This is a genomic window from Methylopila capsulata, from assembly GCF_016907975.1.
GTDB classification, from domain to species: Bacteria; Pseudomonadota; Alphaproteobacteria; order Rhizobiales; family Methylopilaceae; genus Methylopila; species Methylopila capsulata.
On the sequence record NZ_JAFBCY010000002.1, the window covers coordinates 1,065,536 to 1,120,871 of the forward strand.

The 55,336-nt window shown below is 70.1% G+C and carries 52 protein-coding genes (1 of these 52 only partly in view); 22 read left to right on the forward strand and 30 right to left on the reverse strand.

Translation table 11 applies throughout. From position 1 onward, the window contains the following. The first annotated feature begins 124 nt into the window (after positions 1–124). Complete coding sequence (locus JOD31_RS10720) at positions 125–1,054, forward strand: amidohydrolase family protein (protein ID WP_204950297.1); 930 nt, start codon at positions 125–127, stop codon at positions 1,052–1,054. 18 nt (positions 1,055–1,072) lie between these two features. Here JOD31_RS10720 and JOD31_RS10725 read toward each other — a convergent pair whose 3' ends face one another. Then, the gene (locus JOD31_RS10725) at positions 1,073–1,528 is read right to left on the reverse strand and encodes an NUDIX hydrolase (RefSeq protein WP_204950298.1); all 456 of its coding nucleotides are present in this window, start codon (positions 1,526–1,528) and stop codon (positions 1,073–1,075) included. 80 nt (positions 1,529–1,608) lie between these two features. Here JOD31_RS10725 and JOD31_RS10730 point away from each other — a divergent pair, with 80 nt between their 5' ends. Together JOD31_RS10730 and JOD31_RS10735 are read left to right on the forward strand one after the other, a co-directional pair. Continuing rightward, on the forward strand, positions 1,609–2,253 hold the full coding sequence (locus tag JOD31_RS10730; RefSeq protein WP_204950299.1) for a DUF47 domain-containing protein: 645 nt from the start codon (positions 1,609–1,611) through the stop codon (positions 2,251–2,253). Positions 2,254–2,260: 7 nt separating this feature from the next. Further along, positions 2,261–3,271, forward strand: a complete 1,011-nt coding sequence (locus JOD31_RS10735; protein WP_204950300.1) for an inorganic phosphate transporter — start codon at positions 2,261–2,263, stop codon at positions 3,269–3,271. Positions 3,272–3,280: 9 nt separating this feature from the next. Here JOD31_RS10735 and JOD31_RS10740 read toward each other — a convergent pair whose 3' ends face one another. The 4 genes from JOD31_RS10740 to JOD31_RS10755 all read right to left on the reverse strand — a co-directional run bounded on the left by JOD31_RS10740 (position 3,281) and on the right by JOD31_RS10755 (position 5,971). After that, positions 3,281–3,526: a hypothetical protein gene (locus JOD31_RS10740; protein ID WP_204950301.1), complete on the reverse strand. Its 246-nt coding sequence runs from the start codon at positions 3,524–3,526 to the stop codon at positions 3,281–3,283. A gap of 102 nt (positions 3,527–3,628) precedes the next feature. Continuing rightward, the gene (locus JOD31_RS10745) at positions 3,629–4,933 is read right to left on the reverse strand and encodes an SAM-dependent methyltransferase (protein ID WP_204950302.1); all 1,305 of its coding nucleotides are present in this window, start codon (positions 4,931–4,933) and stop codon (positions 3,629–3,631) included. A 101-nt stretch (positions 4,934–5,034) separates the two neighbouring features. Then, a complete protein-coding gene (locus JOD31_RS10750) occupies positions 5,035–5,673 on the reverse strand; it encodes an extensin-like domain-containing protein (RefSeq protein WP_204950303.1) in 639 nt (212 codons plus the stop codon). Between the two features lie 106 nt (positions 5,674–5,779). Beyond that, on the reverse strand, positions 5,780–5,971 hold the full coding sequence (locus JOD31_RS10755; RefSeq protein ID WP_204950304.1) for a DUF1674 domain-containing protein: 192 nt from the start codon (positions 5,969–5,971) through the stop codon (positions 5,780–5,782). A gap of 128 nt (positions 5,972–6,099) precedes the next feature. Here JOD31_RS10755 and htpX point away from each other — a divergent pair, with 128 nt between their 5' ends. The 3 genes from htpX to JOD31_RS10770 all read left to right on the forward strand — a co-directional run bounded on the left by htpX (position 6,100) and on the right by JOD31_RS10770 (position 10,242). Beyond that, on the forward strand, positions 6,100–7,029 hold the full coding sequence (gene htpX / locus JOD31_RS10760; protein ID WP_204950305.1) for a zinc metalloprotease HtpX: 930 nt from the start codon (positions 6,100–6,102) through the stop codon (positions 7,027–7,029). 44 nt (positions 7,030–7,073) lie between these two features. After that, positions 7,074–8,402: an RsmB/NOP family class I SAM-dependent RNA methyltransferase gene (locus tag JOD31_RS10765; protein ID WP_204950445.1), complete on the forward strand. Its 1,329-nt coding sequence runs from the start codon at positions 7,074–7,076 to the stop codon at positions 8,400–8,402. 82 nt (positions 8,403–8,484) lie between these two features. Next, positions 8,485–10,242, forward strand: coding sequence for a heparinase II/III family protein (locus JOD31_RS10770; RefSeq protein ID WP_204950306.1), 1,758 nt, complete (start codon positions 8,485–8,487; stop codon positions 10,240–10,242). 231 nt (positions 10,243–10,473) lie between these two features. Here the strand turns inward: JOD31_RS10770 and JOD31_RS10775 are convergent, their stop codons facing one another. Beyond that, the gene (locus JOD31_RS10775; RefSeq protein ID WP_210341485.1) at positions 10,474–10,662 is read right to left on the reverse strand and encodes a hypothetical protein; all 189 of its coding nucleotides are present in this window, start codon (positions 10,660–10,662) and stop codon (positions 10,474–10,476) included. Positions 10,663–10,909: 247 nt separating this feature from the next. Further along, positions 10,910–11,422 carry an MmcB family DNA repair protein gene (locus tag JOD31_RS10780; protein WP_210341396.1) on the reverse strand — a complete coding sequence of 171 codons (513 nt, stop codon included), beginning with the start codon at positions 11,420–11,422 and terminating at the stop codon, positions 10,910–10,912. 126 nt (positions 11,423–11,548) lie between these two features. On the opposite strand from JOD31_RS10780, the gene JOD31_RS10785 reads away from it, so the two are divergent. Continuing rightward, positions 11,549–13,948 carry a transketolase gene (locus JOD31_RS10785; protein ID WP_204950308.1) on the forward strand — a complete coding sequence of 800 codons (2,400 nt, stop codon included), beginning with the start codon at positions 11,549–11,551 and terminating at the stop codon, positions 13,946–13,948. 16 nt (positions 13,949–13,964) lie between these two features. Here JOD31_RS10785 and JOD31_RS10790 read toward each other — a convergent pair whose 3' ends face one another. The 19 genes from JOD31_RS10790 to JOD31_RS10880 all read right to left on the reverse strand — a co-directional run bounded on the left by JOD31_RS10790 (position 13,965) and on the right by JOD31_RS10880 (position 35,532). Next, on the reverse strand, positions 13,965–14,477 hold the full coding sequence (locus JOD31_RS10790) for a L,D-transpeptidase (RefSeq protein ID WP_204950309.1): 513 nt from the start codon (positions 14,475–14,477) through the stop codon (positions 13,965–13,967). Between the two features lie 332 nt (positions 14,478–14,809). Next, positions 14,810–16,765 (reverse strand): acetate--CoA ligase, encoded by a 1,956-nt coding sequence (gene acs, locus JOD31_RS10795; protein WP_204950310.1) that lies wholly within the window; start codon positions 16,763–16,765, stop codon positions 14,810–14,812. Between the two features lie 219 nt (positions 16,766–16,984). Continuing rightward, on the reverse strand, positions 16,985–19,405 hold the full coding sequence (gene pheT, locus JOD31_RS10800) for a phenylalanine--tRNA ligase subunit beta (protein ID WP_204950311.1): 2,421 nt from the start codon (positions 19,403–19,405) through the stop codon (positions 16,985–16,987). Between the two features lie 127 nt (positions 19,406–19,532). Next, a complete protein-coding gene (gene pheS / locus JOD31_RS10805) occupies positions 19,533–20,624 on the reverse strand; it encodes a phenylalanine--tRNA ligase subunit alpha (protein WP_204950312.1) in 1,092 nt (363 codons plus the stop codon). Positions 20,625–20,811: 187 nt separating this feature from the next. After that, positions 20,812–21,186, reverse strand: a complete 375-nt coding sequence (gene rplT, locus JOD31_RS10810; protein ID WP_020187176.1) for a 50S ribosomal protein L20 — start codon at positions 21,184–21,186, stop codon at positions 20,812–20,814. A 57-nt stretch (positions 21,187–21,243) separates the two neighbouring features. After that, positions 21,244–21,441 carry a 50S ribosomal protein L35 gene (gene rpmI, locus JOD31_RS10815; protein ID WP_020187175.1) on the reverse strand — a complete coding sequence of 66 codons (198 nt, stop codon included), beginning with the start codon at positions 21,439–21,441 and terminating at the stop codon, positions 21,244–21,246. A gap of 170 nt (positions 21,442–21,611) precedes the next feature. Beyond that, positions 21,612–22,394 carry an AcvB/VirJ family lysyl-phosphatidylglycerol hydrolase gene (locus JOD31_RS10820; RefSeq protein WP_204950313.1) on the reverse strand — a complete coding sequence of 261 codons (783 nt, stop codon included), beginning with the start codon at positions 22,392–22,394 and terminating at the stop codon, positions 21,612–21,614. A gap of 74 nt (positions 22,395–22,468) precedes the next feature. Then, on the reverse strand, positions 22,469–22,966 hold the full coding sequence (locus JOD31_RS10825) for a hypothetical protein (RefSeq protein WP_204950314.1): 498 nt from the start codon (positions 22,964–22,966) through the stop codon (positions 22,469–22,471). Further along, positions 22,963–23,169, reverse strand: coding sequence for a TOBE domain-containing protein (locus JOD31_RS10830; protein WP_204950315.1), 207 nt, complete (start codon positions 23,167–23,169; stop codon positions 22,963–22,965). Before JOD31_RS10830 ends, JOD31_RS10825 begins: the two co-directional genes overlap by 4 nt. Before the next feature lie 124 nt (positions 23,170–23,293). Next, complete coding sequence (locus tag JOD31_RS10835; RefSeq protein ID WP_204950316.1) at positions 23,294–24,100, reverse strand: TSUP family transporter; 807 nt, start codon at positions 24,098–24,100, stop codon at positions 23,294–23,296. A 156-nt stretch (positions 24,101–24,256) separates the two neighbouring features. Next, positions 24,257–25,039, reverse strand: coding sequence for an enoyl-CoA hydratase (locus JOD31_RS10840; protein WP_204950317.1), 783 nt, complete (start codon positions 25,037–25,039; stop codon positions 24,257–24,259). Between the two features lie 168 nt (positions 25,040–25,207). Beyond that, positions 25,208–26,071 (reverse strand): bifunctional DNA-formamidopyrimidine glycosylase/DNA-(apurinic or apyrimidinic site) lyase, encoded by an 864-nt coding sequence (gene mutM, locus JOD31_RS10845; protein ID WP_204950318.1) that lies wholly within the window; start codon positions 26,069–26,071, stop codon positions 25,208–25,210. A 231-nt stretch (positions 26,072–26,302) separates the two neighbouring features. Next, complete coding sequence (locus JOD31_RS10850) at positions 26,303–27,238, reverse strand: prephenate/arogenate dehydrogenase family protein (protein ID WP_204950319.1); 936 nt, start codon at positions 27,236–27,238, stop codon at positions 26,303–26,305. Then, positions 27,231–28,367 (reverse strand): pyridoxal phosphate-dependent aminotransferase, encoded by a 1,137-nt coding sequence (locus tag JOD31_RS10855; protein WP_204950320.1) that lies wholly within the window; start codon positions 28,365–28,367, stop codon positions 27,231–27,233. Before JOD31_RS10855 ends, JOD31_RS10850 begins: the two co-directional genes overlap by 8 nt. 25 nt (positions 28,368–28,392) lie before the next feature. Continuing rightward, the gene (locus JOD31_RS10860; RefSeq protein ID WP_204950321.1) at positions 28,393–29,160 is read right to left on the reverse strand and encodes a chorismate mutase; all 768 of its coding nucleotides are present in this window, start codon (positions 29,158–29,160) and stop codon (positions 28,393–28,395) included. Between the two features lie 248 nt (positions 29,161–29,408). Then, positions 29,409–30,569 carry an osmoprotectant NAGGN system M42 family peptidase gene (locus tag JOD31_RS10865; protein WP_020187165.1) on the reverse strand — a complete coding sequence of 387 codons (1,161 nt, stop codon included), beginning with the start codon at positions 30,567–30,569 and terminating at the stop codon, positions 29,409–29,411. Positions 30,570–30,626: 57 nt separating this feature from the next. Beyond that, complete coding sequence (gene ngg / locus JOD31_RS10870; protein WP_204950322.1) at positions 30,627–32,300, reverse strand: N-acetylglutaminylglutamine synthetase; 1,674 nt, start codon at positions 32,298–32,300, stop codon at positions 30,627–30,629. 113 nt (positions 32,301–32,413) lie between these two features. Further along, positions 32,414–34,186, reverse strand: coding sequence for an N-acetylglutaminylglutamine amidotransferase (locus JOD31_RS10875; protein WP_204950323.1), 1,773 nt, complete (start codon positions 34,184–34,186; stop codon positions 32,414–32,416). Between the two features lie 338 nt (positions 34,187–34,524). Next, the gene (locus tag JOD31_RS10880; RefSeq protein ID WP_204950324.1) at positions 34,525–35,532 is read right to left on the reverse strand and encodes an NAD(P)H-quinone oxidoreductase; all 1,008 of its coding nucleotides are present in this window, start codon (positions 35,530–35,532) and stop codon (positions 34,525–34,527) included. Positions 35,533–35,689: 157 nt separating this feature from the next. Here JOD31_RS10880 and JOD31_RS10885 point away from each other — a divergent pair, with 157 nt between their 5' ends. The 8 genes from JOD31_RS10885 to JOD31_RS10920 all read left to right on the forward strand — a co-directional run bounded on the left by JOD31_RS10885 (position 35,690) and on the right by JOD31_RS10920 (position 42,276). Continuing rightward, the gene (locus JOD31_RS10885) at positions 35,690–37,060 is read left to right on the forward strand and encodes a leucyl aminopeptidase family protein (protein ID WP_204950325.1); all 1,371 of its coding nucleotides are present in this window, start codon (positions 35,690–35,692) and stop codon (positions 37,058–37,060) included. Between the two features lie 18 nt (positions 37,061–37,078). Beyond that, on the forward strand, positions 37,079–37,732 hold the full coding sequence (locus JOD31_RS10890; protein WP_204950326.1) for a hypothetical protein: 654 nt from the start codon (positions 37,079–37,081) through the stop codon (positions 37,730–37,732). A gap of 100 nt (positions 37,733–37,832) precedes the next feature. Next, positions 37,833–38,423 carry a YqaA family protein gene (locus JOD31_RS10895; protein ID WP_204950327.1) on the forward strand — a complete coding sequence of 197 codons (591 nt, stop codon included), beginning with the start codon at positions 37,833–37,835 and terminating at the stop codon, positions 38,421–38,423. A gap of 56 nt (positions 38,424–38,479) precedes the next feature. After that, a complete protein-coding gene (locus tag JOD31_RS10900; RefSeq protein ID WP_204950328.1) occupies positions 38,480–39,322 on the forward strand; it encodes a C40 family peptidase in 843 nt (280 codons plus the stop codon). 89 nt (positions 39,323–39,411) lie between these two features. Continuing rightward, complete coding sequence (locus JOD31_RS10905) at positions 39,412–40,422, forward strand: YeiH family protein (protein WP_271206127.1); 1,011 nt, start codon at positions 39,412–39,414, stop codon at positions 40,420–40,422. A gap of 14 nt (positions 40,423–40,436) precedes the next feature. Then, on the forward strand, positions 40,437–41,333 hold the full coding sequence (locus tag JOD31_RS10910; RefSeq protein ID WP_204950329.1) for a LysR family transcriptional regulator: 897 nt from the start codon (positions 40,437–40,439) through the stop codon (positions 41,331–41,333). Next, complete coding sequence (locus JOD31_RS10915) at positions 41,330–41,767, forward strand: EamA family transporter (protein WP_204950330.1); 438 nt, start codon at positions 41,330–41,332, stop codon at positions 41,765–41,767. The genes JOD31_RS10910 and JOD31_RS10915 overlap by 4 nt, the downstream gene beginning before the upstream one ends. Before the next feature lie 35 nt (positions 41,768–41,802). Then, positions 41,803–42,276, forward strand: a complete 474-nt coding sequence (locus tag JOD31_RS10920; RefSeq protein ID WP_271206128.1) for a hypothetical protein — start codon at positions 41,803–41,805, stop codon at positions 42,274–42,276. 4 nt (positions 42,277–42,280) lie between these two features. Here the strand turns inward: JOD31_RS10920 and JOD31_RS19500 are convergent, their stop codons facing one another. Then, a complete protein-coding gene (locus tag JOD31_RS19500; RefSeq protein ID WP_246482420.1) occupies positions 42,281–43,102 on the reverse strand; it encodes a class I SAM-dependent methyltransferase in 822 nt (273 codons plus the stop codon). On the opposite strand from JOD31_RS19500, the gene JOD31_RS10930 reads away from it, so the two are divergent. After that, the gene (locus JOD31_RS10930; RefSeq protein ID WP_204950332.1) at positions 43,101–43,775 is read left to right on the forward strand and encodes a WecB/TagA/CpsF family glycosyltransferase; all 675 of its coding nucleotides are present in this window, start codon (positions 43,101–43,103) and stop codon (positions 43,773–43,775) included. The genes JOD31_RS19500 and JOD31_RS10930 overlap by 2 nt on opposite strands. Here JOD31_RS10930 and JOD31_RS10935 read toward each other — a convergent pair. Beyond that, positions 43,732–45,144 carry a lipopolysaccharide biosynthesis protein gene (locus JOD31_RS10935; protein WP_204950333.1) on the reverse strand — a complete coding sequence of 471 codons (1,413 nt, stop codon included), beginning with the start codon at positions 45,142–45,144 and terminating at the stop codon, positions 43,732–43,734. The genes JOD31_RS10930 and JOD31_RS10935 overlap by 44 nt on opposite strands. 95 nt (positions 45,145–45,239) lie before the next feature. Between JOD31_RS10935 and JOD31_RS10940 the strand changes: the two genes are divergently transcribed. Then, positions 45,240–46,295 carry a glycosyltransferase family 4 protein gene (locus JOD31_RS10940; RefSeq protein ID WP_204950334.1) on the forward strand — a complete coding sequence of 352 codons (1,056 nt, stop codon included), beginning with the start codon at positions 45,240–45,242 and terminating at the stop codon, positions 46,293–46,295. Continuing rightward, positions 46,289–47,473, forward strand: coding sequence for a glycoside hydrolase family 5 protein (locus JOD31_RS10945; RefSeq protein WP_204950335.1), 1,185 nt, complete (start codon positions 46,289–46,291; stop codon positions 47,471–47,473). Before JOD31_RS10940 ends, JOD31_RS10945 begins: the two co-directional genes overlap by 7 nt. 30 nt (positions 47,474–47,503) lie before the next feature. On the opposite strand, the gene JOD31_RS10950 is transcribed toward JOD31_RS10945, so the two are convergent. Beyond that, positions 47,504–48,379: a prephenate dehydratase gene (locus tag JOD31_RS10950; RefSeq protein WP_271206129.1), complete on the reverse strand. Its 876-nt coding sequence runs from the start codon at positions 48,377–48,379 to the stop codon at positions 47,504–47,506. Continuing rightward, positions 48,376–49,146 carry a 3-deoxy-manno-octulosonate cytidylyltransferase gene (locus tag JOD31_RS10955; RefSeq protein ID WP_204950336.1) on the reverse strand — a complete coding sequence of 257 codons (771 nt, stop codon included), beginning with the start codon at positions 49,144–49,146 and terminating at the stop codon, positions 48,376–48,378. The genes JOD31_RS10950 and JOD31_RS10955 overlap by 4 nt, the downstream gene beginning before the upstream one ends. A 229-nt stretch (positions 49,147–49,375) precedes the next feature. Here JOD31_RS10955 and JOD31_RS10960 point away from each other — a divergent pair, with 229 nt between their 5' ends. The 4 genes from JOD31_RS10960 to JOD31_RS10975 form a co-directional block, all read left to right on the forward strand. Next, positions 49,376–50,554 carry a c-type cytochrome gene (locus tag JOD31_RS10960; RefSeq protein ID WP_204950337.1) on the forward strand — a complete coding sequence of 393 codons (1,179 nt, stop codon included), beginning with the start codon at positions 49,376–49,378 and terminating at the stop codon, positions 50,552–50,554. Positions 50,555–50,740: 186 nt separating this feature from the next. Then, positions 50,741–52,621: an extracellular solute-binding protein gene (locus tag JOD31_RS10965; protein WP_204950338.1), complete on the forward strand. Its 1,881-nt coding sequence runs from the start codon at positions 50,741–50,743 to the stop codon at positions 52,619–52,621. After that, positions 52,618–54,537, forward strand: coding sequence for an extracellular solute-binding protein (locus JOD31_RS10970; protein WP_204950339.1), 1,920 nt, complete (start codon positions 52,618–52,620; stop codon positions 54,535–54,537). Before JOD31_RS10965 ends, JOD31_RS10970 begins: the two co-directional genes overlap by 4 nt. A 101-nt stretch (positions 54,538–54,638) precedes the next feature. After that, a protein-coding gene (locus JOD31_RS10975; protein ID WP_204950340.1) for a microcin C ABC transporter permease YejB crosses the window boundary here: on the forward strand, positions 54,639–55,336 show its 5' portion. 409 nt of this gene lie beyond the right edge of the window; only the first 698 of its 1,107 coding nucleotides appear in the window; its start codon is at positions 54,639–54,641; its stop codon lies off the right edge, out of view.

A 55,336-nucleotide genomic window follows, 5' to 3' on the forward strand; every position in this document is an offset into this window, starting at 1 on the left:
GGTCTTCGGAAAGGCATACGTCAGAGACGCCGAGACGGGAGGACGACATGACGACGGCGACAGGCGCGGCCGGCCCGCGCGCGCTCCGACGGCTTGGCGGGGCTCGATGAGGAGCGATCGCCCGATGCACCCGCCGCGGGGGGAGCCTCCGGTCTGTCCTGGACCGGCGCCCGCGCCCCATGGGGCGACCCGGTTCGATCCGCCGCCCGGGTCGGTGGATTCCCACGCCCATGTCATCGGCCTGCCGCCGGCCTATCCCTTCGTCGCGGCGCGCAGCTACACGCCGCCCGAGGCGACCCCCGCCGCCTATCTCAGGATGCTGGACGCCACCGGCATGACCTATGGCGTGCTGGTGCAGGTCAGCGCGCATGGCACCGACAACCGCCTGATGCTTCGCACGCTCGCCGCGAATCGGGACCGGCTGCGCGGCGTCGCGGTGATCTCGCCCAAAGCGTCGGAGCGCGACCTGGCGGCGCTCGCCGAGGCGGGCGTCGTGGGGTTGCGCCTCAACGTGCTGTTCGGCGGCGGCGTCGGCTTCGACAAGCTCGAGACCTACGGCGCGATCGCCCGCGAGATGGGATGGCACCTGCAGTTCCTGCTGGACGCCGCTGACTTGCCAATCCTTGCGCCCCGCCTGAAGGCGCTGCCCGTGCCCTTCGTGGTGGACCATATGGGCCACATGCCGACGAGCCGCGGCCGGGACGACGCCGGCTTCCGCACGCTTGTCGGGCTGGTGGCCGACGGCGCCTGGGTGAAGCTCTCGGGAGCCTATCGCATCAGCGTCGACGGGCCGCCCTACCGCGACGTCGCGCCCTTCGCGCGGGCGCTGTTCGAGGCCGCCCCGGAGCGTTGCCTCTGGGGCTCGGACTGGCCGCACGTGGCGCACTGGGCGCCGTCGCTGGATGTGGGGCACCTCCTCGACGTCTTCACGGACTGGGCGCCCACGCCCTTCGACCGCGTGCGCATCCTCGTGGAGAATCCCGCGCGACTCTATGGCTTTCCACCGGCGACCGCCGCCCCCACGCCAGGTGTCGCCGTTCGCGTCGATCGGTGAGTCGCGCGGCCGGTCCCGTCAGCCGTTCTCCAGGCGGGCTGGAAGCGTCTCGAGAATCTCCTTGAGGCCGTCTTCGTTGACCGCTTCGGCGGCCTCAGCGGGCGAGAACCAGCGCCGGACGCGCTCCTCGCGCTCCGGCCAGTCCTCGAGCTCCTCCGTCACCTTCAGCGCGAACACGCCCACGCGACAGGGGCGGTCTCGGCCGAACTCCATGACCTTGACGTACTCGAACGCGCCGATTTCAGCTCCGCCCTCGCCTCGCACGCCCGCCTCTTCGAATCCTTCGCGAAGCGCGGCCTTCAGCGGCGAGCCCTTCTTCATGGGCCAGCCCTTGGGGATGATCCAGCGGCCCGTGTCGCGCGAGGTGACGAGCAGCACCTCCAACCCGCCTTCGGGGAGGCTTCGGTAGGGCGCGACGCCGAACTGCTGGCGCGGCTTGGTCTTCTTTTTTGCAGCTTTCGGCATGCCGCTCATTTAAGACGCGCTCTTCGCAGGGGAACACCGGCGACGCCGCTTCGTTGAGCGATTGCCGCGAAAGCTGGGGGGAACACGCGATGCTGGGCTGGTTCCGGGCGCTGATGCCGAAAGAGGAGCGCTTCTTCGATCTGTTCGAGAAGCACTCGCAAACGCTCGTCAGCGGCGCGCGCGCGCTCGAAGGGCTGCTCGAAGGCGGAGACGACGTGGCCGCCCGCGCGCGGGAAATCGCGGATTACGAGGATCAGGCCGACGAAGTGACGCGCGACGTGCTGCTCGCGGTGCGACGCAGCTTCATCACGCCCTTCGATCGCGGCGACATCACCGACCTGATCCAGTCGATGGACGACGCGATCGACCAGATGCACCGGGTGGCGAAGACGGTGCTGCTCTACGAGCTGACCACGTTCGATCCGATGATGCGCGAGATGGCGGCCTGCGTCGCCGAAGCGGCGCGGCTGACGGCCGAGGCGATTCCGCTGCTGAAGACGCCGAACGCCAACGCCGTCAGGCTGGGCGAGCTGACGGAACAGATCGTGGCGGTCGAGGGCCGCTCCGACGAGCTTCACGACCGGGGCCTGAAAGCGTTGTTCAAGGGCGAGGGCCAAGCGAATCCCATGGCTTACATCATCGGAAGCGAAATCTACGGGCAGTTGGAAGACGTCGTCGATCGATTCGAGGACGTCGCCAACGAAATAAACGGCATCGTCGTCGAGAACGTGTGACAGCGCGATGGCGGATGCGGCGCTTGCGTTTCCTCTTTTAGTCGGATTGATCGCGGTTGCGCTGCTGTTCGACTTCCTGAACGGCCTGCACGACGCCGCGAACTCCATCGCGACCATCGTCTCGACCCGGGTGCTGAGGCCGAGCTTCGCCGTGCTGTGGGCGGCGTTCTTCAACTTCATCGCGTTCCTGTTCTTCGGCCTGCACGTGGCGCAGACCATCGGCGTGGGGATCGTCGACGCGCAGATCATCGATCCCACGGTGATCTTCGCGGCGCTGATCGGCGCGATCGTCTGGAACGTCGCCACCTGGATCCTCGGGATCCCCTCCAGCAGTTCGCACGCGTTGATCGGCGGACTGGTGGGCGGCGCGACCGCCAAGGGCGGCTTCGGGGTCGTGGTGCTCGGCGGGCTGGGAAAGACCGTCGCCGCGATCGTGCTGTCGCCGCTGGTCGGCTTCCTGCTCGCGCTTGTCCTCGTGCTCTTGGTGTCCTGGGCCTTCGTGCGGTTCACGCCGTTCGCGGTCGACCGCACCTTCCGCATCGCGCAGTTCGCCTCCGCTTCGCTCTACTCGCTCGGCCACGGCGGCAATGACGCGCAGAAGACCATGGGCATCATCGCGGTGCTGCTCTACTCGCAGGGCATGCTCGGCGGCGCGTTCCATGTGCCGCTCTGGGTCGTGCTCTCGTGCCAGGCCGCGATGGCGCTGGGCACGCTCTGCGGCGGCTGGCGCATCGTCCATACCATGGGCTCCAAGATCACCCGCCTGAACCCCATGCAGGGCTTCTGTGCGGAGACCGGCGGAGCCATCACGCTGTTCATGGCGACATGGCTCGGCGTGCCGGTCTCGACCACGCACACCATCACGGGCGCGATCGTGGGCGTCGGCGCCGCGCGGCGCACGACCGCCGTTCGCTGGAACGTCGCGAGCGACATCGTGGTCGCATGGGTGCTCACGCTGCCAGCGGCCGCTGTGATCGGCTTCGCGACCTACAAGATCATGGCGTGGCTTTTCGGCTGACGCCGTTCCTCAGCCGAAAACGCTCGGGGGCGTAGGGGTGATCGCTTCGAGTTCCGCAAGGCGGATCAGCCGGTCCACGGCGACCTGGCCGCCGTCGTTCGACATCACCACGATCTCGCTGAGACCGGCGGCTTCCTTCTCGCGGGCGAGGGCGAGCGCCTCCGTGGCGCTGCGTGCGAAGGCGATCGTCGAACGACCGTCTTGAGTGACCAGTACGTTGTAGGGCATGGCGTCCTCCCGGACATTTTCCGCCATGCTAAGCATCTTTACCTAGGCCATGCTGCGTCAATTGACGTAGTCGCGAAGGATTGAAGCGGGGTCCGCGCGCGCCCTGAGGCGCCGCTCCACGCATCCATTTCAGTCCCGGTAGATGTCGCGGCGCGTGGGCGGCAGATCGACCGCGCCGCTCTTCTGCCGGGCCGAGGACAGCGTCTGGCAGACGCCGATCGAGCCGCGCGCGAAGGCGAGCGAGACGCCGGCCAGATAGGCGATCCACATGCGGGTGCGGACCTCGCCGACCTCCGCGATGGCCGCGGCGCGGTTTCCCTGCAGCCGGCGGCACCACAGCGCCGTGGTGCGGGCGTAGTGCCGGCGCAGCGCCTCTACGTCCTGCGGCTCAAACCCGGCCCGCTCCAGGCCCGAGAGGGTCGAGCCGATGTGGTCGAGCTCCGCCCCGGGGAAGATGTGGCGCAGGATGGCCTTGGCCTCGGGCCGCAGCTTGCGGTCGTCGCCAGGCTTCGCGCGCCGGGTGATGGCGTGGTGGAGATAGAGCCCGCCCGGCCGCAGCAGCTTGCGAATTCCGCGGTAGTAGGCGTCGGCGTTCTTCAGGCCGACGTGCTCGAACATGCCGACCGAGGCGATTTTGTCGAAGGCCCCCGCGACCATCGTCCAGTCCGCGAGCGCGACGGTGACCCGGCCTTGCAGGCCACGCGCGCGGATCTCCTCCTGGGCGCCCGCCAGCTGCTCCTTGGAGAGCGTCACGCCATGGGCCGTGACGCCGTAGACTTCCGCCGCGTGGCAGATCAGGGCGCCCCAGCCGCAGCCCACGTCCAGGAAGGTCTCGCCGGGCTGCAGCCGCAGCTTGCGGCACACCAGATCGATCTTCGCCCGCTGGGCGGCGTCGAGGTCCTGCTCCCAGTCCTCGAAATAGGCGCAGGAGTAGATCAGCTTCTCGTCCAGAAACAGCCGGTAGAAGGCGTTCGAGACGTCGTAGTGGTGCGCGATGTTCTTCTGGTTGCTTTCGGGGTCGCCGGACTTGCCCGGCGCCGCGCCGGGCTGGCCCTCCCACGGCAGCTTCGTCTGGCCGGCGGGCACCTTGAGGAAGGCCGCCGCGCCGCGTGCGAGCTTCAGCGGACCCACGGCGCGCAGCAGATCGCGGCCGCGCACCGAGGGGCGGCGCTCGGCGAGATCGAAAAGGTCGCCGTTCTCGAGATCGATGCGGCCGAGCGCGTGCAGGCGCACCAGCGTGTCGAGCTTTGGCGACTTCGACAGCGCCGCGAGGGTGCCTTCGTCGCCGAACTTCACCACCAGCTGGTCAGGGCCGGCGTTCGCGGGGACGGTCGAGCCGTCCCACAGCCTGAGCGCCAGATGGGGGCCGAGCAGCGGCGCCACCGACGCGGCGATGTCGCGCGCGAGCGCCAAGCGTCGTTCAGCGGCGGTCATCGACCCGGCTCCTTCGCGATCCGCCATGCGTCCCCATCGCAAGGCGCGTCCCGCACGCCGTGTGCGACGGACGACGCCCCGGGTCAAGCGCGAGGGGGACTTCAGCGGCAGATGTCGAACGGGCCAAGATCGAAGTGGAAGTGGTCGCGGTGTGCGGCGTTGTAGTCGGGCGACAGCACGCCGGCGAACAGGCCGCACGCGCCGTCGCGCACGTCGCGCAAGAAGGCGCCGCGCGCCCCGCCGTCGCTCCAGTCGCCGAGCACGCTGATCGTGCGGCCGTCCGCGAGACGGAAGGCGGCGACGTCGAGCGCGTTCGCGGTGGCGTGCTGCGAACGACGGCCCGTCGCCCGGCCGTAGACATTGCGGCAGGAGTAGCTGCCGAAATGACGGATCTCGGCGAGCTTCGAGCCCAGATGCTTGAGCGCCGCCGGCTCCACCACGCGCCGCTCCCAGGCCGCCACCGCCGCCGCCATGGCGCAGCGCATCGCCGGCGGGGCGTCGAGCGCGATCGAGGCCGCTGTCGGGACCACGCCGTCGACGTAGCCGCAGCCCCCGACGAGCGGCCGCGGGGAGGCGGCGCGGACCTCGACCCCGGAGCGCGCCAGCACCCGGCGGCACTGATCGGGGGAGGCGGCGAGCGCGCGGATGCGCCACTGGGTGAACACGCCCGGCGGGTCGCGCAGGTCGAGCGGCCAATAGCGATCGAGATCGGACGCCAGGATCGTCGCCGTCACGCCCATGACGACGGCCGCGCCCAGGAGCCCGCGGGCGACGAGGCGGCCGAGGATCGGGCGGCTTCGCCCGCGAGGCGGCGGTGGAGGCGCTTCGCTCGGGGCGGGCGTGCGTTCAGAAATCGCTCGCGAGTCCTTTGCTTTCCCAGTCGCCGTAGCGCACGGGCTCCGGGCCCTTGCGGCCGTTGAGCTCCTTGGCCTTCGCGAGTTCGGCCGCATGGCGCTCGTAGTCGGCGCGGCGGGCCTCGGCCTCGGCCAGCGCGCGGGCGGCGGCCTCGCTCAACGCCTTGTGCGGCTCCTTGGCCATGGCCTGCTCCCTCCGCTGATCCGATCGTGACCCCGCGACGCATTGGCGCGAAACGGGGACTCTCCCCACATATAAGTCGCTAGCGCGCCCGCGCGAGCGTTCGCGACCGAGACGGAGACCCGACCCGCATGAACTACTTCCGCACGGCCCTTCTGCTGGCAGGCATGACCGCGCTGTTCATGGGAGTGGGCTTCCTGATCGGCGGCAAGGGCGGCCTGATGATCGCCTTCGTCGTGGCGCTCGCCATGAACGCCTGGAGCTACTGGAACTCCGACAAGGCCGTCCTGCGCATGCACAACGCGCAGGAGGTGGACGCCCGCTCCGCGCCCGAGTTCTACGGCATGGTGCAGGAGCTCGCCGCCCGCGCCCAGCTGCCGATGCCGCGCGTCTTCATCATCGACGAACCGCAGCCGAACGCCTTCGCCACCGGCCGCAACCCCGAGAACGCGGCGGTGGCCGCAACCACGGGTCTGCTCCATTCCCTCAGCCGCGAGGAAGTGGCGGGGGTGATGGCGCACGAATTGGCGCATGTGAAGAACCACGACACCCTGATCATGACGATCACCGCGACCATTGCCGGCGCGATTTCGATGCTGGCGAACTTCGGATTTCTGTTCTCCGGCAACCGCGAGAACAACGGTTCGCCCTTCGGCGTGATAGGGTCGATCGCGATGATGATTCTTGCCCCCATCGCCGCGATGATCGTTCAGATGGCGATCAGCCGCACCCGCGAGTACCAGGCCGACAAGCTCGGCGCCGAGATCTGCGGCCGTCCGGACTGGCTGGCCTCCGCCCTCGGCAAGATCGCGGGCGGCGCCGCCCGGATCGAGAACGACGCCGCCGAGCGCAACCCCGCGACCGCGCACATGTTCATCATCAACCCGCTCTCGGGCCACCGGATGGACAACCTGTTCTCGACCCACCCGGCGACCGAGAACCGCATCGCCGCCCTGATGGAGCTCGCCCGCGGCATGGGCGCCCGTCCGGCGGCCGCTCCGTCCGGCCCGGCTTCGGGCCCCTGGGGCGGATCGCAGCGCCGAAGCGGCCCCTGGGGTTGACCCGTCCCCCCGCATTCCGGACCCCGACGCCGGGCCGCCGCTCGATGGGCGGCACCCAGCGGCCTGCGCCCGAGCCGGTGGGCTTCGGGCCGCGCCGCGTCGCCGTGCGGCTGGTGGAGGGCGTGCTCTCCCGCTCGCGGCCGCTCGACGGCGCGCTCGAGGCGGAGCACGACCCGACCGGCTTCCGGGCGCTGGACGAGCGCGACCGCGCGCTCGCCCGCGCCATCGCCGGTTCGACCCTGCGACGGTTCGGCACTCTGCGTTCCCTGATCGCCGCGAAGCTCGAGAAGGGGCTGCCGAAGAAGGCCGGCCCTCTGGAGGCGATCCTCGCCACCGGCGCGGCTCAGGCGCTGTTCATGGACACGCCGGCGCACACCGCCGTCGACCTCGCCGTGGCCTGCGCCCGCGCCGATCCGGACGCCCGCCACTTCTCGGGCCTCGTCAACGCGGTGCTTCGAGGGATCGTCGCCGAGGGCGCGCCGGAGCCGACGCCGGGAGCCGACCTGCCTGCGTGGCTCTACTCCCGCTGGACGCGCGCCTATGGCGCGGAGACCGCCGCGGCGATCGCGCTTCGGCTGAGCGTCGAGCCGGCGCTCGACCTCACCGTGAAATCGGATCCCGCCGGCTGGGCGGAAACGCTCGGCGGGGTCGCGCTACCCACCGGTGGCGTGCGGCTGGCGCAAGGCGGCCGCGTGGCGCAGCTCGCCGGGTTCGACGACGGCGAGTGGTGGGTGCAGGACGCTGCGGCGGCGCTGCCCGCCCGGCTGTTCGGCGACCTGCAGGGCAAGCGCGCCATCGACCTCTGCGCCGCTCCCGGCGGCAAGACGGCCCAGCTCGCCGCCGCCGGCGCCGAGGTGGTCGCGGTCGACAAGTCCGCCGAGCGGCTGCGCCGCCTGAGCGACAATCTTTCGCGGCTGAAGCTGTCGGCCGAAGCCCAGGTCGGCGACGCCGCCGGCGTGTCGCTGGAGCCGGCCGACGCCGTGTTGCTGGACGCGCCCTGCAGCGCCACCGGGACCATCCGCCGGCATCCTGATGTCGCCTGGATGAAGCGGGAAAGCGACATCGCGACGCTTGCAAAGCTGCAGGCGCGGCTGCTCGACGCCGCGCTTCGGCTGGTGAAGCCGGGCGGCCTGTTGGTCTACTGCACCTGCTCGCTGGAGCCGGAAGAGGGCGAACATCAGATCGCCGCCTTCCTCGCCCGCGCCGCCGGCCGCGTCGCTGTCGAACCGGTGACCGAGGCCGAGCTGCCGGGCTACGGCGAGGCCGTGGGTTCGGACGGCTTCCTGCGCACGCTGCCGAGCCATCTCGCGGCGGACGACCCTCGGCTTGCCGGGCTCGACGGTTTTTTCGCCGCGCGGCTGCGCGTGGGCTGACTGGTCCGCGAATCGCGACAAGCGCCTGCAGGTATGCGACGATTCCTGAAATGAGGGGGAAACGGCGAAGGGTCCGCATGCCATGAGCGTCGGGGCGCTCGAGGAGGCCGCGCGGCTCATGCGCTTCGCTGTGGGCGAAGGCGTGGGCGGCGGATGGCGGCGGCTGACCGGCCTCGCCGCGGCGCCGCTGCATGCGACGGGCCGCGCGCCGGACAAGCTCGTGATCGCCCCTCAGGACCTGCGCACCTCCGATCCCACCCGGGCCGGCGAGATCTACGCCGGCGTGTTCGCCTTCGCGGGCAAGAGCGTGCCGGTCGAAGGAGCCTCGCCCTTCCGGGTCGAGCCGCCCTCGCCGGAATGGGCGGAGGCGCTGCACGGCTTCGGGTGGCTGCGCCACCTGCGCGCCGCCGACACCACGCTCGCACGGGCCAACGCCCGCGCGCTGGTCGAGGAGTGGATCGCGCTGGGCGGCGGCGGAGATCCGATCGCCCGCGCCCCCCACGTCACGGCGCGGCGCGTGATCTCCTGGCTCTGCCAGTCGCCGCTGATCCTCGACGGCGCCGATCGCGCCTTCTACCGCCGTTTCCTGCGGAGCCTCGCGCGCCAGACGCGAAGGCTGGGCCGCGCGCGCCGTCTCGCGCCCGACGGCCTGCCGCGGCTCAACGTGGCCTGCGCGCTGGCCTACGCCGGGCTGTGCTTCGCCGGCGACGGGCGGCTGCTGAAATCAGCCTCCGCCGCGCTTGCGGAGGAGCTCGACCGCCAGATCCTGCCGGACGGCGGCCATGTCAGTCGGAACCCGAGCGCGCTGGTCGAGGCCATGCTCGACCTGCTGCCGCTGCGGCAGGCCTACGCCGCGCGCAACGCCCAGCCGCCGCAGTCGCTTCTGAACGCGGTCGATCGCGCCATGCCGATGATCCGGTTCTTCCGGCACGGCGACGGGGCCTTCGCCCAGTTCAACGGCGCCGGGCCGACCCAGGCCGACCTGGTGGCGACCATCCTCGCCTATGACGACGCCCGCGGCCCGCTGCCCGAAGAGGCGCCGCATTCCGGCTATGTGCGTCTGCAGGGCGGGCCCTCGGCCGTGCTTGTCGACGTCGGCCCGCCGCCTCCGCCCGGAGCGTCCCGTGACGCGCACGCCGGGGCTTTGTCGTTCGAGCTGTCCAGCGGCCCCGAGCAGATCGTGGTCAACTGCGGGGTCCCGCGCTTCGGCCGTGCGAGCTGGGGCGCCGCGCCGCGCGCGACCGCCGCCCATTCGACCCTCGTCGTCGCCGACACCTCCTCCTGCCGCTTCGCCAGCGAACGCTGCGCCGGACTGCTGGGCCGGATCGTGGTCGCCGGACCGCGTGCGGTCGTCGCCCGGCGCGAGCGTACGGCCGAGGGCGTGCGGGTCGCGGCGACGCACGACGGCTACGCCCGCCGCTTCGGGCTGATCCACGCACGCACGCTGACGCTGGCCGCTGGGGGCGACCGGCTCGAAGGGGAAGACGCGCTGCGGCCCGTCCACGCCGGGCGCGGGCCCGAGGATTCGCGCGTCGCGCTCCGGTTTCATCTTCATCCCGGCGTGCGCGCGAGCGTCACACAGGACGGCCAGGGCGCCATGCTCGCCCTGCCGAGCGGCCGCGGCTGGCTGTTCGCGGCGCCGGGGTTCGCGGTGGAGCTGGAGGAGAGCATCTATTTCGCGGGCGCCAACGGCCCGCGGCGGACGGAACAGATCGTCGTGCACGCGACGGTGCGCGGCGCGCCGCTGATCGGCTGGAACTTCCGTCGCCTCGACGGCGATCTCGGGTCGGAACGCCGCGCACGGTCGACCGGGCGGGACGACGGTCCGACGCTGATCTGAGACGCGGGCCGGCATGAGGTTGTCACGGCGCGGGGGCTTGAGCGCCGGGCTCCGACCTGGTCAGCCCCGCGGTGAGCGGCGCTGAGGCCCGAGCCTTCATTTCCCGCGACGCCTCAGCCGCCCGGCGCCTCGTCCACGCGGTCGTACTGAACGGCTGTCTTTTCCCTGCGGCCGTGGATCATTTTGCCGGGTGGTCGATCAGTTCCGGGACGCGCCCGGAGCGCCATGCCGTCAGGCGACGAGGGCGGCGGGGAAGGGGATCACGACCGAGGCCGCGCTCACCGCGCCTTCCCGAAAATCCTCAAGGTGGCCGGATTCCACGACCTCGTCGATCGCTCGGCGCAGGTCATCGGGGGAGTTGACGTCATGTCCGAGATCGGAGGCGATCGTGGCGGCGCTGCCGATCAGGGCGGCGAACACCACGCGCGGGTCCTCCCCGCAACGCTGAAGAGTACGGGCGAGGCGAAGGACTACGGCGTTCACGTCATCGTTCGACATTGGATCAGCGCCTCCGCGCCGCTACAGGCCCACTCCTTACGAAAGAGCGAGCGCTACACTTGATCAGCAGACAAACTCAGTCCGAATCATTGTTGTTTAACGTCAATACTCAGTTTGTATTGAAATGAGACTGGACTGTGGCTGGGTTGCGTCATTTCCGGCGATTCGTTCACGACATGCTGAATCCTTCCGGATCCACGGTCGCCTGCAGCCGCGCCGCGGCGAGCCGCGCGAACGCGAGCGTGACGGCCTTGCGGCGCGCGCCCGCGAGCGGAAACCGCGGCGCCTCGCGCAGGATGGCCGCGCCGTAGCCGTCGGCGGCGATCAGGCCGACGTCCTCGGGGATCAGCGCCTGCGGAAAGTCCGCGCCCACGGCGAAGTAAAGCGCGTCGCAGAACGGCCGATACTCGGGCCACTTGCGGTCGGAGCGAAAATCCTGCGGGCCGGATTTGATCTCGACGATGATGATCTCGCCGGTGCGGCCGAGCGCCATCACGTCGGCGCGCCGGCCCGAGCGCAGCGGCGTTTCGCGCAGGCAGCCGTAGCCGGCCGCGACGAAGTGCCGGCACACGCCGCGCGCCAGCGTGGCCGCCACACCCGATAGCGACGACGGCCGCGCAGCCTCCGCCGCGACGTCGCCGAGCGGTTCGATCGCAGCTCCAGGGGACGAAATGTTCTCCATACGTTCGATAATGGCACGAACAGGGAACGGCGCAAGCGTGAAGTTCAGTCGTGCTCGTAGGCCGGTCGACGCGGGGCGCGCGGCGGCTATGATGGCGGTCCCAGACCCGGAACAGGACGCAAGATCATGGCGGTGGGGCAGGCGGTAGATCGGCGGCTCGCGTCGCTGCGGGAGCTCGAGCGCAAGGCGCTCTGGCTCGCGACATGGACGATCCACAACGCCAACCATCGGCGTCCGTCGGACGGGCTGAAGGTCGGCGGCCATCAGGCGTCCTCGGCGTCGCTCGCGACGATTATGACGGCGCTCTACTTCGCCGCGCTGCGCCCCGAGGATCGGGTCGCGGTGAAGCCGCACGCGAGCCCGGTGTTCCACGCGATCCAATATCTGTTCGGACACCAGACCCGCGAGAAGCTGGAGGCGTTCCGCGCCTTCGGCGGCGCGCAGTCCTATCCCTCACGCACCAAGGACGTGGACGACGTCGACTTCTCCACCGGCTCGGTCGGCCTCGGCGCCGCGGCCACGGTGTTCGCCTCGCTGACGCAGGACTACCTGCGCGCCAAGGGGCTGGGGACCGAATGGCCGGAGGGCCGGATGATCGCGCTGGTCGGCGACGCGGAGCTCGATGAGGGCAACATCTTCGAGTGCCTGCTCGAGGGTTGGAAGCACGGGCTCCGGAACTGCTGGTGGATCATCGACTACAATCGCCAGAGTCTCGACGCGGTGGTGCGCGAGGGCCTCTACGAGCGCATCTCGGCGCTGTTCGAAGGCCTCGGCTGGGACGTGGTCGTGCTGAAGTACGGCCGCCTGCTGGAGGAGGCCTTCGCGGAGCCCGGCGGCGGGAAACTCCGCGACTGGATCGACCGCTGCCCGAACCAGCTGTTCTCGGCGCTGTCGTTCCAGGGCGGCGCGGCCTGGCGCAAGCGTCTGCTGGACGAGATCGGCGACCAGGGCGCGGTCACGGCCCTCATCGAGCGGCGCTCCGACGCCGAGCTCGCGGCGCTGATGACGAATCTCGCCGGCCACGACCTGCCGACGCTGCTGGAGGCCTTCGAGCGGATCGACCACGACCGGCCGGTCTGCTTCCTCGCCTACACCATCAAGGGCTACGGGCTGCCGCTCGCCGGCCATAAGGACAACCATTCCGGTCTGATGACGCCGGCCCAGATGGCGACTTTACGCCAGTCCATGGGCGTGCGCGAAGGCCGGGAGTGGGACCTGTTCGAGGGCCTGTCGATCCCGCCCGACGAGCTGCAGGCCTTCCTCAAGAGCGTCCCCTTCGTCGCGCAGGGCCGCCGCCGCTACGACGGCGCGAAGCTTCCGGCGCCGGCCCGGCTCGAGGCCGACATTCCGGCGGAGACCTCGACCCAGGCGGCGTTCGGCCGGCTGCTGGACGGGCTCGCGAAAGGCGACACCGCCCTCGCCGCGCGCATCGTCACCACCTCGCCGGACGTGACCGTCTCCACCAACCTCGGGCCCTGGGTGAACCGTCGCGGCCTGTTCGCCCGCGAGAGCATGGCGGATCTGTTCCGCGAGGAGCGCATCGCCTCGGCGCAGAAGTGGGAGTTCGGGCCGAAGGGCCAGCATCTCGAGCTCGGCATCGCCGAGATGAACCTGTTTCTGGCGCTTGGCGCCTTGGGACTGTCGCACTCCCTGTTCGGCGAGCGGCTGATCCCGGTCGGCACGCTCTACGATCCCTTCATCGCCCGCGGCCTCGATGCGCTGATCTACGCCTGCTACCAGGACGCGCGCTTCATTCTGGCGGCGACGCCCTCGGGGGTGACGCTCGCGCCGGAGGGCGGCGCGCACCAGTCGATCGCGACCCCGCTGATCGGCCTCGCGCAGGACGGGCTCGCGAGCTTCGAGCCGGCCTACGCCGACGAACTCGCCGCGATCCTCGCTTTCGCCTTCGACTACGTGCAGCGCGACGGCAAGTCCGGCGTGGCGGACTGGGAGCGTGAGGAGACCGGCGGCTCGGTGTACCTCCGGCTCTCCACCCGAATGCTGGAGCAGCCGCAGCGGACGATGACGCCGGAGCTCGCGGGCGAGATCGTCGATGGCGCGTACTGGTGGCGCGAGCCCGGCCCGAACTGCGAGGTGGTGATCGCCTACCAGGGCGTGGTCGCGAAGGAGGCGATCGAGGCCGTGGGCCTGATCGCCGGCGATCGTCGCGACGTCGGCCTGCTGGCCGTCACTTCGGCCGACCGGCTGATGGCGGGCTGGACCGCCGCCCAGCGGGCGCGCGAGCGCGGGGTCGCGCAGGCGTCGTCCTTGGCGGAAAGGTTGCTTGGCCGCCTACCGCGCCATTGCGCGCTGGTGACGGTGATCGACGGCCATCCGGCGACGCTTGGCTGGCTCGGGTCGGTCTGCGGCCATCGGGTAAGGGCGCTCGGCGTCGAGCATTTCGGCCAGACCGGAACCATCGCCGACCTCTACCGCCACTTCGGCATCGACGCGCAGGGCCTCGTCCGGGCGGCGGAGGGGCTCGCGCCCGGCCGGCCCCTGCGGCATCTGACGGCCCTGGGGTGAGGCCGTCGCGGCGCCGTCAGGGGACCACGACGACCTTGCCGCCTACGCGGACGCGCTCGTATAGGTCGACGATGTCCTCGTTGCGCATGCGAATGCAACCGTAGGACGCGTAGGTGCCGATCGACTTCGGGCGGTTGGTCCCATGGATCGCGTATTGGTCGCGGTCGAGCAGCAGCGCGCGCGGGCCCATGGGATTCCTGGGGCTGCCGCCGGGGATCACGTCCGGCAGGTTCGGCTTGTCGCGGCGCACCTCCTCCGGAGGCGACCACGCCGGCTGGACGTACTTGCCCTTGATCCACGCGGAGCCGAACCACTGCTTGCCGGGCTTGCCGACGGCCACCCGGTAGCGCATCGCCCGGCCGTCGCCGCCGACGAGGTAGAGCGCGCGCTCGGCGTTGCGGACCACGATGGTGCCGGCGCTGTAGGCGTCGGTGTCGAACGGCACGATCTCGCGCGCTCGGGCCTCCAACGGCGGGCCGGCGACCGCCAGCGCGAACGCCCCAAGAGCGAGCCACCACCTCTTCGCCATGCCACGCACCCGAGCAACCCGATCACCTTGAAGACGACTGCGCTATTAGACAGCGCATCTGGTTCACGGCCGCCTAACAACGTGTAGCGATCCTCTGCGGGCGCACAAAGGTCGCATTAACGTCCGCTGGAGATGATCTGTTGCTTAATAAGGATTGTTTTCCTTTAGATAGACACGAGGCGACCGGTGGTTGGGACTGAGTTCCAATTCTGGTCTTGGGCAAGTGCCCGGCGGCTCGCGGATGCGTCCGCCGGGCGGCCTTCAAGGCCCGGGTGCGGGCGTTTCCGGGCCCGGAGATCATGGCGCGCCGCCGGATGGCCGGCGCGAAGCCCTCAGGCCGCCTGGCTCTTCGCCTTGTTCTGGCGCTGGTCGATCAGGTCCTCGACGACGCCGGGGTCGGCGAGCGTCGAGGTGTCGCCCAGCGCCCCGAAGTCGTCCTCGGCGATCTTGCGCAGGATGCGGCGCATGATCTTGCCGGACCGGGTCTTGGGCAGGCCGGGCGCGAACTGGATCAGGTCCGGCGCCGCGATCGGGCCGATGTCCTTGCGCACCCAGGCGACCAGCTCCTTACGGAGCGCGTCGTCGCCCTCCACGCCGCTGTTGAGCGTCACGTAGGCATAGATGCCCTGGCCCTTGACGTCGTGCGGGTAGCCGACGACCGCGGCCTCAGCCACCTTCTCGTGCGCCACCAGCGAGCTCTCGACCTCGGCGGTGCCCATGCGGTGGCCGGAGACGTTGATCACGTCGTCGACGCGGCCGGTGATCCAGTAGTAGCCGTCTGCGTCGCGCCGGCAGCCGTCGCCGGTGAAGTACTTGTTGGGGTAGGTCGAGAAATAGGTGTCCTCGAAGCGCTTGTGGTCGCCGTAGACCGTGCGCATCTGGCCGGGCCAGGAGTCTGCGATCACGAGGTTGCCCTCGGCGGCGCCCTCCAGGACCTTGCCTTCGGCGTCGACCAGCTCCGGCTTCACGCCGAAGAACGGCTTGGTCGCGGAGCCTGGCTTGAGGTCGGTCGCGCCGGGCAGCGGCGTGATCAGGATGCCGCCGGTCTCGGTCTGCCACCAAGTGTCGACGATCGGGCAGCGGCTGTCGCCGACGACCCGGTAGTACCACTCCCAGGCCTCGGGGTTGATCGGCTCGCCGACGGAGCCGAGCAGGCGCAGCGAGGCCCGCGAGGTCTTCTTCACCGGCTCCTCGCCGCCGCCCATCAGGGCGCGGATCGCGGTCGGCGCGGTATAGAAGATGTTGACCTTGTGCTTGTCGACCACCTCCCAGAACCGGGACGTGGAGGGATAGTTCGGCACGCCCTCGAACATCAGCGTGGTCGCGCCGTTCGCGAGCGGGCCGTAGACGATGTAAGAGTGGCCCGTCACCCAGCCGACGTCCGCCGTACACCAGTAGATGTCGCCGTCGTGGTAGTCGAAGATCAGCTGGTGCGTGTAGGACGCGTAGACGAGATAGCCGCCGGTGGTGTGCAGCACGCCCTTCGGCTGACCGGTGGAGCCGGAGGTGTAGAGGATGAACAGCGGATCCTCCGCGTTCATGGCCTCGGGCTCATGCTCCGGCGACGCCTCCGCGACCGCGTCCTCGTAGCGAATGTCGCGGCCTTCGGTCCAGGCCACGTCGGCGCCGGTGCGGGTGACCACGAAGACCGTGTCGACGCCGCCGACCTTGGCGATCGCCGCGTCCGTGTTCGCCTTCAGCGGCACCTTACGGCCGCCGCGCAGGCCTTCGTCTGCGGTGATGACGACCTTCGAGGCGCAGCCCTCGATGCGGCTCGCCAGGCTGTCCGGGGAGAAACCGCCGAACACGATGGAGTGCACCGCGCCGATGCGGGCGCAGGCGAGCATGGCGTAGGCCGCCTCGGGGATCATCGGCAGGTAGATCGTGACGCGATCGCCCTTCTTCACGCCGCGGCTCTTCAGGGCGTTCGCGAAGCGACAGACCTGCTCGTGCAGCTCGCGGTAGGTGATCGCCTTGGAGTCCTTCGGATCGTCGCCCTCCCAGAGGATCGCGACCTGGTCGCCGCGAGTCGCGAGATGCCGGTCGACGCAGTTGGCGGCGACGTTGAGCGCGCCGTCCTCGTACCATTTGATGGAGACGTTCCCGGGCGCGTAGGAGACGTTCTTCACCTTGGTGAACGGCGTGATCCAGTTGAGCCGCTTGCCGACCTCGCCCCAGAAGCCGTCGGGATCCTGGATCGAGCGGGCGTAGTCCGCGTCGTACTTCGCGGCGTCCACATGGGCGCGCGTCGCCCACTCCTGAGGAACGGGGTGCAGTTTCTCGGACATGTCGCTCGCCTCCCGGGCGTCGGTTCCGCCCGCTCGTGACCGCGGCGGGCTTTGCTCATGCGCCACCTTATGCTGCGGCGCCGCGCCGCCTCAAGCGGCTCACGGCTTGTACTTTGCGCGCAGACGGGGGGGCGCCTGACCATGAGTAGGTCAAGGCTTTGTGCGGCAAAGCTGGTGGCGACGCCGGGAGCGCGCCTGACGGAGACTTGATGCGGGGCCTCAGCCCCGCAGGGTCGCGCCCGTGGCCTTGGCGACCTGGGCGACGATGCGGGCGGAAATCTCCTCGATTTCGGCGTCCGTCAGCGTCTTCTCGCGCGGCTGGAGCGTGACGGCGAGGCCGAGCGAGACCTTGCCCTCCGGCACGCCGGGTCCTTCGTAGCGGTCGAACAGGTCGACGCGGGTCACGAGCTTCCGCTCCGCGGCCTGCGCCGCGCGGATCAGCTCGCCTGCGGCCACGTCGCGGTCCACCACGAAGGCGAAGTCGCGGGAGAGCGGCTGGAAGGCCGAGCCTTCGAAAGGCGGCTTCGCCCGCGTCGGCTTCGCCTTTGGCTGCGGCAGCGCGTCGAGGATGAGCTCGAAGCCGACCAGCGGGCCGGACACGCCGAGCGCCGCCAGGGTGCGGGGGTGCAGCTCGCCGAAGGCGCCGAGCACGACCTTGGGGCCGAGCTGCAGCGCAGCCGAACGTCCGGGATGGAACCATGCCGGCGCGGACCCTTGCGCGATCTGCACGGCCGAGGCCTGCAGCCCGAGGCTCGCGAGCACGGCGAGGGCGTCGCCCTTGGCGTCGAAGGCGTCGACCGCCGCGGTCGGTTCGCCCCACTGGCGGCCGGCGCCGCGCGCCTTGGCGGTCCCGCGCCGGAGGCCGGTCGCGGCGATCTTCTGGTCCTCGGGACGGTCGCCCCAGAACACCTGCCCAACCTCGAACAAGGCGACGTCGGGCAGGCCGCGATCGGCGTTGCGCTGGGCGGCCGCGATCAGGCCGGGCAGCAGGCTTGGGCGCATGTCGGAGAGGTCGGCGGCGATCGGGTTGGCGAGCGCAAGCTCCGGCTTCGATCCGCCGAAGCCGTCGGCCTGCGCCTTGGAGACGAAGGACCAGGTCACGGCCTCCACCATGCCGCGGGCCGCGAGCGTCCGACGCGCGGTGCGGGCGCGGCGCTGCACGGGGCTGAGCTTCGCTCCGCCCACGCTGGCGCCGGCCGGCAGCGGCGTCGCCTGCACGCGGTCGAGCCCGATGATCCGCACCACCTCCTCGACGATGTCGGCCTTGCCCGACACGTCCGGACGCCAGCTCGGCACCGCGACCTTCAGCAGCTCGCCCTGGCCGGTGACCCAGAAACCGAGCCGGTGGAGCGGGACCTTGACCTCGGCCGGGGTGACGGCGAGGCCGGCGAGGCGCTTCACCTCGGAGACGGGGAACTCGAGGATCAGATCGCGCTCGACCACCTCGCCGGCGGTGACGATCTCGGAGGCCTCGCCGCCGCAGATGTCGATGATGAGCTGGGTCGCAAGCTCCAGCCCGGGCAGGGCGAAGGCCGGGTCGACGCCACGCTCGAAGCGGTGGCGGGCGTCGGAGTGCACGTTGAGCGACCGGCCGGTGCGGGCGATGTTGAGCGCGTCCCACAGCGCGCTCTCGACCAGCACGTCGGTGGTCGAGGCGTCGCAGCCGGTCGCCGCGCCGCCCATGACGCCGGCGATCGACTGGACGCCGCCGTCGTCGGCGATGACGCACATGGTCTCGTCGAGCGCGTAGGTCTTGCCGTCGAGCGCGACGACGCTCTCGCCGGCCCGCGCGCGGCGGACGACGAGGTCGCCCCTCACCTTGGCGGCGTCGAACACATGCAGGGGACGGCCGCGGTCGAAGGTCAGGTAGTTGGTGACGTCGACGAGCGCGTTGATCGGCTTCTGGCCGATGCTCTTCAGCTTGCGCTGCAGCCACTCGGGCGAGGGCCCGTTCCTGACGCCGCGCACCAGGCGCAGCGCGAAGAACGGCGACAGCGGCTCGGCGTCGCCGAAGTCGAAGCGCACGGCGGTCGGGCAGGGGAACGCGCCCCGGACGGTGCGGGCCGGCGGCTCGATCAGCTCGCCGATCTCAGCCGCGGCGAGATCGCGGGCGACGCCGTGGACGCCGAGGCAGTCCGGCCGGTTCGGCGTGACGGCGATCTCGATGACCGGGTCGTCGAGGCCGACAAGCGGCGCGAAGGGGCGGCCGACGGGCGCGTCGGCGGGCAGCTCCATGATGCCGTCGTGCTCGTCGCCCAGGCCCAGCTCGCGCGAGGAGCACAGCATGCCGCCGGAGGCGACGCCGCGGATTTCGGAGGCGCCGAGCTTGACGCCGGACGCGGGGATCACCGTGCCGGGCGCGGCGAACACCACCTTTAGCCCCGCGCGCGCGTTCGGCGCCCCGCAGACCACCTGCAGCGGCGCGCCCTTGCCGACGTCGACGGAGCAGACCTGCAGCTTGTCCGCGTTCGGATGGCGCTGGGCGTCGAGGATGTGGCCGACCACGAAGGCCGAGAGGTCGCCCGCCTTGTCCTCGACATGCTCGACCTCGAGCCCGACGCGGGTCAGCGTCTCGGTGACGGCGACCAGATCGGCGTCGCCGGCGAGATGCTCTTTCAGCCAGGAGAGGGAGAATTTCATGTGGGTTGGCCCTCAGGGCGTCATCCCGGCCGAAGCGAAGCGCAGAGCCGGGATCGTCGTCAGAAAAAGGCGCCTTTCACGGCGAACGATCCCGGATCGGCCTTGCGGCCGTCCGGGATGACGCGCCCTACGAACTCAGCCCGCCCGCGAGCGTCGGGAAATCAAGCGGACGGAAGCCGTAATGGCTGAGCCATCGGGCGTCCGCGGAGAACAGGTCGCGCAGGTCCGGCATGCCGTACTTCAGCATGGCGATGCGGTCGATGCCCATGCCCCAGGCGAAGCCCTGGTAGACGTCCGGATCGACGCCGCAGTTGCGCAGCACGTTCGGGTGCACCATCCCGCAGCCCAGAATCTCGAGCCAGTCGTCGCCCTCGCCGATGCGGACCTCGTTGGGCAGCTTCCGGCAGCGGACGTCGACCTCCATCGAGGGCTCGGTGAAGGGGAAGAACGAAGGGCGGAACCTGAGCTCGACCGAGGGCACCTCGAAGAAGGTCTTGAGGAACTCCTCGAGCACCCAGCGCAGGTGGCCGAGATGGGCCTCCTTGTCGATGACGAGGCCCTCGACCTGATGGAACATCGGCGTGTGCGTCTGGTCCATGTCGAAGCGGTAGGTGCGGCCGGGACAGATCACGCGGATCGGCGGTTGCGTGCTCCGCATGGTGCGCACCTGCACGGGGCTGGTGTGCGTGCGCAGCAGCAGACGCTCGCCGTCCGCCTTCTCGGGAAGGAAGAAGGTGTCGTGCATCTCGCGTGCAGGGTGGCCGACGGGGAAGTTCAGCGCGGTGAAGTTGAGCTCGTCGGTCTCGATGTCCGGACCTTCGGCGACCGAGAAGCCCATGGCGGAGAAGATCGCCGTGAGTTCGTCCATCACCTGACTGACCGGATGGATGCGGCCAGTCTCCAGACCGCCTTCGCGGACAGGCAGCGAGACGTCGAGACGCTCGGACGCGAGCCGGGCCTCGAGCGCGGCGTCGGCGAGCGCGGCCTTCTTGTCCGCCAGCGCAGACGCGACGCGGTCGCGCAACGCGTTGAGGGCAGGCCCGAAGGTCTTGCGCTCGTCCGGGCTCATGGCGCCCAGCGTCTTCAGCTTCTCGGAGACGGAGCCCTTCTTGCCGAGGGCGCCCACGCGCACGGCCTCGAGCGCCGCTTCGTCGGACGCGCCCGCGACCTGCGCCAGCACGTCGGCTTCGAGGGAGTTGAGGCTGTCGATGTCGGTCATGCGAGACGCCGCTTCCGTTCGGCCGGGTTCGTCGCCCGGGCCTGAAACGCAACGTCATCCCCCGGCTTGTCCGGGGGATCCACCGGCGACGTGGAGTTTTACGGCTGCTGTGGATGCCCCGGACGCGCCGGGGCATGACGACGAGCTTGGATCAGAAGGAGCGGCGCCGGACGGGCCGCCCCGAGGATCACGCCGAGGCGGCTTCCTTCGGAAGCGCGTCCTTGGCCTTCAGCGCGATCGCGGCGAAGGCGGCGGGCTCGTGGATCGCGAGATCCGAGAGCACCTTGCGGTCGACTTCGATGCCCGCCTTGGCGAGGCCGTCGATGAAGCGCGAGTAGGTCAGGCCGTGCTCCCGGACCGCGGCGTTGATGCGCTGGATCCAGAGCGCGCGGAAAGTGCGCTTCTTGTTCTTGCGGTCGCGGTAGGCGTACTGCATCGACCGATCGACGGCAGCCTTCGCCGCGCGGATCGTGTTCTTGCGACGGCCGTAGAAGCCCTTCGCGGCGTCGAGCGTCTTCTTGTGCTTGGCGTGGGACGTAACGCCCCGTTTAACGCGAGCCATGGTCTAAATCTCTCGTCTCAGGTGATCGGGATGAGCGCTGTGAACAGCGTCGACGCGTCAGCCGTAGGGCAGGAACGTCCGGACGATCCGCGCGTCTTGCGGGGTCAGGATGGTCGTGCCGCGCTGGTTGCGGATCTGCTTGTTGGTGCGCTTGATCATCCCGTGGCGCTTACCGGCCTGGGCGGAGATGACCTTGCCGGTCGCGGTGAAGCGGAAACGCTTCTTCGCCGCCGACTTGGACTTGATCTTGGGCATTTCGCTCTCCGAATGAGGAGAAGCCTCCGGCGATCGACCCGTCATCCTGGAGGGAGACCGGCCAAGCCCGAGGCTTCGAGCAGTTGAGGGGCGCGCCACGGCAGCCCATAACCGGCCGGGCACGCGCGGAAGCCGGGCTTATACGCGGGCTCCCGCTCGTTTGCAACGGCTCAGGCGCGCTTCAGCGTCGCCGCCACGGCGCGGGCGAGGGCGTTGTAATCGCCGTCGAAATGATGGCCGCCCGCCGTCTCGATCAACCGCACGCGCGACGAGTCGAGCGACGGGCATAGCGTGCGGCCCTCCGCCTGCTCCTCTTCGCCATAGACGCAGACGATCGCCGGTCGCTCCGCGGCCTGCGCGACGCGCGCGACCTCGGCCGCCGTCGACTGCGGGTAGCCGTCGATCTGCGCGACGATCTTGGCGACGCCCATCGCGAGATCCGCGGTGCGTGACAGGCCGAGCATGGCGACGGTGCGCACCGCGGCCCGGTCGGCCGGCGGAAGGCGGTTGTAGGCCACAGGGACCGTGTCGGCGCCGAAGGAGTAGCCGACAAGCGCTACGTCCTGGACGCCCCAGACCCGGCGGGCGGCTTCGATCATGCGGCCGACGTCGGCGCCCACCTCGTCCGGGGAGCGCGGCGCGAGGAAGTAGCGCAGACTGTCCATCCCGAGCGTGGCGACGCCTTCGGCCGCGAAGCCGGCGGCGAGCTTCCGGTCGAGCTCGGCCCAGCCGCCGCTGCCGGTGATCAGCACCACCGCCGCCCGCGGCGGACCGGCGCGCGGCGCGACGGCGACGACGGGCAGGTCCGCGATCTCCGGCAGCGTCTCGCCGGGGGGCAGCGCCGCCCGCGCGAAGCCGGGAAACCAGTGGTGAAAAGTTCGGGCGAGCGCCGGCGTCGCCGCGAGGAGGACGCCGGCGAAGGCGAGGCTGGTCAGCACGCGGCGCGGCGTCATCGGCGAGGTCCCGCAGACGGTTCGGAGGCTCGACGTCGCGCGCGGATTGCGGCGCGATCAGGGCCGCGATCCGTTCACTTTGGCAGGGCTGTCACCGCGATCCCAAGGGTGCGCGACGGCGAGCCGCTGATCTGGATCGTCGCGGGTCCGTCCTGGAGCTGGAACCGCACGGATTTGCGCGCGCCCTCGCAGTCGAGCACGCCGGAGAATCCAACCTCGTCCAGCAACCGGCCGGCCTGCGCCGCGTCGATCCAGACCCGCTCCGTCGTGGTGATCTGGTAGAGGCCGGTCCTGGCCTCGAAGCGTAGCACGCCGGCGGGAGCCGAGGGCGCCGCCGGCTTGCCTGGGGGCAATTCGAAGCCCGCCTTGGCGGCGTCGGTGAGCACGAGGCGCACGGCGGCGGGTCGCGGGAGATCCAGCCGCGCGCCGCTCTCGGCCATGGGAGCGGCGGCCAGCAGGGCTTTGTCCGGCTCGATCGGCCAGGCGAAAGCGCCGCAGCCGCCGGTCTCGGCGGCGAGCGCCGGCGCCGCAGCGAGAGCGAGGAGAACGACGGCCGTCGCGAGCCTGATCATTCGACGGCGACCAGCACGTCGGAGGCCTTGATCACCACGTAGGCCTCGGAGTCGACCACGAGGCCGAGATCGTCCACGGCGGCGTTGGTGATCGAGGACGTCACCACCTGCCCGCCGATGTCGACCTTCACATGCGCGGTCGTCGCGCCTTTGGTGACCTCGACGACCTTGCCCTTGAACTGGTTGCGAGCGCTGATCTTCATGGGCGCGTTCCTTCGCTGGCCGGTCGGCCGCAGCCGCCGGCGCATGGTGACGGGACGAGCGACGTCGCCGCTGGAATGAGCGGCGGAAAGGAAGGCGTCCAGCGACGCGGCCGGCGGGCGTCGTTCAGGGCGTCGCGGCGATCATCGTCCGCAGGAGCGCCCCCACCGGGTGGCCGGAGTCCAGCATGAGGCGGAGGCTGAGGGCAAGGGCCACGACGATGACGAGCGGGCGCACCAAGCCGACGCCGTGCTTCAGCGCGAGCCCGGCGCCGAGCCGTGCGCCGACCAGGGTTCCGGCCGACATGGCGAGGCCGGCCGACCACACCACATGGCCGGCGAAAATGAACACGATCAGCCCGGCGAGGTTGGACGAGAGGTTCAGCAGCTTGGTGCGCGCCACCGCCTTCACCGCGCCGAGGCCCGCCAGTCCCACGAGCCCGATCATGTAGAAGGCGCCCGCGCCGGGGCCGAACAGGCCGTCGTAGGCGCCGATGGGGGCGGCGACGCCGAGCGCGAAGGCGACGGGCCCCAGCCGCGCCCGACCATCGACGTCGGACAGCCGCGGACCGAAGGCGAAGTAGAGCGCGACCGCGATCAGCAGGAAGGGCAGGGCGGCGCGCATAAGCTCGACGGGCGCGAATGAGACCAGCGCCGCGCCTGCGACCGCCCCGGCGAAGGCTGCGGCCGCGAGGCTCCACGTCGCCGGGGACCGCGCGTCCAGCATGCCGGCCTGGGCGAAGCGGGCGGTGGCGGCGGCGGTGCCGATCGCGCCCTGCAGCTTGTTGGTGGCGATGGCCGACACCGGGTCAAGACCGCCCAGCAGCAGCGTCGGCACGGTCACCAGCCCGCCGCCGCCGGCGATGGCGTCCACCACGCCGGCGAGCAGGCCCACCACGGCGAAGAGCGCGAGAATTTCGAAGGGGAGATCCAAGGAGTTGCGCCGAAACGAAGGACAGGCGTCATCCCGGCCGAGCGGAGCGAGAGCCGGGATGACGGGAGGGGAATGAGGAAAAGGCGATGCGTCTGACGACGATCCCGGCGCGGCCTGCGGCCGCCCGGGATGACGCGGAAGTCGGGTCGGCGAGGTTTACCTGTTCTTGAACGCCGGCTTCCGCTTTTCCACGAAGGCGGCCATGCCTTCGGTCTGGTCGTCGGTCGCGAACAGCGCCTGGAAGGCGCGGCGCTCAAAGCGCACGCCCTCGGCGAGGCTCGCCTCCTGCGCCACGTTCACCGCCTCCTTGGCGGCAAGCACGGCGACGCGCGAGAACGAGGCGATCTTAGCCGCCGCCTCCACCGCCTCGTCCACCAGCCGTTCGGGCGCGACGACCCGGGCGACGAGTCCGGCGCGCTCGGCCTCAGTTGCGTCCATCATCCGGCCGGTGAGGATCAGGTCCATGGCCTTGGCCTTGCCGACGGCCCGCGTCAGCCGCTGGGTGCCGCCGAAGCCGGGAATGATGGCGAGGGTGATCTCGGGCTGGCCGAACTTGGCGGTGTCGGCGGCGAAGATCACGTCGCACATCATGGCGAGTTCGCAGCCGCCGCCGAGCGCGTAGCCCGCGACCGCCGCGATCGAGGGCTTGCGGCAGGAGGTGATCCGCCGCCAGCCCGCGCCGAAGTCCTCGAGGAAGGCCTCGGCGTAGGTCTTCTCGGCCATCTCCTTGATGTCGGCGCCCGCTGCGAACGCCTTCTCGCTCCCGGTCACGACCACCGCGCCCACCGCGTCGTCCGCCTCGAAGGCTTCGAAGGCGAGCGCCAGCTCCTCGATCAGCCGCGCGTTCAGCGCGTTCAGCGCCTTCGGCCGGTTGAGCGTGATCAGCCCCACAGCGCCGCGGGTCTCGACGAGCAGGGTTTCGTACGGAGCGTCGGTCATGGAGGCCCTCTGGAAGCAATGGCGGCGTTAGGCCGTGAAGGGAGCAAGTCCATTATAGCGCGTCATGGTCCGGCTTGACCGGACCATCCATGTCCGACGTGGCGCTCGACGTCGACGATGGGTCCTCCGGTCGAGCCGGAGCACGACGCGCGTGGAGCCCCCGATCGGTTACTTCTGGCACTGCGCGCAGAAGAACGTCGAGCGTCCCGTCTGCACGATGCGCTGGACCACGCCGCGGCAGCCCGGCGTCGGGCAGGGCTCGCCTTCGCGGTCGTAGACGCGGAAGGAGTGCTGGAAGTAGCCGAGCGCGCCGTCGGCGTGGGCGAAGTCGCGCAGCGTCGAGCCGCCGGCGGCGATGGCCTCCTCCAGCACCGTGCGGATCGCCTCGGCGAGGAGATTGGCCTTCCTGATCGTCAGCGTCCCCGCGGCGCGGGTCGGCGACAGCTTCGCCCGGTGCAGCGCCTCGCAGACATAGATGTTGCCGAGGCCCGCGATCAGCCGCTGGTCGAGCAGCGCGGCCTTGAGGCTCGTCTGCTTGGCCCCGAACAGGCGGAGCAACAGGGCGCCGTCGAGCGCGTTGCCCAGCGGTTCGATCCCGACATGGCGGAACAGCGGGTGCGCCTCGAGGGTCGCGCGCGGCGACAGCGTCATGAAGCCGAAGCGGCGGGGGTCGTTGTAGGTCACCGTGGCGCCGCCCTCGAAGGCGAACTCCACGTGGTCGTGGGTCGCGGCCTTGGAGCGCGGATGGTGGAAGGCGCCCGGCGCGACCTCCGCTTCGGGAAGAAGAATGCGGAACGAGCCTGACATGCCGAGGTGCATCACCAGGACCTCACCGTCGTCGAGGTCGGCCAGCAGGTATTTCGCCCGGCGTCCCAGCGACGTGACGGTGCGGTCCTTGAGCCTCGCCGCGAACCGTTCGGGAAAGGGAAAGCGCAGGTCGGGCCTGCGCGCGTCCACGTTCAGGATGCGGCGGCCTTCCATGACCGGCGCGAGCCCCCGGCGGACGGTCTCGACCTCGGGAAGCTCAGGCATCGGCGCGCTCCGGAGCGCGCCCGGAGGCCGGACGCTCCCTCACCCGCCGCTGCGGCTCTCCCCTCCCCCTTGCGGGGAGGGCCGGGGGTGGGGGTGGTTCAGGATGGATCGCTCGGCGGCCCACAGCGCTGCTCGCAAGATCGAGGCGCCAGATCCTGCGCGACCCCCACCCCGGCCCTCCCCGCGAGGGGGAGGGGGAAGAGGCGCCGCCAGGCCCCAGCCGGCCACCCCTCAGTCCTTCGCGGGCGCTGTCGCCCTGCGGCCGAAGTCGGGGGCGGCGGTGTCCTGGCCCTGCTCGACGATCGAGCGGCGGATGGCGCGGGTGCGGGTGAACAGATTGAACAGCGCGTCGCCCTCGCCCCAGCGGATCGCGCGCTGCAGCGCCGTGAGGTCTTCCGTGAAGCGGCCGAGCACCTCCAGCACAGCCTCTCGGTTGTTGAGGAACACGTCGCGCCACATGGTCGGGTCGGAGGAGGCGATGCGCGTGAAGTCGCGGAAGCCGGAGGCCGAGTACTTGATCACCTCCTGCTGGGTCACCTCCTCGAGGTCCGCGGCCGTTCCGACGATGTTATAGGCGATCAGGTGCGGCACGTGGCTGACGATGGCGAAGACCAGGTCGTGATGCTCCACCGACATGGTGTCGACCATCGCGCCCATGCCTTCCCAGAAGGCGCCGAGCCGCGCCACGTCGCTGGCATCGGCCGGCGACAGCGGCGTGAGGATCGCCCAGCGCCCGCGAAACAGCTCGGCGAAGCCGGCGTCCGGGCCGGAATCCTCGGTGCCGGCGATCGGATGGGCGGGCACGAAGGTGGCGTAGGGCGGCACGTGGGGCGCCATGTCACGCACCACAGCGCCCTTCACCGAGCCGACGTCGGAGAGGATCGCGCCAGGCTTGAGCCGCGCCCCGATCTCGGCCGCGACGGCGCCGCAGGCGCCGACGGGCGTGCAGACGATGACAAGGTCCGCGTCTTCGGCCGCCTCCGCCGCGGTCTCCGCGACGACGTCGGCGATGCCGAGTTCGGCGACGCGGGCGCGCACCGCCGGGTCCCGGTCGACGGCGACGAGCGTTCCGACGAGGCCGCCTGCCTTCGCCGCGCGGGCGATCGAGGAGCCGATCAGGCCGAGGCCGATGATCGCGACCCGGTCGAACAGAGGCGCGTCAGCCACGGGCGTCGGCCGAAAGGAAAGCCTTCAGCCCGTCGAGCACGGCGCGATTCGCCTCCTCCGAGCCGATCGACAGCCGCAGCGCGTGCGGCAGGCCATAGGAGGAGACCGCGCGCAGGATCACGCCGCGGGCGGTGAGGAAGGCGTCGGCCTCCGCCGCGGTGCGGCCCGGCGTCTCGGGGAAATGCACCAGCACGAAGTTCGCGACGCTCGGCGTGACTTCGAGACCGAGCGCGCGGATCTCTCCCGTCAGCGTCGCCAGCCAACGGGCGTTGTGGTCAACGGAGGCGTCCAGATGTGCGCGGTCGGCGATCGCCGCCGCGCCGGCCGCGATCGCCGGCGCCGACAGGTTGAACGGCCCGCGGATGCGGTTGAGCACGTCAACCACGGGCGCCGGGCCGTACATCCAGCCGATGCGCAGCGCCGCGAGGCCGTGCACCTTCGAGAAGGTGCGCGTCATCACCACGTTCTCGGAGCCGCTGACGAGCTCGATCCCGGCGGCGTAGTCGTTCGCGCGGACATATTCCGCGTAGGCCGCGTCGAGCACCAGCAGCACGTCGCCCGGCAGGTTCGCGTGGAGCCGCTTCACCTCGTCGAACGGCAGGTAGGTGCCGGTCGGGTTGTTCGGGTTCGCCAGATAGACGATGCGCGTGCGCTCGGTGACGCAGGCGAGGATGGCGTCGACGTCTGCCGTCAGGTTGGTCTCGGGCGCGACCACGGGAACGCCGCCGGCGGCGAGGATCGCGATCCGGTAGACGAGGAAGCCGTGCTCGGTGAAGACGCCCTCGTCGCCCGGGGCGAGGTAGCCGTAGGCCAGCAGCGACAGGATCTCGTCGGAGCCCGCGCCGCAGACGATGCGCGCCGGATCGAGCCCATAGGCGCGGCCGATCGCTTCGCGCAGGGCGGTGGAGGAGCCGTCCGGGTAGATCTCGAGATGGCCGGCCGCGTCCCGGAACGCCTCGATCGCACGCGGGCTCGCGCCGAGCGGCGTCTCGTTGGACGAGAGCTTGTGGAGCTTCACGCCCGCCGGCGCTTTGCTCTTGCCGGGCACATAGGCCTCGATCGCGAGCGCGCCCGCGCGGGGCGTCGGGCGATCGGCAGGGGTGAGGGCGGCGGGAGACGCGGACGTCATCGGGAACGGCTTTCGTGAAACGGGATCAGCGTGCCGCGGCCGGCTGCGCATAGCCGCCGAGCGGAAGGGCGTTCGGCGCGGGAGCCTCCGCGCCGGGAACGGCGACGAGCCGGTTGCGGACGCCGTTGCGCGTCACCCCGGCCAGAATCTCGACCTTGGAGCCGAGGTGGAGGTCCCCGTCGTCATGCACCGCCCAGACGGACACCTCGCTCGTGCTCCCCGGCCCAAGAGGCCGGGCGATCACAAGCGCGGGGGTCGAGGCGGGATGGCCCTCCGCCGGTAGGAAGGGAAGGCGCGCCATGACCTGCGGTCCCTCGCCGCCGAGCGCGTCCCACCAGGCGCCGGCAGGCTGCGGCTCCAGGCGGACGAGCCCAAGGTCGCCGGTCGAGGCGCGCACTGCCTCCACCACGCGGCCCGGTATGGCGTGGCCTTCCAGCGGCACGTCGAAGCCCACGTGGAAACGGGCGAGGTCATGCATCGCAAGCGCCTCGGGACCCTGCTCCACATGCAGCGTGAACGGCGCCTGCACGTGGGTGAAGGTCGCGATGATGGTGCGCCACAGATGCTCGGCGGTCGCGAGCGGCAGGCGGCCCTCATGCCGGTCCGCGATCCGCCGCATCATGTCCGCCTCGCGTCCCGGCCGGAACGCCGAGCCCGTCTGCGAGGTGCGCTTGATGGCGATCAGGCGGTCGATGACCGCGCCGCGCTCCATCAGCAGACGATGCATGGCCTCGTCGATCCGGTCGATCTCACGGCGGATGTCGGTCAGCGGATCGGGGGTCGCGTCGTTCATGGCGGCGTCTTCGGCTCGGCCGGCAGACCTCTCGCCCGCGGCGGCCCCTTCATAGACGAGCCGGGCCGCGAGGCAAACCATGCGACGTCGCGGCTGGGCTCTGCCCGCTGCGTGATTCGAGACGCCTGCCTGCGGCAGGCTCCTCAGCATGAGGGGACCTGAGCTTTCTCCGACGTCCTCATGCTAAGGAGGCCCGGGGGCGGTCTCGAAGCGCGCACTCGATCACCGCCGCCTCAGCGGCCGAGACCTCACCCCTCCGCGGGCAGCTGCTCGCCCGGCTCGATGTCGGGCTCGGCCGGCTCGATCGGCTGGTGCGGGAAGCCCTCGATGGAGCCGACGGCCTTGGCGTCGCGCTTGATGTCGATCGCGCTCGTCACATAGGCCGTCATCAGTTCGGCCAGCGAGCGCAGCGCGTGCATGTGGATGCGCTCGTAGCCGTGGCTGGCGTCGATGCCGAAGGTGACCAGCGCCGTCCGCACGTCGACGCCCGCCTCGATCGCCGAGGCGCTGTCGGAGCGGTAGTAGCGGAACACGTCGCGCTGGTGGCGGATGTCGTTGTCGCGCGCGAGCCGGATCAGCTCGTGGGTCAGGTGGTAGTCGAACGGGCCGGTCTGGTCGGCCATGGCGATGGTCACGCCGAACTCGTCCGACGCCTGCCCCGGCGCGGTGGTGCCGTTGTCGATCGTCACCATGGCGGCGACGTCGTGCGGGAGCACCGCCGAGGCGCCGACGCCGACCTCTTCGGCGATAGAGAAAATCCACCAAGTGTCGACCGCGGGCTTTTTGCCCGAATCGATCACCGCCTTCAGCGTGGCGAGCAGGATCGCGACGCCGGCCTTGTCGTCCAGGTGGCGCGAGACGATGAAGCCGTTCTCGAGAAACTCGGTCTCGGGATCGATCGCGACCACGTCGCCGACGTGGAAGCCGAGCCGGTTGAGGTCCGGCACATCGCGCACCAGCGCGTCCACCCGCACTTCGACGTAGGGCCAGCCGGTCGGCTGGGTGTCGATCTCGTCGGCGTAGGTGTGGCCCGACGCCTTCAGCGGCAGGATGGAGCCGCGGTAGGCGCCGGCTTCGGTGAAGATCGTGCAGCGCGCGCCTTCCGCGAAGCGGGCGGACCAGCTGCCGATCGGCACCAGTTCAAGCCGTCCGTTCGGCTTGAGGTACTTCACCTGTGCGCCCAGCGTGTCGAGATGGGCGATCAGCGCGCGGGAGGGATCCTTCGCCCGGCCCTTCAGCCGGGCGCGGATGGCGCCGCGGCGCGTGACTTCAGGTTCGACGCCGAGCCGCTGCAGTTCGTCGACCACCGCGTGGGTGATGGTGTCGGTGAAGCCCGACGGGCTCGGGATCTTGAGCAGGGCTTTGAGCTGGTCGCCCAGGTAGTCGATGTCGACGTCGAGACGCGGCATGGGGTCTCCGCGGTTGGGAGCGATTCGAGAGGCCTCAATACCACGAGCTGACGGCCGTCACCCCAGCCCCATCCGCCGCACGCCCGCCGGCATCGACAGCGGGAACAGCAGGTCGACGAAGCGCTCGGCGGTCGGCTGCGGTTCGTGGTTGGCGAGGCCGGGCCGCTCGTTCGCCTCGATGAAGGCGTAGGTCGGCTCGTGCGGCGCGCGCACCATCAGGTCGACGCCGACGACGGGGATGTCGATGGCGCGGGCCACCTTCACCGCCGCCTCCACGAGGGCGGAATGCACAACGCCCGTGACGTCGTGGATCGTGCCGCCGGTGTGGAGGTTCGCAGTCTTGCGGACGGCGATGGTCTGGTTCGGCGGCGCGACGTCGTCGAGCGCGAAGCCCGCCGCCTTCACGCAGCGCTCGGTCTCGGGGTCGATCGGGATCTGACTTTCGCCGCCGGTCGCGGCGGAACGGCGACGGCTCTGCGCCTCGATCAGCGCGCGGATGGTCGAGCGGCCGTCGGTGGTGATCTGGGCCGGGCGGCGCACGGCGGCGGCCACCAGCTTGAAGTCGATGACGATCAGCCGCAGGTCTTCGCCTTCCGCCATCTGCTCGATCAGCACGCGGTCGCAGAACGCCTTGGCGCGCTCCACCGCAGCCTCCACGTCCGCGACGGTCTCGAGTCCGACCGCAATGCCGCGGCCCTGCTCGCCGCGCGCGGGCTTCACCACCACGGCGCCATGGCGTGCGAGGAAGGTCTCGATCTTTTCGCGGTCGTCGGCCTCGATCTGCTCGGGCACGGTGACGCCGGCGCGGGATACGGCCCGCCGGGTCACCGCCTTGTCGTCGCAGATCGACATGGCGACGCCGGTCGTGAGTTCGCTGAGAGACTCGCGGCAGAGAATGGAGCGGCCGCCGTGGGTTAGGCGGAAGAATCCGCCCTCGGCGTCCGTTACGTCGACGCCGATTCCGCGCCGGCGCGCCTCGTCGACGATCAGCTTGGCGTAGGGGTTGAGACCCTCGGCGCCCTGGTCGCCGATGAAGAGGCGCTCGTTGATCGAGTTCTTGCGCTTCACCGAGAAGGTCGGGATGCGGGCGAAGCCGAGCTTCTCGTAGAGGCCGATCGCCTGCGCGTTGTCGTGCATGACCGAGAGGTCCATCCAGAGCGCGCCCTGGTCCCGCAGCGTCTCCGCAAGGCGACGCACCAGCGTCTCGCCGACGCCGGGGTGGGACGCCTGGGGGTCGACCGCAAGGCACCACAGCGACGAGCCTTTCTCGGCGCAGCCGAAGCCGCGGCCGTGGTCGACGCCGGTGACGGTGCCGATGACGGCGTGGGTCCGGGCGTCCTCGGCGACGAGGTGGATCACGACGTCGTCCTCGCGGGCGCGGTCGAAGAAGTCCGGCCGCACCGTCACCATATGGCGCGCCGCATAGATGCGGTTGATCTCCTCGGCGTCGCGCGCCTGCTCCACGCGGCGCACCACGAACGCACGCTGGCCGCGCTTCGAGGGCTCGTAGGCGGTGAGATCGAGCCGGAACATGTGGCTGGGATCGAGGAACAGCTCCAGCGGCGCCTGCGCGAGCAGAACGTGCGGATCGTCCACGTAGACCGCGATGTCCCGGGCGTCCGGCCCCTCCTCGCGCAGCGCTTCGGCCAGGGCCCTGGGGTCGGCGAACGTCTGGGCGAACAGCAGCCGGCCCCAGCCACAGTCGACGATCGCGTCGGTGGTGCGGGTCATGGTCCCCTCCTGCGTTTCGCCTGCAAGGCCCCGTCCGTTGCGATAGGCGACGGCTGCGGACTCTCCCGAAACGATCATGTGCGGCTCTCTCGTTCGTGGTCGGTCGACGGCGCTCAGACGCCGTGGGTCTGAAGCCACACCTCCAGCAGCGCGCATTGCCAGAGCTCGGACCCGCGCAGCGGCGTGATATGAGCCGCCGGATCGTCGAACAGCGTCTCGAGATACTCCGCGCGGAAAAGCCCGCGCTCGCGGGCGGCCTGGCTGCTGAGAGCGTCACGGACCATCTCGAGCGTCTGGCCTTCGAGATACTTGAGGCCGGGCACCGGGAAGTAGCCCTTCGGCCGGTCGACGATCTCCTTCGGCACGATGTGCCGGGCCAGATCCTTGAGCACGCCCTTGCCGCCGTCCGCCAGCTTGTGCTCGCCGGGAATGCGGGCCGCGAGCTCGACCAGTTCATGGTCGAGGAACGGCACGCGCGCTTCCAGCGAATGCGCCATGGTCATATTGTCGACGCGCTTCACCGGGTCGTCGACCAGCATCACGGTGCTGTCGAGGCGGAGCGCCTTGTCGACCGCGTCGTCCGCGCCGGCCATGTCGAAGTGCTCCTCGACGAAGGCGCGGGCGTGGTCGGCGGTGGCGTATTGCTCCGTGACGTGGGCGTTGTAGCGGGCGTTGTCCCGGTCGAAGAACGCCTTGGCGTAGTCGGCCGCCGGAGCGTTGGAGGCGGCGACCGGCGGGTACCAATGGTAGCCGGCGAAAATCTCATCGGCGCCCTGGCCGCTCTGCACCACGGTGACGTGCTTCCGCACCTCTTCCGACAGCAGGTAGAACGCCACGCAGTCGTGGCTGACCATCGGCTCGGACATGGCCTGGATCGCGCCGGGAAGCGCGTCCAGCATGCGGCGCTCCTCGATCCGGATCTTGTGGTGCGTCGTGCCGAACTTCTCGGCGACGATGTCGGAGTACTTGAACTCGTCGCCTTCCTCGCCGCCCCGGGCCTCGAAGCCGATTGAGAAGGTCTCGACGTTCTGGTGGCCGAGCTCGGACAGCAGCGCCACCACGACGCTGGAGTCGACGCCGCCCGACAGCAGCACGCCGACCGGCACATCCGCCACCATGCGGCGCTTCACCGCGGTGCGTAAGGATTCGTGCACTTGGCTCCGCCACTCGTCGAACGAGCGGGCGACGTCGGCGGCGGAACGCTCGTAGGAGACGGCCCAATAGACCTCCTCCTTGGTGCGTCCGTCCGGCTCGTAGATGCGCATCGTCGCCGGGGGCAGCTTGCGGACCCCGGACAGGATGGTGCGGGGCGCCGGAACCACCGAGTGGAATGTCATGTAGGCGTTGAGGCCGACGGGATCGATCGTGGTGTCGACGCCGCCGGCCTTCAGCAGCGACGGCAGCGAGGAGGAGAACCGCACTCGGCCCGCGCCCTCGGACACATAGAGCGGCTTGATGCCCAGCCGGTCGCGGATGAGGATCACCCGGCCCGTGTCGCGCTCGTGGATCGCGATCGCGAACATGCCGAACAGCTTCTTCGGCAGCTCCGTCCCCCACTGCTTCCAGCCCTTGACGATCACTTCGGTGTCGCCGTCGGAGAAGAACCGGTGGCCCTTGGCCTCGAGCTCCGCCCGGAGCTCCTTGTGGTTGTAGATGCAGCCGTTGAAGACGATGGTCAGGCCGAGGTCGGGATCGACCATCGGCTGCTCGGCCTTCTCGCTGAGATCGATGATCTTCAGCCGCCGGTGGCCGAACGCCACGCGGCCGCGCGCGACGATGCCCTCGCCGTCAGGCCCGCGGGAGACCATGCAGCCGGCCATCGCCGCCACGGCTTCGACCGAGGCCGGCTGACCGAGAAACGTGAATTCGCCGCAGATTCCGCACATGTCGCGTGTCGCCTCAAGATTGAACGCCGGACGCGCCTCAGCGGCCCGTCGGGATGGACGGCGGACCTAGGCATGCGTCGGCTCTTGCGCGGAGGAGCTAAGGCGGATGCGCCGAAAGGCGAGTCTTTTGGGGGGGATCGGCGATCCGACGGGCGCGGCTTCGGAGAACAATGACCTCGAGACGCTTTCCGCCGTGGGTCCTCCGGCCTGACCGGAGAACCTAGCTCAGGCGTCGAGCGCCATGTCGAACATGGATGGTCCAGTCGAACCGGACCATGGCGGCGCGGGTGGGTGCGCCGGCGGCGCAAACCGTCGGCGTCGGGAGCAAACCCAGGGCTTCAGGCTTTGCCCGTCGTCAGCATGATCTTGCCCATGTGCGAGCTGCCCTCCATCAGGCGGTGGGCCTCGGCGGCCTCCGCCAGCGGGAACGTGGCGTGGATCACGGGCTTGACCTCGCCGCTCTCGATCAGTGGCCAGACCTCGCGCTGCAGCGCTTCGGCGATGGCGGCCTTCTGGGCGATCGGCCGGGCGCGGAGCGTCGAGCCGGTGAGGGTGAGGCGCTTCAGCATGATCGGCGTCAGGTCGATCTGCACCTTCGGTCCCTGCATGAAGGCGATCTGCACCAGAGTGCCGCCGAACGCCAGCGACTTCAGGTTCCGGGCGGTGTAGTCGCCGCCGACCATGTCGAGGATGACGTCGACGCCCTTGCCGCCGGTCTCGGCCTTAAGCACCTCGACGAAGTCTTCGGTGCGGTAGTCGATCGCCTTCGCCGCCCCGAGCTTTTCGCAGAAGGCGACCTTGTCGGCGCCGCCGGCGGTGGCGTAGGCCGTGGCCCCGCGGGCCTTGGCGAGCTGGATCGCGGTCGTGCCGATGCCGCTCGTCCCGCCGTGCACCAGGAAGCGCTGGCCGGATTTGAGGCCGGCCTGCTCGAATACGTTGGTCCAGACCGTGAAGAAGGTCTCCGGCGCCGCCGCCGCCTCGACCAGCGTGAGGCCCTTGGGAGCCGCGAGGCAGGTCGCCGCCGGCGCCACGGCGTATTCGGCGTAGCCGCCGCCGGCGATCAGCGCGCAGACGGCGTCGCCGATCGCCCAGTTTGTCACGCCCGCGCCGAGCTTGACGATCCGGCCGGCGATCTCCAGGCCAAGCGTCTCGGGAGCGCCGGGCGGCGGCGGGTACATGCCCTTGCGCTGCATCACGTCCGGGCGGTTCACGCCGGCCGCGACGACTTCGACCAGCACCTCGCCTTCGCCCGGCTCCGGGAGCGGCCCGTGCGCGAGGCCGAGCACGTCCGGCTCGCCGGCGCCGTCGGCCCGGACGTAGGCCATCTCGGTCGGAAGATCGGTCATCGGGAGAGCGCCTCGCTGGTATGCCTCGACTGCGGAGAAAGGGTTTGGCGCGTCCGGCCCGCCGGGGCAAGGCTCGGCGCCGCCGGGCGTCGCCCTCGTCGTCCGAAATGTGCGATGACGTCGCCTGCGTTCAAGCGATCCGAGTTGGAGGCCTCTCATGCCGTCGATCTTCGTCCCCGCCGCTGACGGCGCCACGCCGATCTGGTTCGTGCCTGGAGGCGCTGATCTCCCGGACGCGGCGCGCGCATGGGCGAAGGCGACCGGCTTCGAGACCTCGGCGGGGGCGACGCTGACGGTTCCGGGCGCCGACGGCGCCCTCGCGGGCGTCGTCTTCGTGACCGAAGGCGCGGGCGTGCGGGAGAAAAACCCCTTCCTCGCCGGAAAGCTCACCGGCGTCCTGCCCGCGGGCACTTACCGCTTCGAGGGCGCGGGAGCGACCGCCCGGCTTGCGGCGCTCGGTCTCGCGCTCGGGCTCTACCGCTTCAGCCGCTACGGCAAGCCGGCGGCCAAGGACATCCGCCTCGTCGCTCCTGACGACGTCGACGTCGCGGCGCTGGAGCGCACGGTCCGGGCGGTCGAGACCGCGCGCGACCTGATCAACACGCCCGCCAACGACCTCGGCCCCGTCGAGCTGGAGGCTGCGATCCGCGCGCTCGGCGAGCGGCATGGCGCGACGGTGACCTCGATCGTCGGCGACGATCTGCTGGCCCGAAACTTCCCGCTCGTCCACGCGGTCGGCCGGGCCGCCGCGGCCCATCGCGCGCCGCGGATCGTCGACCTCGTCTGGGGGTCCGAAGACGCGCCGAAGGTGACCCTCGTCGGCAAGGGCGTGGTGTTCGACACCGGCGGCCTGAACATCAAGCCCGACGCCTCCATGCTGCTGATGAAGAAGGACATGGGCGGCTCGGCTGTTATGATCGCGGCCGCCGACATGGTGATGGGCGCGAAGATCCCCGTCCGGCTCAGGCTGATCGTCGGCGCGGTGGAGAATTCGATCTCCGGCGACGCCTTCCGCCCCGGCGACGTGATCCCGAGCCGCAAGGGCCTCTCGGTCGAGATCGGCAACACCGACGCGGAGGGCCGGCTCGTGCTGGCCGACGCTCTGGCGCTGGCAGACGAGGAGGCGCCGGAGCTGATCGTGGACGCAGCCACCCTCACCGGCGCCGCCCGCGTCGCGCTCGGTCCCGACCTGCCGCCGCTCTACAGCGACGACGACGCCTTCGCCGCCGACCTGCTGCGGCACGGGCAGGCCGAGCACGACCCACTCTGGCGCATGCCGCTCTGGAACCCCTACGACGACCTGCTGGCCTCGAAGATCGCCGACGTGAACCACATCTCCGGCGGCCCGTTCGCGGGCTCGATCACCGCGGCGCTGTTCCTGCGCCGCTTCGTCGGCCAGGCGAAGACCTGGGCCCATCTCGACGTGTTCGCCTGGACGCCGTCGGCGAAGCCCGGCCGTCCCGAAGGCGGCGAGGCGCAGGGCGCGCGGGCGCTGGCGGCGCTGATCGCCGAGCGCTATGGCCGCTGAGCTTGAGGAGCGGAGACGATGCCAAGCTTCCGCGGGACCTACCAAGGCTTTCCGCTCGACTTGCCGGTCGAGGAGGCCGCCGTCTCGCTGCGCGGCGGCCTCGGCCGTTGGCCGGGCCAGACGCCCAGCGAGACCGTGAACCTGGTGATCAGCGTCCAATCGCCTCGGTTCTTCTTCAACCCCAACAACGCGGACACTGCGGCGGACGACGACGAGTTCGCGGCTTGGCTCAGTCCCCACCTGCTGACCGAATGGCTCGATCTTCCCGCGAAAACCTTCCCCACCTGCAGCTTTCGCGACCTCGATGGGCTGCGGGTCGACTTTGCAGGCCTCTGGACGCCGAACGCGCTGACGAAGGAGGACTGGTTCGAAACGCCGGGCCTCGTGACCTTCTATGGACAGGAAGGCTTCCGCTCGGCGCGGATCGCCCTTGATCATCGGGGCGGGGGCGTGTTCGCCGTCCAAGCCGAGGGCGAGACCGAGCTGGACTCGCGCTTTGACGTCGCGTTCGAGGCGCCGCTGTCGATCGACCTTGCGGCCCATCGCGGCCATACCGCGGAGGAGGTCCTGGCCTGGCTCGGCGGCTTCGTCGATGTCGGCGACTTCGACCTGGCCACCAAGACGTACGACGACTCCGTCTACGTGTCGGGCGCCGTCAAGGCGAATGGCTGAAGGCTTTCGCCTTCACGAAGGCGTTGGCGCGGCGTTTCGGGGCGGACGGGCGCAGCCTTGATCGGCCATAACCTTCGCGAACCAGGGTTCGCGGGGGACGATGCTCAAACGGGTCTACGACTGGTCGCTGAAGATGGCGCGGCACCGGCACGCCGAGCGCGCGCTGGCGGGGCTCTGCTTCGTCGAAAGCTCGTTTCTGCCGGCGTTGCCGGAGGTGATGCTGCTGCCGATGATCCTGGCCGAACGCGCCAAGGCGTTCCGCTACGCGCTGATCTGCACCGTCTCCTCCGTGCTCGGCGGCATCCTCGGCTACGCCATCGGCTTCTTCCTGTTCGAGGCGGTCGGCGAACCGCTGCTGCGGTTCTACGGCATGTCCGGCGACTTCCAGGAGATCGCCGGAAAGTACAACGAGTACGGCTGGCTGATGGTGCTGATCGGCGGCGGCGTCACGCCGATCCCCTACAAGGTCATCACCATCGCGAGCGGGCTGACGCAGCTCGACTTCGTCACCTTCGTGGCGGCGAGCGTCGTCGCCCGCGGCGTGCGCTTCGCGCTGCCCTGCGCGTTGCTCTATCGGTTCGGCCCGCAGGCGAAGCGGCTGATGGACACCCGGCTGACGCAGGTGTTCTGGGTGTCGCTTGTCCTCGTCGTGCTGGGCTTCATCGCCGCGCCCTACCTCTTCAAGGGCTGACGGCCCCTCCGAAACGACGACGTTTCGTTCGCGATTTTTGGATAGAGTGGCGGGCGATGAAGACGCCTCTCGACCGCCGCCTGACCCCCGCTCGCCCCGACGTCGCCGCCGCCCATCTCAAGGGCCAGGTGGAGGCGCTCCGCTTCGTGGAGGGCGCCCGCCGGCGCGTCGCCGTCGGTCACGCCGGCCTCCGCCGGGCGCCCAACCCGCTGGCGAGCCTCGAGACCGAGGCGCTGTTCGGCGAGGAGGTCGTCGTCTACGACGAGCTCGAGGGTTGGGCCTGGGTGCAGCTCGCGCTCGACGGCTATGTCGGCTACATGCCGTCCGCCGCGCTGTCGGCGGACCTCGGTCCGGGCGCCACCCACCGCGTGGCCGCCCTTCGGACGCTGCTGTTCCCCGAGCCGTCGATCAAGACGCCGCCCGCGGACGCGCTCTCCATGGGAGCCAGGGTGAGCGTCGCCGATCTCGCCGGCCGTTTCGCCGTGCTCGACACCGGCGCCTACGCCATCGCGGCGCATCTGGCGCCGGTCGACGCCTTCGAGGGCGATCCCGCCGCCGTCGCGGAGCGCTTCGTCGGCGCGCCCTATCTCTGGGGAGGCCGGACCAGCCTCGGCCTCGATTGCTCCGGCCTCGTGCAGGTTTCGCTCGCCGCCTGCGGAATCGCGGCGCCGCGCGACGCCGACATGCAGGAGGCGACGTTGGGCGAGGCGGTGGCGCTCGACGACGTCCGGCGCAACGACCTTCTGTTCTGGAAGGGCCACGTCGCGCTGGTGCGGGACAGGGACACGATCGTCCACGCCAACGGCCACGCCATGGCGGTGGCTCTGGAGCCGCTGCAGGCCGCCATCGCGCGCATCGCGGCGGGGGGCGATCCCGTCACCGGCCTTCGGCGGCTATAATCGGTTTTCACGAACGTTCTGACGCTATTAATGCGTTGGATTGATTGAATGCAGAGTGCGATCGTCCTGCGTCCACGCAGGAGATCGCTGTGACCGACGCCACCCTTCCCGCGCCCCCGGCGCGTACGCAGTTCGCCGCGCTGGCGCCCGGCCTCGCGCTCGCGGCGCTCGTCGCCGCCGCGGGCTACGGCCTGCGGCTCGCGCCGGGGCTCGGATCGTTCAGCCCGATGATCCTCGCGCTCGGCCTCGGGGTCGTCGTCCGCGTCGCCCTGGGGCCGCTGCCCAACCTCCGGCCCGGGGTGGTCTTCGCGATGCGCCGCGTGCTGCGGGTCGCGATCGTGCTGCTCGGCCTGCAGCTGACCGTCGGCCAGGTGGCGGAGGTCGGCGCCGGCGGCGTCGCGGTCATCGCCGCCTCGCTCGGTGCGACCTTTCTGGCGACGGTCGCGCTCGGCCGCCTGCTCGGAGTCGACGCCCGGCTCGCGCAGCTGATCGCCGCCGGGACCTCGATCTGTGGAGCCTCCGCCGTGCTGGCGGCCAACACGGCCGTGCGCGGACGCGACGAGGACGTCGCCTACGCGGTCGCCTGCGTGACGGTGTTCGGCTCGATCGCCATGTTCGCCTATCCTCATCTCGCGAGCCCATTCGGCCTCGACGCCCATGCCTATGGGCTGTGGTCCGGCGCCTCGATCCATGAGATCGCCCAGGTCGTCGCCGCCGCCTTCCAGCAGGGGCCGGACGCCGGCGAGTTCGGCGTGGTGGCGAAGCTCGCCCGCGTGATGATGCTGGCGCCCGTCGTGGCGGCGCTCGGGTTCTATATGGCGCGGAGCGGCGACGGCGCGGCGCGCGCGCCGTTCCCGTGGTTCGTGCTCGGCTTCGTCGCGCTGGTCGCGCTCAACAGCGTCGTCACGCTTCCCGCCGCCCCCAAGACCTTCGCGATCGAGGCGACGCCGGCGCTGCTCGCGGTCGCGCTCGCGGCCATGGGGTTGGAGACGGACCTCGCCAAACTGCGAGAGAAGGGACTGAGGCCCTTGCTTTTGGGGCTGGCGTCGTTCCTCTTCATCGCGAGCTTCAGCCTGGCGCTGGTCAAGCTCGCGACCTGAACCCCCGGACCCGCATGACGCTGGAGCAGCTTCGGATCTTCGTCGCCGTCGCCGAACGCGAGCACGTGACCAAGGCCGCGGAAGCGCTCCACCTCACCCAGTCGGCGGCGAGCGCGGCGGTGTCGGCGCTCGAGACGCGCTACGGCGCCAAGCTGTTCGACCGCGTCGGCCGGCGCATCGCCCTCACGGAGGCCGGCCGCCTGTTCCTCACGGAGGCGCGCGCTGTGCTCGCCCGTGCCGCAGCCGCCGAAACGGTGCTGGCGGATCTCGCGAGCCTCAAGCGCGGCCGGCTCGCCTTAGGCGCCAGCCAGACGGTAGGGAGCTATTGGCTGCCGCCGCTGATGCAGCGGTTCCGGACCGCCTATCCCGGCGTCGCGCTGACGCTCGCCATCGGCAACACCGAGACCATCGCCGCGCTGGTGCGCGACGGCGCCGCCGACCTCGGCGTGGTGGAGGGGGCGGTGGACGACCCGACGCTGTCGGTCGCGCCCGTGGCGAAGGACGACCTCGCGCTGGTGGTCGGCCGCGCTCATCCCTGGACCGACGGGAGGCGCGTCGGCCGCGCCGATCTCGCCGCCGCGCGCTGGGTGCTGCGCGAACCCGGCTCCGGCACGCGGGCGATCCTCGAACAGGCGTTCGCCTCCGCCGGGCTTTCGCTGGGCGACCGCGAGATCGCGCTCGAGCTTCCCTCCAACGAGGCCTGCCGCGCGGCGGTGGAGGCGGGCGCCGGCGCCACCGTGCTGTCGACGTTGGTCGCCGCGCCGTCGCTGGCCTCAGGCGCGCTGGTCGCCGTGCCCTATCCGCTTCCCGGCCGCTCGTTCTTCGCGCTGCGCCGCGTCGAGCGGTATGAGACGCAGGCCGAGCGCGCCTTCCTGGCGCTGCTCGCCGATCCCGAGGGCGCCGCGTCATGAAGAGCCTGCTCGCGTCCTGGCAGATCTGGGCCCTGCTTTCGGCCGTGTTCGCCGCGCTGACCGCCGTCTTCGCCAAGGTCGGCGTGGCGAACGTCAGTTCCGATTTCGCGACCTTCGTGCGGACGATCGTCATCCTGCTGGCTCTGGCCGGGATTCTCACTGCGACCCGGCAATGGCAGGACCCAGGCGCCGTCAGCGGCCGGACCTACGCCTTTCTCGCGCTGTCCGGGCTCGCGACCGGCGCGTCGTGGATCTGCTACTTCCGCGCCCTCCAGCTCGGCGACGCCGCCCGCGTGGCGCCGATCGACAAGCTCAGCGTCGTTCTCGTCGCGGTGTTCGGCGTGGCCTTCCTGGGCGAGCGGCTGTCGGGCGCGAACTGGCTCGGCGTTGCGCTGATCGGCGCCGGCGCAATCCTCGTGGCCTACCGAGGCTGATCGTGGCGTCTCCAAGGTCCTGGACGCGCGCTGTGGTGTCAGCGCCGATCGCGGCCGCCGTCCTTGTCTACCGCGCGCTCGACCGACTGCTCGGGCCGCTGGTGCGCCCGATCCTTCGCCGGCTCGGCGAATTTGAGCTTCTCCAGCGCCTGGGGCGGGCGATCGCGGAAGCGCCGCCCTACGTCGTGCTGGCGCTGCTGGCCGTGCCGTTTCTGCTGATCGAGCCGCTGAAGGCGCTGTCGCTCTACTGGATGGCGGTCGGCCATCCCTGGGAGGGCGGCGCTGCGCTGGCGGCCTGCCACCTGCTCAGCATCCTCACCTCCGAGCGCGTCCTGCATCTGGGCAAACCGAAGCTGATGACGATCCCATGGTTCGCGAGGGGCTACGTCTTCGTCGCCGACGTGCGTGACCGCGCGCTCGCCTGGCTGCATGCGACCGCGGCGTGGCGCCTCGGCCTCGCGGCGGCGGACCGGGCGAAGGCGGTCGCGCGCCGCTGGTTCAGGGCGTGACGCCTCAGCGCACGGCGATCAGCGACTTCGTCAGACCCGCGACCCGTTCCTTCACGATGGTTGAATCGGGGAACAGCGAGGCCATCGACGGCGCGTTCAGCAGGATCGCGTCCTGCAGGATGGCGTTGGCTTCGTCGACGTTCGCGGCCTTCGGATAGAAGCCGCAGGCCTTGGCCTGCACGATCAGGGCGCGCCACGGTCGAGGAAGCCAGTGGATGAACGGCGTGCGGAAATGGGGCTCCAGCGGGAACCAGTAGTTCGGGGTCTGGATAAAATGCCGCGGCGCCACACGGCGCGTCTCCGACGCCATGCGTTTCTGGTTCGACCACTGTCCGACGTGCTCGATCACCGAATTCGAGTAGGCGAGGTCGAAGCTGTTGTCCGCGTGGTCCTTCAGGTTGCAAGCATCGCCCGAAAGGCTGGTGAAATGCGGGTCCGTCACGGTTTCCGCTTCAAGGTTCACCAACGTCACATGGAGAGATCTTCCTCCCCAAATATCTGACAAAGCGTTCCAATGATCAAATCGACCGCCGACGTCGATAATATTGCAGTGACCTTTTTGCTTTATTATCTCGTCGATTATGACTACAAGCTGGCCGAACCGCTTCATACGAAAACGATTGCGGTATACGCTCTGATCGTCGGTCCCTAGAAACATGTCGATTCGACGCCTTTTGGAGTGACGGTCGGCTGCAAGCCAGCGACGATGACACTCTACAGACACCCGCCCGCCGTTTCCGCACCGCACGCTCCGTATGGCAAAAAAAATCGATATTCTGGGGCTGAAAGTGCTCGCCGCGACGCGGACGGAAGCGGTCGCGGCCATGGATCGCGCTGTCGCCGCTCCTGAGCCGGCGCTGATCTGCTACCTCAACGCGCACATCTCGAACATCGCGTGGCGGAATCAGCGCCTGACGGCCGCGCTCGAGCGCAGCCTGCTGTTGAACGACGGAGTGGGCGTCGATCTGGCGGCGAAATGGATCCACGGCGAACCGTTTCCGGAAAACCTCAACGGAACTGACCTGACGCCGCGGTTTCTCGCGGAGACGGAGCACCGGCTGAAGGTGTTCCTGCTGGGCGCCCGCCCGGCGGTGGCGGAGCTCGCGCAGATCGCATTCCGGAAGATCGCCCCCCGGCACGACTATGTCGGCGCCCGCGGCGGCTATTTTCCGGACGAGCGCAGCGACGAGGTGGCGGCCGAAATCCGCGCGTCCGGAGCCGACTTGGTGATCGTCTGCATGGGAGCGCCGCGGCAAGAGATCTGGACTGCGGCCCATCTTGAGGCGATGGGCTGCAAGGCCGCGATCTGCGCCGGGGCGCTGTTCGACTTCATGTCCCACGGCAAGCGACGCGCGCCGGCGTTCGTCCGGAAGTACCGCTTCGAGTGGCTGTGGCGGCTGATGCTCGAGCCGCGCCGGCTGTTCAGGCGCTACGTGCTCGGCAACCCGCTGTTCGTCATGCGGGTGATCCGCGCGCGGCTCGGCCGCGGGCGAGGCTGAACAGGTCGAACCGCAGGGCGATCGCGCCGACGACGGCGGCGAACAGCGCCGTCTTCGCGGCGAGCGCCGCGGCCGGGTGCAGGCTCCAGCCGTCGATCGCAAAGGCCGCGAGCGTCACGCCCAGCGCCGCCGCCGGCATCACGGCGAGCGCCGTCATGTCCACGGGAAGTTTTCGCAGGCGGCGGCCGAGGAGCGCGGCGGCGATCGTCGCCACCCCATGTGCGATCATCAGGGCGATGGCGCCGCCGATCGCGCCCTGCGACGGCACGAGCGCCAGGGCGATCGCCGCCGAGGTCGCGACGAACACGGCGGCGATGATGAACTCGAGCAGCGCCGCCTTGGCGAAGAAGATGACCTGCGAGAAGTAGAAATTCTTGAGTGTCATGAAGCAGAAGGCGATGGCGAAGTAGGGGATGATCTCGTAGCCGCGCTGGGCGAAGGGCTCGCCGAGGGCGAGGCGCGCGAGGTCGTGGCCGAAGACCACGAAGAAGGCCGCCCCGAAGGTCGCGGCGGCGAGGCAGGCCTGGAAGGCGCGGCGCATGACCGCGTTCGATTCGGCCTCGTGGCCTTCGTCGGCGAGCTGCTTGCCGACGGTGATGAGTGCGAGCGCGATGGATTCGCCGACCACCATGAAGCTCTGCCGCATGAGATCGGCGATGACGCCGTAGGGGCCGAGGGTCGCGTCGCCGGCAAAATAGGAGATCGTCAGGCGATCGACCGTCTGGCCGACGGCCATCACCCCGAACGAGAGGATGAGCGGCCAGCCGTAGCGCACCAGGGTCGCGGCGGCGTCCCGGGCGCCCGGCGCCCCGACGAAATGCTTGACCGCGAGCGCGCTCGGCACGGCGGCGATCAGATGCGCGACCGCGATCGCGATCGACAGCGAAATCGCGGTCGGCTCGAGCGTCAGCGCGACGCAGCCGAGCACGAGCGAAAACACCGCGCGGAAGATCATCGACAGCGCGACCGCTCGCGCCGCCAGCCGGGTGCGGGCGACTTCGACCAGCGCCTCATAGATCGTCATGCCGAAGAACAGGCCGAACAGCGCCGCCGCGAAGGCTGGCGTCATCGCGCCGAAGGCCGCTGCGAGGCCGAGGCCGAGCGCCACGACGAGGGTGGCGGCGCCCACGAGCCGGGCGTAGGACGCCACGATGGTCTCCGCTTGCGCGGCGCGGTAGACGCCGAAATAGGCGAACTTCATCCACTGCGTCGCGAAGCCGTAGACGATGATCGCCCAGGCGAATGTCAGCACGTAGGCGCCGTACTCCGCTGGGCTGACGAGCCGGGTGAACAGCGCGACGGACACGAGGTTGCCGGCGGCGGAGACGACGCGCGAGCCGAAATAGAGGACGAGGTTCGAATCCTTCACGAAACGCCTTTCTGGCCGTCGCGGCAGGGCGACCTTAACGTGCGAACGTTAGGAAGAGGTTTGACGGTCCGCCGCCCGCCACGAGGTCCCGCCGCATGAGAGTCCTGCAGATCCTCCACACCGACGAGCTCGGCGGCGTGAAGACGCTGGCCGACATGATCGCGGAGGATCTCGGCCGGCGGGGCGTCACGGTCGACACCGTGCTGCTGTTCGACCGGCCGGACTTCGGCAGGGCCGAAAAGATCAAGGCGGCGGTCGCGATGGCGCGCCGGCTCGCTCAAGACGACCACGACGCCATCTTCGCCTATCAGGCGACGGCGTGCATCCTCACCGGGCTGTTCGGCCGGAAGCTCCGCATCGTGCACCAGACCTGCACGCCCGGCGAGACCCAGGCTCTGGTGCGTCTGGCGGACCGGCTGGTCGGGACGGCGGGACGCTATTCCGTGAACGTGGCGAACACGATGTTCACCCTGAACGAGTTCAGGGGTTACCCTGAGGGTTACCGGACGGACATGCGGCTGATCGAGCATGGGCTCGACGCGCCGCGCGCCGCGTCCGGCCGCGAGGAGACGCGTCGGCGCTTCGGCCTGCCCGAAGGCGCCCCGCTCATTCTGAACGTCGGACGGATGGCCGCGCAGAAGAACCAATCGGTGCTGATCGAGGCGCTGCCGGCAGTTCCGGACGCGACGCTTGCGATCGCCGGCCACGGCGGCGACGGCGACATGCTGACGGCGCTGGCCCAACGCCACGGCGTCGCGGACCGTCTGCGGCTCCTCGGCGGCGTCGCGGCGGCGGACGTGGCCGATCTCTATGCCGCGGCCGACCTCTTCGCCTTCCCCTCGGTCTGGGAGACCTTCGGGCTCGCGGGCGTCGAGGCGGCGATGTCGGGCGCGCCGATCGTCGCCTCCGACATTGCGGTGCTGCGCGAGGTCCTGGCCTCCGAGGAGCCCGACGCCCCGGTCGCCTTCGCGCCGCCGCATGACGTCGACGCCTGGCGGCGGGCGCTGGCGCAGGCGCTTGCGACGCCGGCCTCGGCCGAGCGCCGCGCCGCCTTCGCCGACGAAGTCTCGCGGCGCTACGCCCGGGAGCGCATGAGCGCCCAGTACATGGAGCTGCTCGAGGGACGGGATCTCCCGGCGCCGCCATGGTGATCCGCGTCCTCGCCCTCGTCGTCGCCCTCTTCGCGCTGGCGCTGGTCCCGGCGCAGGCCGAACCGCTGTTCGGCAAGGGAGCCGGGCTGCCCGACATCTACCTGTTCCCGAGGGTGGTTGACGGGGCCTACGCCGCCGAGCCCTACCCGGACCCCGACGGCGGCGCGAACGCCTACCGGACCTCCACCTTCGCGGCGACGGGCTTCGACCACGTCCGGCTCACGATCGACCTCGGTCCGTTCCTCGACGATCCCGGTTCGGCCCGCTGGGCGACCTTCCGCGACCCCTTCCTCGCGCTCGTCGAGCGTTTCCGCCGCGAGAAGCTCGGCGTCATCGTCACGCTGACCGCGCCGGGCCTCAACGGCCAGATCCCGGAGGACCAGCTCGACGGGCTCGAAGGTCCCCGGTTCAAGCGCTACACGAACCTCGTCGGCCGCGTCGCCCGGACCCTCAAGAACCGCCGGGGGCGGATCGCGCTCGAAGCCATGAACGAGCCGCAGCAGGCCTGCGAGGCCGAAGGCAAGACCGACTGGACCGCCTACCAGGAGCGCCTCGTCGCGCGGATCCGGACGGAGGCCCCGGACCTGCTGTTGTTCGTCACCGGCGGATGTTGGTCCAAGATCGAGGGCCTGGACGGCCTCAGCGACGCGCTGCTCGCGGACCCCAAGAGCCTCGTCAGCGTGCATTTCTACGAGCCGTTTCTGTTCACGCACCAGGGCAGCACCTGGACGCTGCCGATCATGCCGCTGATCGCCGGTCTGCCGTTTCCGGCGAATCCCGATCGACTGGACGCCCTGCTCGCCCGCGCGGCGGAGCGCGGCGCGGGCCGTCCCGCGCTCGTCGAGGAGGCGCAGGCGGCGATCCGCTACTACTTCGTGGAGACGTGGGACGCGACGAAGGTTCGCATGCAGTTCGACGCGCTGGAGCGTTGGCGCCGCGCCCGCAACATCCCGCCCGAGCGCATCGTGCTGACGGAGTTCGGCGCCTCGAAGGTGGACGGCCTCGCCGACGACGTCGCGTCGCGCGCCGCCTGGCTCGAGGCCGTGACCCGTTCGGTCGAGGCGCGGGGCTGGGGATGGACGCTCTGGGTGCCGAGCCGCGGCTCCTATGGCGTCGACGACGGGCAGGGCGGTTACGACCCCCGCTTCCTCGACGCGCTGCGGCTCGCGGCGCCCTAGGACGCTGCGCCGGAAAAAGACGCGATCCGGCTACTCCGCGGCGCGCTTGGCGACGCGGAAGTCGTGCGCGGGATAGACGCCGAGGATCTTCAGCTCGGTCGAGAAGAAGGCGAGCTCCTCCAGCGCCCGGGCGAGCGCCGGATCGTCGGGGTGGCCTTCGACGTCGGCGTAGAACTGGGTGGCGGTGAAGGCGCCGTCGAGCTGGTAGCTCTCGAGCTTCGTCATATTGACGCCGTTGGTGGCGAAGCCGCCGAGCGCCTTGTAGAGCGCGGCCGGAATGTTGCGCACCCGGAACACGAAGGTCGTCACGGTCAGGTCGCCGCCGCGCGGCGCGGGCTGCGCCTCCGGCGCGAGCACGACGAAGCGCGTCGTGTTGTTGGCTTCGTCCTCGACGTCCTCGGCCAGCACGTCGAGGTCGTAGATCTCGGCCGCGAGCCGCGATGAGAGCGCCGCCCGGGTCGGATCGCCGGCCTCGGCGATCTCGCGGGCGGAGCCCGCCGTGTCCGCGCCGACGATCGCTTCGAGCTTGAGCGAGCGGATCAGCTTCCGGCACTGCCCGAGCGCCTGGACGTGGCTCTGGACGCTCGTCAGCGTTCCGAGCGTCGCGCCGCGCACGCCCACCAGCTGGTGGTGGATCGGCATGAAGAACTCGCCGACGATGTGCAGGCCCGCGTTCGGCATCAGGTGGTGGATGTCGGTCACGCGGCCGTTGGCGGAGTTCTCGATCGGGATCATGCCAAGCGCCGCCTCACCCGAGGCGATCGCGGCGAGCGCGTCCTCGAAGGTGCGGCAGGGCAGGGCGTCCATCTCGGGATAGGCCTCGGCCGCCGCCATGTGCGAATTGGCGCCGGGCTCGCCCTGATAGGCGATGCGGCCGCCGCGGGCGATGACGGGATTGGGGGTCACGACGGAACGCCCTCCGCGGCGTGGATCAGCAGCGTGCGGGCGCGCTCGAGATCCTCCGGCGTGTCGACGCCCAGCGGCACGGTGTCGACCTTGACCGCGTCGATGCGCATGCCGGCTTCGAGCGCGCGAAGCTGCTCCAGCTTCTCCCGCATCTCCAGCGGCGACGGGGGCAGCTTCACGAAGCGCTCGAGCGCCGCCCGGCGGTACGCGTAGAGCCCGATGTGGTGGTAGAGCGGCCCGGGACCGGTCGGCGCAGTGGCGCGGGTGAAGTAGAGGCAGCGGAAGCGGCCAGGCGCGATCTCGGCGCCCACCATCTTCACCACGCTCGGCGCGGTCTTTTCCTCGTCGCGCACGATCTCGGCCACGAGGGTCGCGATGTCGACCTCAGGGTCCTGCAGCGGCAGCAGGCTGGCGCGCACCACGGCGGGGTCGAGCGTCGGCAGGTCGCCCTGCACGTTCACGATTACGTCGAAATCCCGGTCCGGATCGACCACCCCCAAAGCCTCGTGGATGCGGTCCGAACCGGAGGCGTGGTCGGCCCGGGTCATCGCCGCCTGGCCGCCCGCGGCCACGATCACGTCGCGCACCTCCTCGGAGTCGGTGGCCACCACGACGGGGCCGACGCCGGCCTCCACCGCGCGTCGCCACACGTGGAGAATCATGGGCTCGCCGTGGATGTCCGCGAGCGGCTTGTTGGGCAGGCGGGTGGCGGCGAGACGGGCCGGGACGAGGACCAGCGGGCGCGGATGGTTTCGAAGGGTCGGCATCGGAAAATGTTCGGCGCTCGGACGGCGGAATGACCGCTAAAGGCCCTTGCGGGCCGCGAATAATGATAGCGCCGGCGTGATAGCCGAGTTGCAGCGGTTCCGCAAAAGCGGGTAGCGTCCTCCCGCCCCGACATGCTGAACGGCGTGGTTTCTCCGCGCGTTGACGCAGGTTTCTGGAAATGGCCAAAAAACGGCGCGGAGCGAAGCCGCCGCCGATCGCGGAGGAAAGATGGACTCGTTCGAGCTGAACAAGATCGCCGGCGCCGTGCTCGGCGCTTTGACCGTGACGCTGACGCTCAACGCGGTGGCGGGCCTTGTCTTTGGCCAGCACGAACCCGAAAAGCCGGGCTACGAAGTGGCGGCGCTGGACGAGTCCGGCGGCGGCGATGCGGGCGGCGGCGCTGCGGCCGCGGCTCCGATCGAGGCCCGACTCGCCAAGGCCGATCCGGCCAAGGGCGAGGCCGCCGCGAAGAAGTGCGGCGCCTGCCACTCGTTCGAGAAAGGCGGCGCGGCCAAGGCCGGTCCGAACCTCTACGGCATCGTCGGTCTGAAGCACGCCCACATGGAGGGCTTCGGCTACTCCGCGGCGATGAAGGCCACGACCGACAAGACCTGGGACTTTGCGAACCTCGACCACTGGATCGAGAACCCGAAAGGCTACATCTCCGGCACCTCGATGGCCTTCGCCGGCATCAAGAATCCCGAGGAGCGGGCGAATCTGCTCGCCTACCTCAACAAGAACTCGGACAGCCCGCAGCCGCTGCCGGCGGCGCCTGCGGAAGGCGAAAAGCCCGCCGCCGCAGGCGGCGAGAAGGGCGCGGCCGCTCCGGCCGCCGGCGGAGGCGACTTCAAGGCGCTGGTCGCGGCGGCCGACGTGAAGAAGGGCGAGGCGGTCGCCAAGAAGTGCGGCGCCTGCCACTCCTTCGACAAGGGCGGCCCGGCCAAGGCGGGACCGAACCTCTACGGCATCGTCGGGCTGAAGCATGCGCACATGGAGGGCTTCGGCTACTCCGCGGCGATGAAGGCGACGTCGGACAAAGTGTGGGACGTCGACAACCTCGGCCACTGGCTCGAGAACCCCAAGGCCTACGTCCCCGGCACCTCGATGGCCTTCGCTGGCATCAAGAGCCTCGAGGAGCGCGCGGCTCTGATCGCCTACCTCAACAAGAACTCCGACGCGCCGGTCGATCTCGGCGCCGCGGGCGGGGGCGACGCCAAGCCTGCCGACGCCAAGCCGGCCGATCCCAAACCTTCGGAGCCCGCGCCCGCGGCGCCGGCTCCCGACGCGGCCAAGCCCGCCGAGGGCGGCGACACGCCTGCGGCTCCGGCCGAACCCGCTCCGGCGCCGCAGGAGGGCGCCGCGCCGGGACAGCCGGGCGCGACCCCTCCGGCCGAACAGCCGAAGTGACGCTCCGGGGCTGACGCCTCACGAAAAGGCCGGGCTTCGCACCCGGCCTTTTTCATGTCGGCCGGGCGGCCGTCACGGCGTCATGATCGCGCACGGCCTTGACGCTCGCCTTTAAGCCGCCTCCTCTCGCGACATAATCCGCGGGCGCCCGCGCCCCAGACGCGTTGCAGAGGACCACGCCCGCCGATGACGTTCCGCCTGTCCGCCGCCCTTCTCGTCGCGAGCCTCGCGCTTGGCTCCGCCGCCCAGTCCCAGGACGCGGCGCAGCCTCCGACGACGCCGGCGGCCCCCGCGGCGGACGTCTGGAAGCACGGGCTCTCGCTGTTCGGCGACGTGAAGTACCCGGCGGGCTTTCCGCATTTCGACTACGTCAACCCGGACGCGCCGAAGGGAGGCGTCGCGCGGCTCGCCACCCAGGGCACGTTCGACAGCCTCAACCCGTTCATTCGTAAGGGCAATCCGGCGGCCGGCGCGGCGTATCTCTACGACACGCTGATGACGGATGCGCTGGACGAGCCGGCGACCGAATACGGGTTGATCGCCGAAAGCGTGCGGCATCCGGCGGACTGGTCGTCCGTCACATTCCGCTTGCGGCCGGAGGCGAAGTTCCACGACGGCTCGCCGGTCACGGTCGAGGACGTAATCTGGTCGTTCGAGACGCTGAAGCGCGTCAACCCGATGATGGGGTTCTACTATCAGGACGTGGTGAAGGGCGAGAAGACCGGCGAGCGCGAGGTCACCTTCACCTTCTCCGGCCCCGGCAATCGCGAACTGCCGCAGATCATGGGGCAGCTCCAGGTGCTGCCGAAGGCGTGGTGGGAGGGGACCGACGCTAACGGCCGGAAGCGCAACATCGAGGAGGGCACACTCGAAAAGCCCGTCGGCTCCGGCCCGTACCGCGTGAAGGACTTCGCGCCCGGCCGCTGGATCTCCTACGAGCGGGTGGCGGACTACTGGGGCCGGGACCTCAACGTCCGCAAGGGCGTGAACAACTTCGACCTGCTGCGGTTCGACTATTTCCGCGACTCGACCGTGCTGGTGGAGGCGTTCAAGGGCGATCAGTACGACTGGCGCGAGGAGAACAGCGCCAAGAACTGGGCGACCGCCTACCAGTTCCCGGCCGTGGACGAGAAGCGCGCGATCCTCGAGACCTTCAAGGATACACAGTCCGGTCGGATGCAGGGTTACGGCTTCAACATCCGCCGCGACAAGTTCAAGGACCCTCGGGTGCGCCGGGCCTTCAATCTCGCCTTCGACTTCGAAGAGATCAACAAGACCATCATGTTCGGGCAGTACGTCCGGATCGACAGTTACTTCTACGGCACCGAGCTGGCCTCGAAGGGTCTGCCCGAAGGCAAGGAGCGCGAGATCCTCGAGAGCGTGAAGGACAAGGTCCCGCCGGAGGTCTTCACCACGCCTTACGCCAACCCCGTCGGCGGATCGCCGGACGCGACCCGCGCCAATCTGCGTGAGGCTCTGCGCCTGCTGCGCGAGGCCGGATGGGACGTGAAGGACCGCAAGCTCGTGAACGCCAAGACCGGCGAGCGCATGACGGTCGAGTTCATCTACTTCGACCCGAGCTCGGAGCGGATCCTGAGCTTCTACGCCCCAGCGCTGGAGCGTCTCGGCGTCGAGGTGCGCCAGCGGCTGCTGGACGACAGCCAATACGTCAACCGTATCCGCGCCTTCGACTTCGACATCGTGACCACGAATTGGGGCCAATCGCTTTCGCCTGGCAACGAGCAACGCAACTATTGGGGTTCGGAGTCAGCGAACAGGCCGGGTTCGTACAACCTCGTTGGGATCAAAGACGCAGGCGTCGATGCGCTTATCGACCGGATCATCTTCGCCAAGGACCGCGAGGAGCTGACCGCCGCGACCAAGGCGCTCGACCGCGTGCTGCTGGCGCACAACTACGTCGTGCCGCAGTTCACTATCCTCGTGGACCGCACCGCCCGCTGGAACCGCTTCTCGCGACCGGAAAACCTCCCGCCGCGCGGCGCGCTGTTCCCGGACGTGTGGTGGTGGGACGCGGAGAAGGCGAAGGCCACCGGAGGCCGTTCGTGAACGACGGCGTCACCCGCCGGACGACCCTCGTCTACGCCGGCGCGGCCGCGGCGTTCGGACTGTTTCCACGCGCGGCCAGCGCCGAGACCAAGGGGGCGCCTGCGGCTCCCGCGGCCGCCGAGGGTGATCCGAAGGCGTTCGGCCCGGAACGTCACGGACTGTCCGCCTTCGGCGATCTGGCATACGGGCCCGACTTCAAGGCCTTCGACTATGTGCGGGCGGACGCGCCGAAGGGCGGCTCGTTCTCGCAGACACCCTCGACCACGGCGTTCAACCAGAGCTTCTCGACCTTCAACACGCTGAACGCCTTCATCCTGAAGGGCGACGGCGCTCAGGGGATGCAGCTCACCTTCGACACGCTGATGGTGCGCGCCTTCGACGAGCCGGACGCGCTCTACGGGCTGGTCGCCAAATCCGTCGCGGTCTCCGGCGACGGGCTCGCCTTCCGCTTCCGCCTGCGCCCCGAGGCGCGGTTCCACGACGGCTCGCGGCTCACCGCCGAGGACGTGAAGTGGTCGTTCGAGACGCTGAAGGCCAAGGGCCACCCGCTGATCGCCCAAGCGATCCGCGACCTTGAAGGCGTCGAGGTCGAGGCCGAAGACGTCGTCGTGCTGCGACTGTCGCCGAAGCGCACGCGCGACCTGCCGCTGACGCTGGCCGGCCTGCCGATCTTCTCCAAGGCCTGGTACGCGACCCGCGATTTCGCGGCCGCCGGCATGGAGGCCCCGCTCGGCTCCGGCCCTTACAAGGTCGGCCGCGTCGAGCCCGGCCGCGCCATCACCTTCGAACGCGTCGCCGACTGGTGGGCGAAAGACCTCCCCGTCAACACCGGCCAGTGGAACTTCGACGCCCTGCGCTACGAGTTCTTCCGCGACCGGGCGGTGGCGTTCGAGGCCTTCAAGGGCAAGGCCTACCTGTTCCGCGAGGAGTTCACCTCCCGCGTCTGGGCGACGGGCTACGACTTCCCCGCCGTGCGCGAGGGCAAGGTCCGGCGCGAAACGTTGCCGGACCTGACGCCCTCCGGCGCGCAGGGGCTGTGGTTCAACCTGCGCCGGGCGAAGTTCCAGGACCCGCGCACCCGCGCCGCCATCGCCCTCGCCTTCGACTTCGAGTGGATGAACGCGAACCTGATGTTCGGCGCGTACAAGCGCACGGTCTCGATGTTCGAGGGCGCGCCGGAGATGATGGCGACCGGCCCGGCGGAAGGGGCGGAGCTCGCGCTGCTCGAGCCGTTCCGGGGCAAGATCCCGGACGAGGCGTTCGGAGAGCCGATCGTCCCGCCGGTCTCCGACGGCTCGGGCCAGGATCGCACGCGGCTGCGCGAGGGCGCGCGGCTGCTGCGCGAGGCTGGCTGGACCATCAAGGACGGCCGCGCGGTGAACGCCGGCGGAGAGGCGCTGACCATCGAATTCCTCGAGTTCGAGCCCTCGTTCGAGCCCCACCTCAACTCCTTCATCAAGAACCTGAAGGTCCTCGGGATCGAGGGGACGATCCGGCAGGTGGACCCGGCGCAGTATCAGAGCCGCACCAACAGCTTCGACTTCGACGTCGTCAGCCGCCGCATGAGCATGGAGCCGACGCCGGGCGAGGGCCTGCGGCAGGTCTACTCCTCGGAGTCCGCCAACGCGCCGGGCTCGCAGAACATCGCGGGCGTCGCGAACCCCGCCGTTGACGCGCTGATCGAGGCCATGATCGCCGCCAAGAGCCGCGACGAGCTTCATGTCGCCGCCCGTGCGCTCGACCGCGTGCTGCGCGCGCTGCGCCTGTGGGTCCCCGCCTGGTACAAGGACACGCACACGCTCGCCTATTGGGACGCCTACGGCCATCCGCCGGAAAAGCCGCGCTTCACGCGTGGGACGCTGGAGACCTGGTGGTGGGACGCGGACAAGGCGGCGCAAGCGGGGGTGAAGGCGTGAGTTTTTCGAGCGGGATCGTTCGTGCCGCGCACCTGTCCCCCTCCCCGCAAGGGGGAGGGGGGACCCGCGCTTTAATCTCCGCGACGAGGGCCTGACGCCGCATGCTCGCCTATGTCGCACGCCGCCTGCTGCTGATCGTGCCCACGATCCTCGGGATCATGCTGGTCTCCTTCGTCATCATCCAGTTCGCGCCGGGCGGCCCGGTGGAGCGGGTGATCGCGGAGGTCACGGGGCAAGGGACCAACGCCACCGACCGGTTCTCGGGCGGCTCGGGCAACGACCTCTCGCCGACGCAGCGCTCGGTCTCAAGCGACCCCGTGACGTCGAAGTACCGCGGCGCGCAGGGGCTCGACCCGGCCTTCATCAAGCAGCTGGAAAAACAGTTCGGCTTCGACCGGCCGGCGCACGAGCGCTTCCTGAAGATGGTCTGGGACTACTCCCGCTTCGATTTCGGCCGCAGCTACTTCCGCGACATCGACGTGGTCGACCTCATCCTCGAGAAGATGCCAGTGTCGATCTCGCTCGGCCTCTGGATGACGCTGATCTCCTACCTGATTTCGGTGCCGCTCGGCGTCGCCAAGGCGGTGCGCGACGGCTCCCGCTTCGACGTCTGGACCTCCGCGGTGATCGTGGTGGGCTATGCGATCCCGGGCTTCCTGTTCGCCATCCTGCTGGTGGTGCTGTTCGCCGGCGGCACCTTCTTCGACTGGTTCCCGCTCCGCGGCCTCACGTCCGACAACTGGAGCCAACTCTCGCTCTGGGGCAAGATCGTCGACTACTTCTGGCACCTCACTTTGCC

What these genes read in the sequence shown, in the direction of transcription:
- JOD31_RS10940 (WP_204950334.1), top strand. Translation starts at nt 45,240, where the DNA reads ATGAGAGTCCTGCAGATCCTCCACACCGACGAGCTCGGCGGCGTGAAG.
- JOD31_RS10930 (WP_204950332.1), top strand. Translation starts at nt 43,101, where the DNA reads ATGGATCGCGCTGTCGCCGCTCCTGAGCCGGCGCTGATCTGCTACCTC.
- JOD31_RS10750 (WP_204950303.1), bottom strand. Translation starts at nt 5,673, where the DNA reads ATGGGCGTGACGGCGACGATCCTGGCGTCCGATCTCGATCGCTATTGG.
- JOD31_RS10820 (WP_204950313.1), bottom strand. Translation starts at nt 22,394, where the DNA reads ATGACGCCGCGCCGCGTGCTGACCAGCCTCGCCTTCGCCGGCGTCCTC.
- JOD31_RS10885 (WP_204950325.1), top strand. Translation starts at nt 35,690, where the DNA reads ATGCCGTCGATCTTCGTCCCCGCCGCTGACGGCGCCACGCCGATCTGG.
- JOD31_RS10755 (WP_204950304.1), bottom strand. Translation starts at nt 5,971, where the DNA reads ATGGCCAAGGAGCCGCACAAGGCGTTGAGCGAGGCCGCCGCCCGCGCG.
- JOD31_RS10830 (WP_204950315.1), bottom strand. Translation starts at nt 23,169, where the DNA reads ATGAAGATCAGCGCTCGCAACCAGTTCAAGGGCAAGGTCGTCGAGGTC.
- JOD31_RS10910 (WP_204950329.1), top strand. Translation starts at nt 40,437, where the DNA reads ATGACGCTGGAGCAGCTTCGGATCTTCGTCGCCGTCGCCGAACGCGAG.
- JOD31_RS10895 (WP_204950327.1), top strand. Translation starts at nt 37,833, where the DNA reads ATGCTCAAACGGGTCTACGACTGGTCGCTGAAGATGGCGCGGCACCGG.
- acs (WP_204950310.1), bottom strand. Translation starts at nt 16,765, where the DNA reads ATGTCCGAGAAACTGCACCCCGTTCCTCAGGAGTGGGCGACGCGCGCC.
- JOD31_RS10955 (WP_204950336.1), bottom strand. Translation starts at nt 49,146, where the DNA reads ATGCCGACCCTTCGAAACCATCCGCGCCCGCTGGTCCTCGTCCCGGCC.
- JOD31_RS10730 (WP_204950299.1), top strand. Translation starts at nt 1,609, where the DNA reads ATGCTGGGCTGGTTCCGGGCGCTGATGCCGAAAGAGGAGCGCTTCTTC.
- JOD31_RS10745 (WP_204950302.1), bottom strand. Translation starts at nt 4,933, where the DNA reads ATGACCGCCGCTGAACGACGCTTGGCGCTCGCGCGCGACATCGCCGCG.
- JOD31_RS10865 (WP_020187165.1), bottom strand. Translation starts at nt 30,569, where the DNA reads ATGCCGCGTCTCGACGTCGACATCGACTACCTGGGCGACCAGCTCAAA.
- JOD31_RS10880 (WP_204950324.1), bottom strand. Translation starts at nt 35,532, where the DNA reads ATGACCGATCTTCCGACCGAGATGGCCTACGTCCGGGCCGACGGCGCC.
- JOD31_RS10725 (WP_204950298.1), bottom strand. Translation starts at nt 1,528, where the DNA reads ATGAGCGGCATGCCGAAAGCTGCAAAAAAGAAGACCAAGCCGCGCCAG.
- JOD31_RS10770 (WP_204950306.1), top strand. Translation starts at nt 8,485, where the DNA reads ATGAGCGTCGGGGCGCTCGAGGAGGCCGCGCGGCTCATGCGCTTCGCT.
- JOD31_RS10720 (WP_204950297.1), top strand. Translation starts at nt 125, where the DNA reads ATGCACCCGCCGCGGGGGGAGCCTCCGGTCTGTCCTGGACCGGCGCCC.
- JOD31_RS10825 (WP_204950314.1), bottom strand. Translation starts at nt 22,966, where the DNA reads ATGATCAGGCTCGCGACGGCCGTCGTTCTCCTCGCTCTCGCTGCGGCG.
- mutM (WP_204950318.1), bottom strand. Translation starts at nt 26,071, where the DNA reads ATGCCTGAGCTTCCCGAGGTCGAGACCGTCCGCCGGGGGCTCGCGCCG.
- htpX (WP_204950305.1), top strand. Translation starts at nt 6,100, where the DNA reads ATGAACTACTTCCGCACGGCCCTTCTGCTGGCAGGCATGACCGCGCTG.
- JOD31_RS10900 (WP_204950328.1), top strand. Translation starts at nt 38,480, where the DNA reads ATGAAGACGCCTCTCGACCGCCGCCTGACCCCCGCTCGCCCCGACGTC.
- JOD31_RS10790 (WP_204950309.1), bottom strand. Translation starts at nt 14,477, where the DNA reads ATGGCGAAGAGGTGGTGGCTCGCTCTTGGGGCGTTCGCGCTGGCGGTC.
- JOD31_RS10785 (WP_204950308.1), top strand. Translation starts at nt 11,549, where the DNA reads ATGGCGGTGGGGCAGGCGGTAGATCGGCGGCTCGCGTCGCTGCGGGAG.
- JOD31_RS10840 (WP_204950317.1), bottom strand. Translation starts at nt 25,039, where the DNA reads ATGACCGACGCTCCGTACGAAACCCTGCTCGTCGAGACCCGCGGCGCT.
- rpmI (WP_020187175.1), bottom strand. Translation starts at nt 21,441, where the DNA reads ATGCCCAAGATCAAGTCCAAGTCGGCGGCGAAGAAGCGTTTCCGCTTC.
- ngg (WP_204950322.1), bottom strand. Translation starts at nt 32,300, where the DNA reads ATGACCCGCACCACCGACGCGATCGTCGACTGTGGCTGGGGCCGGCTG.
- JOD31_RS10780 (WP_210341396.1), bottom strand. Translation starts at nt 11,422, where the DNA reads ATGGAGAACATTTCGTCCCCTGGAGCTGCGATCGAACCGCTCGGCGAC.
- JOD31_RS10945 (WP_204950335.1), top strand. Translation starts at nt 46,289, where the DNA reads ATGGTGATCCGCGTCCTCGCCCTCGTCGTCGCCCTCTTCGCGCTGGCG.
- pheS (WP_204950312.1), bottom strand. Translation starts at nt 20,624, where the DNA reads ATGACCGACATCGACAGCCTCAACTCCCTCGAAGCCGACGTGCTGGCG.
- pheT (WP_204950311.1), bottom strand. Translation starts at nt 19,405, where the DNA reads ATGAAATTCTCCCTCTCCTGGCTGAAAGAGCATCTCGCCGGCGACGCC.
- JOD31_RS10875 (WP_204950323.1), bottom strand. Translation starts at nt 34,186, where the DNA reads ATGTGCGGAATCTGCGGCGAATTCACGTTTCTCGGTCAGCCGGCCTCG.
- JOD31_RS10960 (WP_204950337.1), top strand. Translation starts at nt 49,376, where the DNA reads ATGGACTCGTTCGAGCTGAACAAGATCGCCGGCGCCGTGCTCGGCGCT.
- JOD31_RS10740 (WP_204950301.1), bottom strand. Translation starts at nt 3,526, where the DNA reads ATGGCGGAAAATGTCCGGGAGGACGCCATGCCCTACAACGTACTGGTC.
- JOD31_RS10860 (WP_204950321.1), bottom strand. Translation starts at nt 29,160, where the DNA reads ATGAACGACGCGACCCCCGATCCGCTGACCGACATCCGCCGTGAGATC.
- rplT (WP_020187176.1), bottom strand. Translation starts at nt 21,186, where the DNA reads ATGGCTCGCGTTAAACGGGGCGTTACGTCCCACGCCAAGCACAAGAAG.
- JOD31_RS10965 (WP_204950338.1), top strand. Translation starts at nt 50,741, where the DNA reads ATGACGTTCCGCCTGTCCGCCGCCCTTCTCGTCGCGAGCCTCGCGCTT.
- JOD31_RS10890 (WP_204950326.1), top strand. Translation starts at nt 37,079, where the DNA reads ATGCCAAGCTTCCGCGGGACCTACCAAGGCTTTCCGCTCGACTTGCCG.
- JOD31_RS10765 (WP_204950445.1), top strand. Translation starts at nt 7,074, where the DNA reads ATGGGCGGCACCCAGCGGCCTGCGCCCGAGCCGGTGGGCTTCGGGCCG.
- JOD31_RS10855 (WP_204950320.1), bottom strand. Translation starts at nt 28,367, where the DNA reads ATGACGTCCGCGTCTCCCGCCGCCCTCACCCCTGCCGATCGCCCGACG.
- JOD31_RS19500 (WP_246482420.1), bottom strand. Translation starts at nt 43,102, where the DNA reads ATGGCCGCGACCGCTTCCGTCCGCGTCGCGGCGAGCACTTTCAGCCCC.
- JOD31_RS10735 (WP_204950300.1), top strand. Translation starts at nt 2,261, where the DNA reads ATGGCGGATGCGGCGCTTGCGTTTCCTCTTTTAGTCGGATTGATCGCG.
- JOD31_RS10915 (WP_204950330.1), top strand. Translation starts at nt 41,330, where the DNA reads ATGAAGAGCCTGCTCGCGTCCTGGCAGATCTGGGCCCTGCTTTCGGCC.